This is a genomic window from Modestobacter sp. NPDC049651 (genome assembly GCF_040659695.1).
GTDB lineage: Bacteria > Actinomycetota > Actinomycetes > Mycobacteriales > Geodermatophilaceae > Modestobacter.
This window is the reverse complement of sequence record NZ_JBFAOG010000011.1, coordinates 55836-113506: the sequence shown is the minus strand read 5'-3', so window position 1 is coordinate 113506 and position 57671 is coordinate 55836. Positions and strand designations below refer to the sequence as shown.

Genomic DNA, 57671 nt, shown 5'->3' with positions numbered 1-57671 from the left:
GAGGCGAGGACGTTCGTCGACCGGGTCTCCGGCGCGGCGACGGAGACCAGCACGTCCGCCGACGCGGTGTAGGTGGGCGTCCGCGACCAGGCGAGCACCCCCACCACCAGGGCGGCCACCACCGCGGTGCCGACGACGACGAGCCAGCGGCGGGCCAGCAGGCCGAGCGTGGTGCGGACGTCCATGGGGCTCCAGGGGCGGGTGCGGGTGGTCAGGGCGTCGACGGGACCGGTCGCGTCCGGTCCGGGGGTGGGGCGGGGCCGGGTCGCGCGAGGGCGCTGCGGCCGCGCCGCGCGAGCTCCCGGACGGCGGCGTACGAGAAGGCGATGAGGGTGTCGACCACCGCGGACCGGGTGACCGGGTGGCCGAGCCGGCGGCGGTTGCGCTCGGCGTCCCAGTACCGCGCGAGCCACGGCCGGCCGGCGCTGAGGCCGGTCGAGTCGAAGTCGCACAGGAAGTCCGGCAGCGCCCGGGGCGGGGCGAGGTCGGCCGCGCGCAGCAGGAGCAGCTGGTCGGCCGCGACCGGCACCGACTCGTCGTACCCACCGAGCCGCTCCACCAGCTCGCGGCGCAGCACGGTGGCCTGGTGCGGGAGGGGGTGGGCGAGGACGGCGAAGGTGAAGAAGCTGAAGGGGACGAACCCGAGCGTCCCGGTGAGCGTCCCGTCCGGGTCGACGACGCGGGCCAGCCCGTACGCCCACGCCGGCCGGTCGTGCAGGGCCCGGGCCACCCGGTCGAGGACAGCGGGGTCGGCCAGCACGTCGCCGGCGTGCAGGTACCAGACGTACTCGCCGGTGGCCATGCCCGTGCCCTTGTTCATGGCGTGGTAGCGGCCGCGGTCGGGCTCGCTGACCCACGTGCCGGGAAAGTGCCCGGCCAGCCAGTCGGCCGAGCCGTCGGAGCTGCCGCCGTCCACCACGACGTGCTCGAGGTCCCGGCAGGTCTGGCGGTCGACCGAGGCGACGGTCGCCTGCAGCCCCGCCAGGTTCTCGTAGGTGATCGTGACGATGCTGAACAACGGCCGGTCAGCCATGCCCGCCCCCGGGGACGAGCTCGCGGTAGGCGGCCGTCAGCACCCGCTGGGGGGCGCGCGTCGCCAGCTCGGCCAGGAGCGCCTCCTGCTCGCGCAGCCGTGCCGCCCGCGCCTCCGGCCGGCGCAGCCGGGACACCAGCTCGACGGCGTCGGGCACGCCGTCGAAGAGCCACTCGTCGGGGAGCAGCCCCTGGTAGGCGCCGATCCGGCGGGCGACGACGACCAGCCCCACGGACATCGCGTCCAGCAGCCCGATCGGGGGCGCCGCCTCCCAGGCCGCGGTGTGCACGTACACCGCGGAGTCGGCCAGCCGGCCGCGCACCTCGGCCGCCGGGAGCCAGCCCGTGACGTGCACGCCGGCGTCCTCGAGCTCCTGGCAGGCGATCGGGTCGTCTCCGCCGCCGATCCAGGTGGCCCGGACGTCGGCGGGGCTCCCCAGCGCGCGGACGATGCGGGCGAAGAGCACCGGGTCCTTCTGCGCAGCCACCCGGCCGACCGAGACGATGCGCAGCGGAGGGGCGTCCCCTGCCGAGGAGGGGGCGGGCGCGACCGGACCGAAGAGGTTGACCAGCTCACGCACCGGCACGTGGGGGGCCAGGCCGCGGGCCAGCTCGGTCTCGTGCGGGCTGACGCAGACGAACGCGTCGGTCCACCGCGCGAGCAGCCGCTCCACCGCCCGCAGCGCGGCCCGGTGCAGGGCCGGCAGGTCGCGGCGTTCGAACGCGAAGCAGTGCGGGCTGTAGACCACCGGCAGGCCGCGGCCGGCCAGCCGCAACCGGACGACGGCGCCGGCGATCGACGAGTGCACGTGCACCAGGTCCGGCCGCACGGCGTCGATCTCCGGCAGGACGCTGCGCCACAGGGACCGGATGCCGGGGTCGACCACCCGCGCGGAGCGGAACGGCGACGCGTCGGCGACCTCGTCCAGCAGCCGGTACCCGCGGTCCTGGGCGAGCAGCGACGACTCGACCCCCTGTGCCCGGGTGGCCCGCGCGAACCCGACGACGGCGACGCCGGTGCCGGCGGCGAACGTCTCGGTCACGTGCAGCACCCGCAGCGGGCGGGCCGGGGCGCGGGTGCCGGCGCCGGTCAGCTGGTCGCCGAAGACCGTGCGGGCGGTGTCGGCCCAGGAGAAGCGGTCGGCGTTCGCCCGCGCCCGGGCGGACAGCTCCGCGCGGCGCGCGGGGTCCCGGACCAGCTCGCCGACCAGTGCCGCGGCCTGCTCGGGCCGCTCGGGGTCGAAGCCGATGCCGCCCGCGCCGGCGGTCTCCGGCATCGCCGACCCGGTGGCGAAGACGCTGGGGCAGCCCAGCCGGCCGGCTTCCACGATGGGCACCCCGAAGCCCTCGTAGCGGGAGGGGGCGACCAGCACGGCGGCGCCGGCGTAGAGCGCCGCCAGCTGGTCGTCGTCGACCCGGCCCAGGGGGTGGACCGCGGAGGCGCCGACGGGCGGCGTCCCGCGGAAGACGTGCGGGTGCGCCTGCCCCACCACGACGATCGGCACGCCGGTCGTGGCGAGCGCGGACAGCGTCGCCGGCAGGTTCTTGTGCGGGGCCATGTTGCCGACCAGCAGCGCGAAGCTGCCGACCGGGAACGGCAGCGTGTGCTCCCAGCCCGGCGCGGGCGGGGTCATGTGGTCGGCGCCGCAGGGGGCCAGGCCGAACCGGGCCTCCGGCACGTGCAGGGCGCGGGCCAGGTCCGAGCGGCTGAACGCGGAGACGGTCAGCAACCGGTCGGCGGTCCGGGAGAGCACCGCGTACAGGAAGCGGTACCAGAGGACGAACGCCAGGCGGAACGTCTCGGGGTGGCGGAACGGCATGGCGTCGTGCATCACCACGGTCTGCCGGCGCTTGAGCACCGGGGCGGGACCGGCCAGGCAGTAGAGGTGGCCGCCCCGGGTGAGCCAGGGCAGGGCGAGCTGCTCGAACAGCTGGCCGCGCAGCCGGGACCTGCGCACCGTCATCCCGGCGGCCCACGCGGGGACCTCGGCGTCCCGGGGCAGCACGAGGGTGGTGCGGTCGGCCAGCGGGGTGGCGCTCACCGCGCGCAGGACCTGGGTGGCGTACCGCTGGGTGCCGGAGGGGACCTGTGCCAGCCACTTGCCGTTGACGAACAGCGGGCGGCGCGCGGCCCGCGCCCGCCGGCGGACGGCGGGTGCCCCCGACCGCCCGGTCAGCAGCACCGGGCCGCCCGTCGGCGGGGCGGGACGTGGGTGCGCTCGCGCTCTGGCACGGGCCCGCTCCTCGCGCAGGAGTCCGTCGGGGGGCGTCATCTATAGCACCGGCCGATCGCGTCCGGAAGGCGTCCGGGAGCGGGCGGCGTCATGCCGGGAGCCCGTCGTGCGTGAGCTCGGCGAGGCCGGGGTGGTGGGCGTCGGCGCGCAGCCGGGAGACGACCGACGCCTCGCTCCGCAGCGTCCAGCGGAGGAAGTCCGCGGTGACCGACCGGACGATGCGCTCCTGCGGGTCGCGGGGGTCGTAGAACGGCCGGGCATGCTCCCCGTCGGTCAGCGTGACGAAGGCGGTGGGCCCCGGCGCGGCGGCGCAGATGTCCCGGGCGGCGTCGATCGGCGCGAGGGTGTCGCCGGAGCCGTGCACGAACAGGACCGGGACCGGCCGGCCCGCGAAGGCGACGGGGTTGCCCAGCGTGGTGCCCGCGAGCACCACGGCGGCGGTGATCCGCGGGTCCTGGCAGCAGCTGAACAGCAGGCCCAACGTGGTCGCCGCCCCGGCGGAGTGGCCGGCGGCCGCGATGTGGCGCTCGTCGATCCGGCCCTCGAGCGGGTCGCCCGGTGCCCGGTCCAGCGCGAGCACCTGGGTGAGGACGAAGGCCACGTCGGCCGGCTGGTTCAGCACGTCGGTGAGGTCGTCGTCGGACGAGCCCTGCGACGTCAGCGGGAACTGCGGGGCGGCCACGACGAAGCCGGCGGCGGCCCAGCCGGAGAGCAGGTCGGCGAAGCCGGCCGGTCTGGCCGCCAGGCCGTGGCTGAAGACGACCACCGGGAAGGGGCCGCGGCCGTGCTCCGGGTACCAGAGGGAGGTCGGCAGGTCGCGGCCGGCGCGGGCCGCGCGGTCGTGGTCGCCCGCGGCGGTGTCGCGGGAGGCGTCGTGCAGGGCCAGCGTGCGCGTGGCGACCGGCTGGGGCGCCGGGGCCGACGGCTGCTCGGAGCCGCAGCCGGCCAGCACCGCGGCCGCCAGGACGAGGCAGCAGGCCAGCGTCAGCAACCGCGCCGCCAGGTGCCGGTCGAGCGGCCGCCCACCCCCGTCGGGCACGCCGGTCAACCGGTCCCCGGCGTTCGGCGCCGGGCCAGGACGATCATCTTGTTGCCCCGGCCGAGGCGGCGGAACACCGTCTCCGCGACCGGCCAGACCCGGGCGACGAGCCGGTGGCCCGGCGAGCCGCCCTGGTCGACGACGTGGGAGAAGGTCTCCGCCATCTTGGCCCGCGGCGAGGGCAGCCGGACGACGTCGAGCAGCTCGAGCCCCCGCGGGGCCAGCAGCCGGCGGAGGCCCTCCTCGGTGAAGTAGACCTTGTGCTCCCAGTAGTACATGGTGTCGACGACCCGGGCCCGGCCCCCGCTGAGCGCGTGCAGCGCCCGCAGCACCCCGCGCACCGGGAAGGCGGCGTCCGGTGTCTCGAGCAGCAGCACCCCGCCGGGCGCCAGGTGGTGGAGGAACCGGTCGAGGAAGTCGGCGGGGTCGTAGACGTGCTCGATCACGTCCCACAGCGTCAGCGCCTGCACGGTGCCGGACCCCAGCAGCTCGTCGACCTCCCCGGTCAGCCCGGCGGTGAGCCCGCGCTCCCGGGCGACCCGCACGGCGCCGGCGTCGACGTCCACCCCGGCGGCGGTGATCCCGCGGCGGCGGGCCCAGTCGAGGAAGTTGCCGATCCCGCAGCCGACGTCCAGGACGCTGGTGACCGCCCCGGTCCGCCGTCCGGTGAGGCCGAAGGCGAGGTCGTAGCGCTCGTCGTAGCCCTGCTGCACCGCGGCGGACTCGTAGACGACGAACTTGTACGGGTCCCAGTACTGGCTGTCGGTGCCGACCGGTGCGCCGTCCGGCCCGACCGACCGGGCGACGTCCTGCTCGCCGGCGCTCCCGCCGTCCGCGGGCCGGCGCAGGTACTGGGTCCGGCAGCTGCTGCAGCGGACCAGCCGGGCTCCGGGCGCGACCACCAGCCGGCGGGGCTGCCCGGTACCGCCGCACGCCGGGCACGTCAGGTCGAGCCCGTCGGCTGCCGGACGTCGGGTGAGGGTCGGGACGGACATGGGCGGGCCGGCCTCCTGGGTGGGTCGGGCGCCGCGTCGCGGGCCCGTGACCGGCACCGCGAGGCGACCCCGGACGCGTGCAACATAAGGCTTTCCGCCAGCGGGCGAAAGGCCCGCCGCGCGCTTGCGGAAATGGATCGATGTGAATACGGAGCGTGGGAAGAAATGGCTCGCGCGCGCTCGTTACCAGCGGTTCTGCATCGGAACAAGGGATCTCGGCGCAGGCGGCGCAATTTCCAGCGAGCGATTCCCCGAGGTCACTCTGCGACTCCGGGAGGTGACCGGAAGTACTCGGCCGAAAGTGAACGAATGGGCACGCTGAGTTGGGAGTCGCTGCAGTCTTGAAACGGGTCCGGGCGCCTGCCATGTTGTGCGCGCACGACCCCGCCGGGGGACTCGAGGCGGGGTGGCACGGCACAGCACGGCGTGCGGCGACCCGTTGCGGCACGTCCCCGTGACGGTCCCCTGGTGGCCGGCCGCGGACCCGGGAGGGTTCATGAGCACAGCCGACAAGGTGGCGCGCGCGCCTGCCCGCGAGCGCCCCCCGGTCACCTACGTGCACCAGCTGCTCGACGAGGAGCGCACGCCGCTGCGCCGGGTCCGGGCCTGGATGCTCGTCGTCCCGCTGGACACGGTGCTGCTGGTGGCCCCCGGGGTGTGGCACGCGCAGCACTTCCGCGGCAGCACGGTGATGGCCCTGCTCTTCCTGCTCATGGTCTCCGGTTCAGGTCGCTACCGGGCCCGGCTGCACCTCAGCGTGCTGGACGAGCTGCCCGCGCTCATGACCAAGCTGCTGACCGCGGGGGCCGTGGTCGCGACGGTCATCGCGCTGCGGCACCAGCAGGCGGCGGTGCAGGTCTTCCTGGTCGACACCGCCCTCGCGATCGGCGCGGTCATCCTGGGGCGGGTGCTCAGCAGCCAGCTGATCCTGTGGAGCCGCCGGCGCAAGGTCACCAGCCACCCGACGGTGCTCATCGGCGGTGGGCTCACCGCGGCGGAGCTCGCCCAGATCCTGGACCGGCACACCCGGTACGGGCTGCGGGTGGTCGGCTACGTCGACGAGGGGGTCGGCGTCGCCGAGGCCGTCGTCCCCCGGTTGGGCGGGGCGGCGGAGCTGGACGGCGTGGTCCGCGAGGTGGGCGCCGACGTGCTGCTGGTGGCCGACGGCGCGTTCTCCGAGCACGACCTGCTGGACATGGTGCGGACGCCGTCCTGCCTGCCCTGCGACCTGCTGGTCGTCCCGCGGCTGCACCACTTCCACACGCAGACGGGCCTGGGCGACCACATCGGCTCGATCCCGATCATGCGGATCCGGACGCCGAACCTGACCGGGCTGGCGTGGGGGGTCAAGCGGGCGTTCGACGTCGTGGTGGTGAGCGTGCTGCTCGTCGTGCTCGCGCCGGTGCTCGTGCTCTGCGCGCTGGCGGTGCGGGTCGAGGGCGGCCCGGGCATCATCTTCCGGCAGCCCCGGGTGGGGCGGAACGGCCAGGTCTTCGACTGCCTCAAGTTCCGCAGCCTGCGCCCGCGGGACGGCGAGGAGTCCGCCACCCACTGGTCGATCTGCGACGACCCGCGGGTCGGCCCGGTCGGCCGGTTCCTGCGCCGGACGTCGTTCGACGAGCTGCCGCAGCTGTGGAACATCCTGCGCGGTGACATGACGCTCGTCGGCCCGCGCCCGGAGCGCCCGTACTTCGTGGAGCAGTTCTCGGCCACCTACCACCGGTACGCCCACCGCCACCGGGTGCGGGCCGGGCTGACCGGGTTCGCGCAGGTGAGCGGGCTGCGCGGCGACACCCCGATCGCCGACCGCGCGCGCTACGACAACTACTACATCGAGAACTGGTCGCTCTGGCTGGACATCAAGATCCTCCTCCGCACCGTGTCGGAGGTGGTCTTCTTCCGCGGCCGGTGAGCGCCGGGGTCAGCCGTCGATGCGGACGAGCCGGCCGGAGCGCTCGTCGTCCAGCAGCGTGACGTCGGCGTCGACCATGATCCGGACGAGCTCCGGCGGCAGCACGGTCGGCCGCCAGCCGAGGTCCCGCTCGGCCCGGCCGTAGTCGCCGATGAGCGCGTCGACCTCGGAGGGGCGCTCGTACCGCGGGTCGTGCTCGACGTACCGCTCCCAGTCGAGGTCCACGTGCTCGAAGGCCATCCGGACGAAGTCGCGCACCGAGTAGGCGGTGCCGGTGGCCAGCACGTAGTCCTGCGGCACCGGGTGCTGGAGCATCCGCCACATGCCCTCGACGAACTCCGGGGCGTAGCCCCAGTCCCGGACGGCGTCGAGGTTGCCGAGGTAGAGCTTGTCCTGCAGGCCGGCCTGGATGCGGGCGACGGCCCGGGTGACCTTGCGGGTGACGAAGGTGGCCCCGCGCCGCGGCGACTCGTGGTTGAACAGGATGCCGTTGACCGCGAACAGGTCGTAGGCCTCCCGGTAGTTGCGGGTGGCCCAGTAGGCGTACAGCTTGGCGACGCCGTAGGGGCTGCGCGGGTGGAACGGCGTCTGCTCGTCCTGCGGCGGGGGAGTGGCGCCGAACATCTCCGACGACGACGCCTGGTAGATCTTGGTGCGCACCCGCGCGGCCCGCACCGCCTCGAGCAGCCGCATCGCGGCCACCCCGGTCACGTCACCGGTGAACACCGGCTGGTCGAACGAGACCCGCACGTGCGACTGGGCGCCGAGGTTGTAGACCTCGTCGGGGTTGACCTCGCGCAGCAGGTTGATGAGCGTGACGCCGTCGATGAGGTCGCCGAAGTGCAGGAACAGCCGGCGGTCGGCGACGTGCGGGTCCTGGTAGATCCCGTCCAGCCGCTCGGTGTTGAAGGTCGAGGAGCGGCGGATCAGCCCGTGCACCTCGTAGCCCTTGGACAGCAGCAGCTCGGCGAGGTACGACCCGTCCTGGCCGGTGATGCCGGTGATCAGAGCCGACTTGGCCACGTGGCGGCCTCCTGTTTCGCGCGGGTCCGGGGCGGTCCAGCGGTGCGAGTGGCGGCTAGCGTAGGGCCCCGATCGCCTGGGGAAGGGTGGTTCCGCCGTGCCGATTGCGCCTCTGGCCAGGGACTTCGCGACGTTCGTCGCCGGGCACCGGGGCCTCGTGGGCGGTGCCGTGCTGCGCCACCTCGAGGACGCCGGGTTCACCGCGCTGCTCACCCGGACCTCCACCGAGCTCGACCTGCGCGACCCGGCGGGCGTGGAGGCGTTCTTCGCCGCCGCCCGCCCCGCCACCGTCGTGATGGCGGCCGCGAAGGTCGGCGGCATCCTGGCCAACGACACCTACCCGGCCGACTTCCTGTCGGACAACCTGCGCATGCAGGTCAACGTGCTCGACGCCGCGGTGCGGCACGGCACGACCCGGCTGCTGTTCCTGGGGTCCAGCTGCATCTACCCGCGCGAGGCCCCGCAGCCGATCCGCGAGGACAGCCTGCTCACCGGGCCGCTGGAGCCCACCAACGACGCGTACGCGATCGCGAAGATCGCCGGGGTGCTGCAGGTGCAGGCGCTGCGGCGGCAGCACGGCGTCCACTACGTCTCGGCGATGCCGACCAACCTCTACGGGCCCGGCGACAACTTCCACCCGACCCACTCGCACGTGCTGCCGGGCCTGATCCGCCGGTTCCACGAGGCGAAGGAGAGCGGGGCGCCGGTGGTGACCGTGTGGGGCACCGGCACCCCGCGCCGGGAGTTCCTGCACGTCGACGACCTCGCCCGGGCCTGCCTGTTCCTGCTGGAGCACTACGACGAGCCCGAGCCGATCAACGTCGGCGTGGGCGAGGACGTGCCGATCCGCGAGCTGGCCGAGCTGGTGGCCGACGTCGTCGGCTACCGCGGGGAGCTGCGGTTCGATCCCAGCAAGCCCGACGGCACGCCGCGCAAGCTGCTGGACGTGAGCAAGCTGCACGCAATGGGCTGGCGGGCCGAGATCGGTCTGCGGGAGGGGCTGGCGGAGACGTACGCCTGGTACCTCCAGCAGCTCGCCGCCGGCACCGTCCGCGCCGCCTGATCCGCACGCCGCCACACCCCGGCGGGCGCCGCGGGTGAAATCGCTCCTCCGGCCGGGTGAGTTCCGCTGGTGACCCCTGGGCAGCGGCGCGGTGACTCGCGATCGTCGGGGCACCGCCGGGGAGCCATGTCGGCGGCCGGACGAGCCGTCGCGCGCACACCGCACGGTCCCGGTCACCACCACGCCCCGTGGTGCTCTCCCCGCGTGATCGAGAGGGAGTGCAGTGGTCGAACCGAGACCCGGGTCGTTGGACGAGCACCGGTGGGCGGCGAACGTCGCCAGCCATCTCCGGGAAGCGCTCGTCGCCCGGACGGGGGCGGCCGTGACCTGGTACAACCACTCGTCGGTCCTGCGGTCCATCCGCGCGGACGTCGACGTCTCCCGGTTCGACCACGTCGGCATCGACGGGTTCTTCCTCCGCCGGCTGACGGCCCCGGGCGCGCCGCGGACGAGCGCGGACCTGGTGCTGCCCCTCCTCCTGGAGCAGCTGCCCCGCAGCACCCGGGTGGCGCTGATCGGCAGCCGGCGCGAGAGCCTCGCCGCGGCCACGGAGGTCGTGGAGGCGACGGCGTCGGCTCCACGGGTCGTGCTGGTCTGCGACGGGTACGAGGAGCTCCCCCCGGCGGCGGACATGGCCACCCGGCTCCAGGACGCCGGCGCGCAGCTGGTCGTCGTCGGGCTGGGCGCACCCCGCCAGGACAGCTACCTGCTGGACCTCGTGTCGGCAGGTCTCACCGAGCAGGTGCTGCTCACCGCGGGCGGGTGGCTGGACCAGGTGGGCGATCCCGCCTACTACCCGCCGTGGGCCTACCGCCACAAGGTCAACTGGCTGGTCCGGGTCTGCCGTGAGCCCGGTCGCCTGTGGCGCCGCTACACGGTCGAGGGTCTGCAGGCCCGACGGTCCGCGGAGCTCATCAGGGCGCACCTCCTCGAGCGGGGGCGGGTGCCGTTCGAGGCGATGGTCCGCGCATCCGTGCACGCTGCGATCGAGGCGGGCGCGGAGCCCGTGGACTCGGTGGCACGGTGACCAGCACCGTGGCGCACCCGGTTCCTCCCCGGGTCGACGCCGAGTCGTTCGACGTCGTGGTCGGGATCGTCACCCACCGGCGTCCCGGGTCCTTGCGGACGCTGCTCGAGCAGCTCGCTCGGCTGACGTTCCCCGGCCCCCGGGCGCCGCGGCTGCTGCTGCTGGTGGTCGACAACTCCCCGGACCTCGAGGCGCGTCGGGTCGTCGAGGGCCTGACGTTCCCGGACGGCACCGAACTGCAGTACGTCCCGCACGGCGCGGGCAACATCGCCAGCGGCCGCAACGCGGTGCTCGACGGGGCCGCCGGCCGCGCTCCGCTGCTCGCGCTCATCGACGACGACGAGGTGCCCGCGCCCGACTGGCTGCACCGGTTGATCGAGGCGCAGCGGACCACGACCGCGGACCTGGTCTGCGGTCCCGTGCTGGCCGACCACCCCGCGGGAGCGCCGGACTGGATCCGGCGACCGGTGTTCCACTCGGTCGTGGGCGAGGCCGGCTGGGTGCCCGAGGCGCACGCCGGCAACCTGCTCGTCACGACGGCCCTCCTCCAGCGGCTCGGTCTCCGCTTCGAGGAGGAGCTCGGTTCGTCCGGGGGTGAGGACCAGCTGTTCTCCCGGCAGGCTGTCGCCGGCGGCGCCACGATCTGGTTCGAGCCGACGGCGGTGGCCCGGGAGGCCGTCCCCCGCGAGCGGCTGTCCGTGCGCTACCTGCTGCGGAGGGAGCACCGCAAGGGCACCACCCTCGGGCTCCTCGACCGCTCGCGCCCGGGCTGGCCGGCGGGACGACCGGGGCAGCGGGTGGTGCGGGCCGGTTACTGGGCGGCGACCGGCGTGATCGCAGCAGTCGCGGGCGGCCTGACCGGGAACCGCGTGCGCGCGGTCACCGGGGCGATGCGGATCGCCCGGGCCGCCGGCATGCTCGAGGGGCTGCGGGGGCGGACGGTCGACCTGTACGCCCGGCCGACCGCTCCGGCGGCGACGGGCCGCGGGACCGTCGCAGTCGTGGCTGCCGAGGGGCCCGACCACCAGGAGGCGGGGCACAGCAAGCACCTCCGCGGCCTCCTCGACCACCTGCGGGCCGAGGGCCACGACGTCGTGCTCCTGGTGACCGGTGGACGCACGGGATTCGCCGTCCGTCGGGCGGGCCGGGACGGGATCCGCTACCGGACCCCGTCCCTTCGGACCGTTGCCGGAGTCGAGCTGCTCACCGGGCCGTCCGCCCTGGCGGGCCACCTGGCGTGGCAGCTCTTCCGGCGGCTGCCGCACCGGGCGCAGACGGCGGTGGACCGGCTCCGGACCGCGTGGCGATCACGCGCGGACGTCGACCACGTCCTGGGTCGGTGGCTCGCTCCGGCGGAGTCCGCCTGGGTGCGGGACGAGCTCGCGGCAGTCGCACCCGAGGTCGTCCTCTTCAACACGGTCTTCTCGGTTCCCCGTCCGCTGGTCCTCCCGGACTCCGTGCGGGTCAGCGGGGTGATCAGCCACGATGTCGTGAGCGAGCGGGCGGACAGCTTCCGGGCCGCCGGGCACCGCGTCGAGCCGGCCGACTTCTCCGCCCGGCAGGAGTCCGCCGTGCTGGCGCAGGTGGACCTGGCTCTCGCCATCCAGTGGGACGACGAGCGGGCGCTGACCGCACTCGCCCCCCGGGCGACGGTGGTGGTCACGCCGGTGGCGCTCGCCGTCGACCCGGTGACCCGCGCGGACGTCCGCCCCGGCCGCTGCCTGTTCGTCGGCAGCGGGACCCTCCACAACGTCGAGGGCCTGCGCTGGTTCCTCCAGGACGTGTGGCCCGAGGTGCTCCGCCGGCGCCCGGGCAGCGAGCTGCACGTCGTCGGCACCGTCTGCGCCCGGGTGCCGAGCGTGCCGAGCGGCGTCGTGCTGCGCGGCGAGGTGCCCTCGCTCACCCCCGAGTACACCGGCGCGGCCGTGGCGATCGCGCCGCTGCGTGCTGGGAGCGGGCTGAAGGTCAAGGTCGTCGAGGCGCTGTGCCACGGCGTCGCGACCGTGACGACGTCCGTCGGCGCGCAGGGCCTGGGTGGCCTGCAGCCTGCGCCGTTCGTCGTCGCGGACACCGCGCCGGCCTTCGCCGGCGCGGTGGTGGAACTGCTGGACGACGACGCCCAACGGCAGCTCCTCGAGGCCCGTGCCCGGTCGGCCGCACGCCGGTTCTCCCCCGGCGAGGCGTACGCGGAGCTGGATCGGCAGCTGGCAGTCCTCACCACCGACCAGCCGGCGTGAGCACCCGCCCGGACCGGGCGTCGTCAGCTCACCCACGCGGGTCAGGGCACCGCCGGAACCGGCCGGTCCGGGCGCGCGGCGGGAGATCCTCCCGGGAGACCGTCACCAGCACCAACCCGTCGCCGCGGGGACGCACCCGGCGCGGCTCCACAGCACAGAGGAAAGGCCTTCGGTGGAACTCCAACTGCTCCTGCAGGCTGTCCGGAGATCGTTCCTGCCCCTGCTGGTCGTCGTGCTCGTGGGCGCGGCCGCCGGTGCTCTCGGCTGGTACGCCGTCCCCGCCAGCTACCAGGCGTCGGCCGTCCTCGTCACGGACAGCACCGCGGTGACCGTGCCGGGGCAGGAGCCCTTCTCCGGGGACCCGGAGCGCTACGTCACCGGTGAGCTGGAGTCCCTCCGCAGCTACTCCGCCGCCGCAGCAGCGGGGAGGTCCCTCGACCCGTCGCTGACGGCTCGGCAGGTGCTGGACGCGCTGGAGCTCTCCCACGTCACGGGCAGCGACGTCGTGACCGTGGTGGCGCGGGCGGACTCACCCGGTACCGCCGTCGGCGTGGCCAACGCCGTGGCCGACACGTACCTCGATCGCCGCGCCCAGGCGGCCCGAGCCGCCCTGGACGGTCAGCGCGAGGCACTGGAGGCGCAGTCCGCGCAGCTCACCGACCGGCTGGCGGACCCCGGCGTCGCCGGGGCGCTGGCGACCGCACTCCAGGCCCAGTACGCCCAGGTCACCGGCGAGCTCGCCGAACTCGACCGGCCCGGGGTGCTCCGGGACGCCACCCGGGTGGTCGACCAGGCGCGGGGGGCGACCTTGCACCGGCCGTTCTCCCTGCTCGCCGGTGCCGTGGGGGCTGCCGTGCTGGCCGGCCTGCTCGGCGTGCTCGCCGCTGTGGTCGTCGCGCTCCGCCGCCCCCGGGTGGCTGGTGTGTGGCAGCTGGAGGAGCTGACCGGCCGCCCCGTCGATGCGGTCTTCCGCCACGTGCGCCGCACGGGTCGTGGCCGCAAGGCCGCCACGGCGCCTGCGCGACGACTGGTGGCGCTGCTGGAGTCCCGGAGCGACGGCGCCCGTCCCTGGGTGGTCACCGTCTGCGACGCAGGAGCGGGGCGAGGCCGGGCGGTGGTGTTCGCCGCGGTGGCGCGGCGCTTGGCCGAGGAGGGGCGGCGCGTCGTCGCGGTCTCCCCGTGGCAGGACGGCGGCCTGCTGGCCGGGGACGGCTCGGCCGCCCACCCCGGGGACGAGGGCTGGCGCGTCGGCGCGGGCGCGCTGCCCGGCCTGACCGTCGTCTCGCACGACGCCCCCGACGCGCTGACGTCCGTGGACTTCGGCAAGGGGCTGCCGGACTGGTCCGCGGACGCCGACGTCGTCCTGGTCGACGCCGGGTCGTTGGTGGACTCCTCCTTCGCCGGGGCGGCCGCCCGGGCGGGCGGGCAGGCGGTCCTCGTGGTGCCGGTGCGGGAGCAGGCCGAGGCGGACCTCCGCCTGGGCCTGGACCTCCTGGCGACCGCGGGTGACGTGCGCGTGCACGTCGCCGTCACGACCCCGTGACGTCCGCGCCGGGACCTCGTCCCGACGGCCGGTACCGCAGCGGGAGCGCCATCGGGCTGCTGCTGGCCACCGCCTTCGTGCTCTCGCAGTGGTCGGAGTTCCTGGTGGCCAGGTGGCTGCTCCGTGCGCTGCCCTTCGCGGTGCTGCTCGCCGTCCTCGCCCTGCCCTCGGTGCAGCGGGCCAGGCTGCGGCTGCCGGTGCCGCTGGCGGCCTTCGTGCTGTGGTGCCTGGTCTCGGTCGCCTGGAGCGCCGACCGCGGGTCCAGCGCGTTGCGGCTCGTCGACCTGCTGGCACTGGTGACCGTGGGCTGGATCGGCGGCCAGGTCTGCGGTGCGCGCGCTCCGCTCGTCCTGGCCCGGACCGTCCAGTGCGTCCTGCTCGTGACGGTCGCGACCCTGGTGGTCGCCCCCGGGTGGGCGACCGCGGCCGGCCTGGACGGGGCGCCGGGATGGCACGGTGCCTTCCCGCACAAGAACGACCTGGGCTTCTTCTGCGCCCTCGCGGTGGTCACCCTGTGGACCCAGCTGCCCCGGGGTTGGGCGCGCCGCGGCTGGCTCGTCCTCGCTGCGGTCCTGCTGCTGGGCAGCGCGTCGGCCAGCGCCCTCGCGGCGACGGCGGTCGCGGTCGCCGTGATCACCTGGGCGACGGCGCGGGACCGACGTCCGCCGGGGCGGGACCGGTTGCTCGTCGACTCGGCGGCCGCCGCGGTGGTCGGCCTGGTCGGCGCACTGGCCGTGCTTCGACCCGGCTTGTTCTTCGGCGCGCTGGGCCGGGACAGCTCCCTGACCGGACGGCGCGCGATCTGGGCGGCGGTCCGCCACCACCTGCACGACCATCCGCTGGTCGGGTTCGGTTTCGGGGGTGTCTGGGAACGGCCGACGCCCGTGACCCTCGCGCTGTGGCGGGAGTCCCGGTTCGAGGCCTTCTACGCCCACAACGGGTGGTTGGACATCCGCCTGCAGGTGGGCTGGGTCGGCCTGGCGCTCCTGGTGCTGTTGCTCGGCGGCGTCGCCGTGCGGGCCGCCGTGCGCGGTGGTCCGGTGGGTGCGTGGTCCATGGGGGTGCTGGTCCTCCTCTGCGTGACCGCCCTCACGGAGAGCTCGCCGTTCACGGGGAACGGGCTGCTGCTGCTCGCGGCGCTGTCCGGGTGCCTGTCGTCCGGGAGCCGGACCCCACCCGCCCGGCCGGCCCGGCGTGAGCCGGAGCAGGTGCGGCCGGAGGAGGTGCTGGTGTGAGCGCCGTCCAGGTGGCGCACGACCCGGGCGACCCGCAGCTCGCCAGCGCCCCGGTCACCGGCACGCCGGCCGGCTCGCGCCGGTGGTCGGGGCGGCTCGCCGGGGACACGGTGTGGGCGACCAGCGTGGAGGCACTGACGCTCGTCTCCAGCCTGCTGGTGGTGTACCTGATCAGCACCCAGCTGGGCCCGGTGGACTACGGGCAGTTCGTCGGCGCCCAGGCACTGGTCGCCACGTTGGGCATGTTCTCCTACGCCTCGGTGGGCCAGCTGCTGCTCCAGGGCGTGGTCCGGGACCGCGCGCCCGCTGACCACGTCTTCGCGCGGTGCCTCGTGCTGCTCGCGGGGAGCACGGTCGTCGGGCTCGCCATCGGGTTCGCTCTGCGCCCGGTGCTGTTCCCCCAGCTGACGATCACCGTCTTCACACTGCTGGCGGTCGCGGAGCTGGTCGGGTCCGGGCTGGTGGCGCTGGGCGCGAGCTACCTGCAGGCGCTCGACGACTACCGCCGCTCGGTGGTCGTCCGGCTGCTGCTGATGGCGGCGAGAGCCCTTGCAGTGCTGGTCCTGGCGGTGGCGGGCGGGCTGTCGCTGGCCGCGGTGGCCTGGTCGTTCTCCGGCCTCTCGGCGCTCGCCGCGCTGGCGGTGCTCGTCGACCTCCGGCGACACGCGCAGCTGAGGTTCTCCTGGCGGCGGCCCACGGGACGGGACGTCCGGGACACGCTCTCCTTCGCCGGTGCCCTGCTCTCGTTCTCCGTGCACGAGGACGCGGACAAGATCCTCATGGTCCGGCTGGCCGACCCGACCACGGCGGGTCTGTACGCGGCGGCCTACCGCGCGGTGCAGGTCGCGCTCGCTCCGCTGAAGGCCCTGGTCGCCGCCTCGCACCGCCGATTCCTCCAGCACGACCCCGCCCGGCGGCACGAGCACGTCGAACGGTCGCTGCGCTTCACCGCGGCCGGGGCCGGCTACGGGCTCGTGGCGGCGGTGGCCGTCTTCCTGGCGGCGCCGCTGCTGCCGCTGGTGCTGGGTGAGGAGTACGCCGGTTCGCAGGAGATGGTCCGGCTGCTGGCCGTGCTGGTGGTGCTGCGGAGCCTCGGGGTGTTCAGCTTCAACGGGCTGATGGGGCTCCGCGCGCACGGCGCGCGCCTGACCACGGTGATGTCAGCGGCTGCGGTCGCCGCGGTCCTGTGCGTCATCGGCATCGCGCACTGGTCCTGGCGTGGCGGGGTCGTGGCCACCCTGGTCGCCGAGTGCGTGTTCGCCGCCGTCTCCTGGACGATGCTGCTGGTCCTCCAGCGCCGGCACGATGCGCGACTCGATGGTTGAGCCGCGCGGCCGCACGCTGGACGCCGGCGGCGCAGGACTCATCGGGGGAGCACCTCCCCGGCGGGTGACGCGCCTCGGCAATACGGGTGAGATCGGCACCGGGCAGGGGTCCTGCGCCGCGCCGGGGTGCGACCGTGACCCGGTGCGTGCACTGACGGAGGAGCCGGCGTCCGCCCCGGTCGAGACGGGCGCGCAGGACCGCACCCGACCACCGCGGCTGGACTCGCTCACCGGGCTGCGGTTCTTCGCGGCGCTCGCGGTGTTCGGGCTGCACGCGCTCAACTACGGGCGCGGCGCGCCGGGCGACTCGTTCCTCGTCGCGGGGACCACGGGCGTCTCGTTCTTCTTCGTGGTCAGCGGTCTGGTGATGAGCTGGACGGCCCGCCCCGGCGACACCCCGGCGCTCTTCTACCGGCGCCGCTTCGCGCGGGTGTACCCCGCCTACGCGGTCACCTGGGTGGTGTCGCTCGTGGTGCTGGTCGCCGCCGGACGCCGCCCGTCGGTCGTCGATCTGGTGCCGCTCACCCTGCTCCAGTCGTGGGTGCCGTCGGAGACGGTCTACTGGGCGACGAACGCGGTGTTCTGGACGCTCTCCTGCGAGGCCTTCTTCTACCTCGCGTTCCCGTGGCTGCACCGGCTGGTCGGGACGTGGAGCGTGCGGCGGGCCCTCGCGGCCGTCCTGGCGTGCGTCGGGGCGGTCGAGGCGCTCGCGGTCGCGGTGTGGGTGGCCGGCGACGGTCCCCTGGCGCACTGGGCGGCGGTCGTCTTCCCCGTCAGCCGGTCGCTGGAGTTCACGGTGGGCGTGCTGCTGGGGCTGCTGGTCCGCCAGGGGGTCCGCTCCGCCCCGCCGCTGTGGGCAGCGGGGCTGGTCGCGATCGCCTCGTTCGCTGCCGCCGACCACGTCCCCGCCGCCTTCCGCGACGTCGCCGTGACGCTGGTGCCCTTCGCTCTGCTGATCTGGTCGGCGGCGCAGGCCGACCTCGCGGGACGGAGATCGGTGCTCCGCTCCCGCGGGCTGGTGGCTCTGGGCACCTGGTCCTACGCCTTCTACCTGGTGCACTCGCTGACGATGGTCACCTGGTTCGAGGTGCTCCGGCGGGCGGGCGTCGACGTCGACGCCCTCAGCGGAGCCAGTTGGTGCGCGGCGGTCACGGGTGCCTTCGGCTGCGCGCTCCTGGCCGCCTGGGGACTCCACCGGTTGGTCGAGGTCCCGATGGAGCGGCGCCTCCGGCCCCGGAACGCCACCGCCCGACCCGCCGGCTGAGCACGGGACCGGTCCCCCCGCACGCTGCTCAGTGGCACCTCGGGACGGCGTGGTCCGTGTTGTGCAGCGTGGGCCCACCCGGCACGTCGCCGTTCATGAACGAGTTGGCCGGGGTCCAGCGGCCGGTCCACGGCGCGGTGTCGATGAGGTACCAGTTCCCGTCGGGGATGACGCTCGGGATGCTCGGCGCGTGGGCGTAGCAGCGCACGGTCACGGTGGTGTGCGGCGGGATCTTCAGCGCCTGGTCCTGCAGCTTCACCGGGTCGGCGAAGGTGTTGGCGCCCAGGCTGCCGGTCTCCTCGGGGAACGACTGCCCCTCGGCGCCGCGGGTGGGCAGCGCGCTGGTGTCGGTCGGCGGCTTGGGGGCGGCGCCGCTGTCTCCGCTGCTGGCGACGACCACGGCCACCACCGCTGCGACGGCCAGCACGGCGACCACCCCGGCGAGCACCGACCAGCGCCGGCGCAGCGACGACTGCGCGACCGGCTCAGCAGGCTCCGACCCGGCGGCGACGGCGGATGCCACGACCACCGGCTCCGTCGTCGACCGACGGTTGGGGCCGGAGGTCTCGGTCAGTGCCGGGACGCCGGCCGCGGTGGGGTAGCCGGCGATCGTGGCGCGGGCCCAGGCGTCGAGCCGGCGGACGGCGGGGGAGTCGTTCTGCTTCGGGTAGTCGCCGCGCGACCAGCTGCGCAGCGACCGCTCCGCGACCTTCGACCGCCGGGCCAGCGTGCCCTGCCCGCCGGCGGCGTCGACCAGCCAGGCGAGCTGGACCACGAAGGGGTCGTGCTCGTCGGCGTCCGGGCGGTCCGGTGCGGTGGCGTCGTCGGTCATGTGGGCGTCCCCGTTCTCGTCCCATCACCCACGGGAGGCCCGTGGGTGCGGACCGTCAACCGGCAAGCGCGCAGGTGAACGGCCAGTTGCCGATTCTGCCTGGTGCGTTCCGCATCCATGTGGGTCAGGGTGGGAGCACGGTCGGGGCGCCTCGGGGGAGTCCCGGCCAGGTCCCAGCCCGTCAGGGTGCGGGGTCGGGTGGCGGGGAGTCCGTGCCGGTGTCGGGAAGCGGCTCCTGCACCGGTGTCGTGGGCGCCTCGCCACCCGAGGGGACTGGCTCGGGGGCGGGCGACGGACTGACGGTCGTCGACGGGGTCGAGCCGGTGGTGCCCCCGGCCGTGCCCGTTCCGTTCGTCGTCCCCGCCGTCGATCCGGTCCCGGTCGTGTGCCGGCCGGTCACCGTGCCGGTGGTGCGCGGGGTCGTCTGCCCACCGGACGAGCCGGTGTACGGCGGCGACTGGACGATCGGGGCAGGGCTGGCTGCGGCCGGCACAGCGGCCTGCTGGCTGGAGGCGGCCGACGAGCTCCCGGACGCTGGGCTCTTGCTGGTCCTGCGGCTTGCAGAGGACGACGGGGCCGCGCTGTTGGTGGGCGCGGCCGAGCTGGTCGACGGGATGGCGACCGCAGATGCGGGCGCTGAACGCGGGGCGGTGGCCGACGGCGTGGCCTTGGCGGGGTGGGACGGCCCGCTGTCGGCCGTTGAGCTGTCGGACCCGGTGAGGCTGACGCCTCCGCCGAGGGCGGCGATGCCCTGGCCGGCGAGCGGCAGCAGGCCGACGGCAGCCAGCGCCAGAGCAGGGGCGACCCACAGCCGGCGGGAGAGCACCGCGTTGCGGGGCCGCCGCCGGACGACGGGCGCGAGGCCCACCGGCCCTGCGGCGGGCCCGACGGCCGCGTCGGCCGGTGCAGCCGGCAGCGTCTCCTCGGGGACGCCGGTCCCCGCAGCGTGTGCCCGCTCGGCCATCAGCGCGAGCTGGGTCGCCGTGCGGACCGGCGGACGGGCAGCCCGACGTCGCGAGATGGCTCCGCGCACCGACCTGCCTCCCGTTCCGCCTCCCGCGGCGGCGGGGAGGTCCGCGTCAGCTCACCAGCCGGCCGGGAGTCCGCCGCCGCGGACACGCCGCCGTGTGACGGAAGGGTCCGAGTGGGACGGGGGAGCAAGCGCACACGCCTCCCTGCCCGGCACGGGGGAGAGCGGGCAGAGAGGCGCGTGCAGTCGGAGAGCGGCGGGGGAGCCGATCGACCCCGCCGCTCCGTCGCGGCGGGACGCGGTCAGCGCGTTCCGCTGTACTTGATCACCTGACCGCCACCGACGGAACGGGCGGCGGCGAGGCAGAGGGTGGCCCGGCGGTGCACCTCGCTGCCGGTGATGTCGACGGTGAGGCCGGCCAGCCCGGCGGCCGCGGACATCCCGGCGATGCCCTGGGCGGAGATGGCGGCGATGAGGCGGGTGGCCGCGGCCTCGGCGGCCTCCGCGGAGCCGTCGAAGACGACGGCGAACTCGGTGGGGCCAGAGCGGGCGATCCAGTCATCGCCGCGGACGGAGCTGGCGAGCACGCTGGTCAGCTGACCCAGCACGCTGCCCGGGATCGGCCAGCCGTCGTCGCGGCGCAGGAGACCGACGAGCACCAGCGTGGCGGGCTGGTCGTCGGCGCTGCGCACGCGCTCGTCCAGGCGCACGACGAGGTCGGCGCGGGTGGGCAGGAGGGTGGAGGCGTCGACGGTGAACGTGTCGCGCGCAATCGGGTGGGTCGTGATCGGCATGCGTGAGGGATCGGCCGGAGGATCCGAACCGTGAACCCGCACCGGTTTCGACTCCTCCTACGGGGTGACCGCCGGGTCGTGGCCCGTTTGGCCCGTTTGGCCCGTTTGGCCACGGGGCCGCGCGGGGTCGCGGGCGGCGCGTGAACTCGTCGGCCTCCACGGGGCCCGGACCGGTGGTTCCCGACACCACCCGCCCGACGACCCACCACCCGTCCCGCGCGTCCCGGACCGGGACACCGCGATGGTTACAGTCGCCCGGCCCGGCGCCGTCCGGGCGGACCACGGGGGGAGCAACGGTGATCGGGCGGAACGCGTCGGCCCGGGCACGGCTGGCCACGCTGGTCCTGAGCCCGCTGCTGCTGGTGGGCGCCAGTGCGGGCCATGTCCTCGACGTCGCCGACAGCCCCACCGCGAGCACACCTGCGTCCGCCACGGCGCCGGCGGCGGGTGAACTCGCATCGGGCGCCCTCCCGGTGATCGGCGCATCGCCGACAACGGCAGCACCATCGGGAGCAGCGGCACGGCCAGGTCTTGCCGCTGGGCCCTCGCCGGCATCGGTCCTGGCCGACGCTGCGCCGCAGGCACCGTCCTCGACCACGTCGATGGGGGCGACGGCGCCGATCACCACGACCTACGTGAAGTCCGACGACGTGATCGCCAACCCCGAGCGGGGCTTCACGCGGTACACGGAGGCCCGCTGGGGCACCGACGGGTTGGGGTACACACCCCTCGACCCGACCCAGCTCGTCCAGTGGCGCACCACCGACCAGATCACCCTGGTGTACCGCGTCTTCTACCTGGGAGAGCTCGCCGGCCAGGACACCATCGACCCGTCGTTCCTGGCGCACGTCGCGAGCGACCTGGACACCGCCCGACTGGCGGGCGTCAAGCTCGTCCTGCGGTTCGCCTACTCCTCGGACGACGGGCGCGATGCCCCGCCCGCTCGCGCCGTCGCGCAGATCCGGCAGCTGGCGCCGGTCGTCAACGCGGCGCGGGACGTCGTGCTCGTCGTGCAGGCCGGCTTCATCGGCAGATGGGGGGAGTGGTACTACAGCGACTCCTACACGTCGGACCCGGACAGACCGTGGCTGCTGTCCGACGGAGACTGGGCCGCCCGAGGTCAGGTGTTGAACGCACTCCTGGATGCGTTGGCCCCTTCGATCGACGTCCAGGTGCGCTACCCGGCGATCGTGACCCGTCTGCTCGAGGGTGATCCGCGGGCGGCCCGGGTCGGGGTTCACGACGACTGCCTGCTGGCATCGCCCGATGACATGGGCACCTTCGCGTCGGCCGACGACCGGGCATGGCTGGCCAGGCACAGCCGCACGGCCCCGGTCGGTGGCGAGACGTGCGGGGTCAACCGTCCACGATCCGACTGGCCCACCGCATCGACTGAGCTGGCGCGTTACCACTGGAGCTTCCTCAATGCCGACTACCACCCGGACGTCCTGCAGTCCTGGGGGTCGGAGGGGCGCCGCATCGCTGCGCAGCGGCTGGGGTACCGGCTCCGACTGGTCACCAGCAGCCTCCCCGAGTCGGGCCGCGCCGGGAGCACCGTCCGGGTGCGCCTGCAGTTGAGCAACGACGGGTGGGCGGCGCCCTTGCGGAACCGGCCGGTGCAGCTCCTGCTCACCGGGCCGAGTGGGACCGTGCAGACGCCCGTCCGGCTGGATGTGCGGACGATCCAGCCGGGGTCCACCACCTCGGTCGACGTCCAGCTCCAGCTCCCCTCGACGCCGGGGACCTGGGCCCTGGCGCTCGCGCTCCCTGACCCCACACCCGCGCTCGCCGGTCAGCCCGCCTACGGCGTGCAACTGGCTGACGCAGGCCTGTGGGACCCGGTGACCGGGTGGAACGACATGCACCGGACGGTGATCGTCACGCCGTGACCGCACGCGCGCCGGCTCGCCGGGGGCGCTCTGGCACGCTGGAGGTCGTGGTTACCAGTCGCGGTGCGTGGATCCGCTACCAGGACCCTCTGACCCAGGACCAGATCGACTTCGCGGTGGACCACTACCGGCTCGCGATCCTCCAGCCGTGGGAGATCGAAGCGCTGCACCAGCTGAAGGACCGGCGTCCGGACATGACCGTGCTGGCCTACACGTGCCTGTCGTCGGTCCGCGATCACGAGCACGGGCCGGTCTACACGTCAGGCGTCAGTCTCGAGGAGGCGGAGGAGGCCGGCGAGCACTGGTTCGCGCACCGGCAGGACGGCAGTCGGATCGAGTGGGCGAACTACCCCGGCCACTGGCAGATGGCCACGTGGGAGGACGAGTACCGGGAGCGCTGGTGCGACAACGTGGCCGACCGGCTCGAGGACGAGCCGCGGTGGGACGGGGTCATGGCCGACAACGACGTCTACGACGACTACTACGGCCTGCGTCCCCCGCTCGAAGGTGGCCGAGAGATGGTGGATCTCCGCCGTGCGCTGGACGAGTTCGTCCCGATGGCGGGTGAGCGCCTCTCGTCGGTGGGCAAGCTGCTGGTGCCCAACATCGCGGAGGCGCGCCGTGAGCCCGGCCGCTGGGCTCGGCACGCACGATGGGGTGGTGGCTACGAGGAGGTCTTCCTGGCATGGGGGCCCGCAGACTTCCTGCCGCCCGATGCCGCTCTCGCTCAGATGGACCAGCTACGGGGCCCAGGTACGACGGTGGTGCACGTCGTGACCGACGGGGATGACGGGCACCCCAGCGCGCGGTACGGCCTGGCGGCGGTGTGGGTGTTCGGTGCTGGCGAGGACGTGGCGTTCGCCGCCACGGCGCACGACTCCCACAGCGGCACCCCCTGGCAGGCCGAACTCGGTTGGGACCTGGGCGCGCCGCTGGAGGAGCCGCAGCAGCGCGGCAACGGCTGGCACCGCCGGTTCGTCGACGGCTGGGCGGCCGTCAACTTGAACGACAGCAAGCGCCGCAAGATCACTTTTGCCGTACCGCCGGGGCTGCGCACTGCCGACGGTGGGTCCGCCCCCGACCGGGTGACCTTGCAGCCCCACGAGGGGGTGCTGTTCCGCCGCTGAGCCCCGGCGCCGACAGGTGGCGGGTCAGACCGCCTGCGCGGCGTGCGCGGCCATCGCCGGCCCGGCGTGGTGCTCCCGCCAGCCGGCCCACGCGCTGCGCACCATGTCCGCGACGTCCCTGGACGCCGTCCAGCCGAGGACCTCGGCTGCGCGTCGGGCCGAACCCACGACCTGGGCCGGGTCACCGGCTCGGCGGTCCACCACGACGGGCGCCGGGGCTGGGTGGGTCTCCCGTGTCGTCTCGGCGATGAGGCGGCAGACCTCCTTGACCGACACGCCGACGCCACGACCGATGTTGAGCACGCCCGAGACCACCCGACCCTCCGCGAGGGCGAGAGCTGCCGCGACGTGGGCGTCCGCCAGGTCGGCGACGTGCACGAAGTCGCGGATGCACGTGCCGTCGGGGGTGGGGTGGTCACCGCCGAAGACGAGCGGGGGCAGGCCGCGCTCCAGACGGCTGAACACCTGCGTCATGAGGTTGGCGACGGTCGTGTCGGCGAGCGCCGGGGACCCCGCGCCGGCCACGTTGAAGTACCGCAGGCTCAGGTGCGGGAGCCCGCTGGCGCGCCCTACGGCGGCCAGCAGCCACTCGCCGATCAACTTCGACTCGCCGTAGGGGTTGACCGGCCGACACGGAGCCTCCTCGGTCACCAGTTGGAGGTCCGGCGCACCGTAGACGGCGGCGCTCGACGAGAAGAGGAACGCCCGCACCTGCTCGTCGGTGGCCACCGCGAGCAAGCGTCGCAGCCCCTCGACGTTCTCCTGGTAATAGCGGAGCGGGTCGGCCATCGACTCCGGCACGGCCTTCTTGCCCGCCAGGTGGATGATCCCGGTGACCGAGTGGTCGCGGATCGTCGAGGCGACGGTTCGCTGGTCGTGCACCGAGGCGACCACCAACGGCGCGTCGCCGACGCGGTCGAGCGATCCGGTGGAGAGGTCGTCGAGCACGACGACGCGCTGGTCGGCCGCAGAAAGGGCCGAGACGACGTGCGCGCCGATGTAGCCGGCGCCGCCGGTGACGAGCCAAGTCATGGGTGCGAAGGTAGGCCACCTCGCGGGTTGTTCCGGCTCGGCCACTGCAAAGGGAAGATCCTCTTCCTCGAATGGCGGATGACAATGTGGCATGCGACATGACCGTGGTGATCGACAATTCGAGCAAGACCTCGACCCGCCGTGTCTTCTAGCCGTCCGCTCATGTACCGGCACACAGGGTAGCTGACCTCGGTCTTTACGTGACGTCGTTCACGATGTGGGGTGTCACCCGAAACGGCACACTGCCTACACAGCGTTCCAAACGGGGGGGCGTTGCGGGGAGGCTGGGAACGTGGCGACGTCGGACGTGGTGGATGCGCGACCAGACGCAGGGGGAAGCAAGAAGACCGGCGGGAACGGCCCTCGGACAATGGTCGAGCTGCCACGCCGGAGTGGCCGGCTCGTAGCGCTGACCGCCGCACTCCTGGCTGCGACGTTGCTGGTCCCCTGGATCGACTCGCAGCTCGCCCTCGGCGCCGTGGCGGTCCTCGCCGTCGGTGTCGTCGTCGCTCTCGGCCGGACGGCGCGGCGAGCCGCCCGGGCGTCACGCCGCCGCGGAGGCCTGCGGCTCAGCTGGGAACTGCTGCTGCACCTCTCGCCCGTGGCACTGCTGACGCTCGTCTTCCCCGTCGTGAGCGATCGCATCGGCTCGGTCCAGGTCGACGGAGTCGGTCTCGGCACGATCGTGCTGACCGCGTCCTTGACGGTCCCCTGGCTCAGTCAGGCGGTCTGCATGCCGCTCTACCGCGGCGTCGGGAGCCTCGCCGAGGGGGCGGACGTCGACGCGCTGCGCGCCCGGTTCTGCGCGGTCTGGCCCCAACTGGCAGTCCGCGGGCTCCCGGTCGTCGCCGTGTTCGCGGTCCCGGTCCAGCTCGTGCTCGGGTGGCCGCTCGGGGCGCTGGGCGCCTACGTGGCGATGTGCGTCCTGCAGCTGCTGTTCGCCCAGTCGCTCGTGCTCAGCAACATGCAGGGCCACCGGTGGTCCTGGGCAGCTGCGTGGGCTGCCTACGCCCTCGTCCTCCTGCTCGTACCGCAGTTGTGGGCACTGCCGCCGCTGGCCGGCCTGCTCACCCAGCTCGTCCCGATGCGCCGGCACCTGCGTCACCTGCGCGGCGCGGTCGTCGTCGATCCTCGGGACGTCCGGGCCGATCTGCTCCGCGGACTGCTGGTCGGAGCCGTGCTGTGGGCGGACAAGCTGGTGTTCTTCCTCGCGGCCGGGCGCGGATTCGCCGTCGACACCGTGTTCCTGGCCCTGCTGCCCGCGGTGCTGGCCTACAACGTCTACTTCGTCGTGCTCGCGCCTGCCTTCGACACGGCGGTGACCGCACTGCGCACCGCGATGGAGAGCGCTCCCCTCCATCAGCTGACACGGCACAGCAGGTCCATGGCGGACGTCGTCCGCGACTGCATCGCTCGGACGGCGGTGGCCGGGGCAGCTCTGGGGCTGGCATGCGCGTCCCTCGTCGCCGTCTTCGAGCCCCGGGCGGTGCACCTGACCGTCGCGGTCGGGGTCGCCTCGTGGTTGTTCATGATGACGACGGTCGTCTGCTACAAGCTCGACTACGTCGGTCGGCGGGTGATCGTCCAGGTCGTGGGCGCGCTGCACCTGGCTGCGACGGTCGTGGCATTCGTCGTCCTGCCGTCCGGACCGATCGTCTACGCGGTCCTGATCGGGGTCGAGTCCTTGCTGCTCGCGGTGGCCCTGCGCAGCTGCCTGGACCACTGGCGGCGTCCGGAGTACACGCTCTTCTGGCGACACGCGACCGCCTGGTGAGGTCGGCGCGAGAGAGCCCTGCGCGAGCGCAGTTCACCGGGCCGGCTCAGCCGTCCGCCTACGGTTCGTACGTCCCCCGCCCTCTCACGGGCGCCGCTGCAGTGAAGTCCGGAGGATCGGCACACATGGACCCCGCGCGTCTCTACGAGGACGTCGACGTCGCCATCGTGATGGAGTCGACGTACCCCTACCTGAAGGGAGGTGTCTCCGCGGTCGTCCACGACATCTTGGTGGGCAACCCCGACCTCACGTTCGGGATCATCCACATCACGTGGGACAGCGGCAGCCCTCACGAGGACCTCTACGGGATGCCGGACAACGCCCGGTGGGTCAAGCCCGTCTACCTGAGCATGCAGGAGCACCAGGTGGACTTCGCGGCCTTGTCCCCGCGTGACCTGTGCATGCGGCGTCCGGCCCGCCGGCGGCTGGCGCACCGCCTCTTCGACGCCCTCGACGCGATCGTGGCCGGTGACCCGGAACCCATGTGGGAGCTCTACGACGAGGGCATGAACCCGCGAACCCGTCGGTACCCCCTCTGGGCCCTTCTCGGCTGTGCCGAGTTCATGGAGGTGCTGGTCGAGCGGCTCCCGGGCCTGGACCTTTCGCTGGTCGACGTCTTCTGGCTCATGCGCGAGTTCTGGTCCCTCGCCTGCGCGGTCCTCGGCGGTGACATGCCGGCGGCGCGCGTCTACCACGCCCACACCACGGGCTACGCCTCGCTCCTCGGCGCTGCGGCCGCCCGGCAGAACGACGGCGCCTTCCTGCTCACCGAGCACAACCTCTACGTGCGCGACACGGTCAACACCCTGCTCGAACGCGACATGGCCCTGCCCGTCACGGCCGCGGACTGGCGGACGTTCGACGTGTCGACGACGCAGCGGGCCTGGATGGCCTGGTGGATCGAGATGGGTCGCTTCTGCTACCCGAGCGCCGAGGTCATCACGTATCTGTACCCGAAGGCGATCATGGAGGCCGCGGACCTGGGGTCGCCCGTGCAGAAGAGCGTGGTCATCCCCAACGGCATGGTGCCGGCGTCGGTGGAGGCAGCCCACCGCAGTCGGCTGCGAGCCGTCGACGACTTGCTCGCCGGTGGCGGCGACCGGGTCTGGCGCTTCGCCTACATCGCCAGGGTCGTGCCGATCAAGGGCCTGCTGGACCTCATCGACTCGCTGGACCGGCTGGTGCAGCGTGGCGTGACGAACTTCCACCTCGACGTCCTGGGCCCGACCGAGCACGTGCCGGACTACTACGAGCAGTGCGTCGCGAAGATCGCGCGACTGGGCCTCGCGCCCCACATCACCTTCCACGGCACCGTCGACGTGAAGGCCAGGCTCGGTGATGTCGACCTCCTCGTCCTGTCCAGCTACAACGAGGGTCAGCCGATCGTCGTCCTGGAGGCGATGACCGCGGGCATCCCGACCGTCGGCACCGAGGTCGGGGGCATGGCCCAGCTCGTGCGCGACACGCTCACGACGCCCGAGGGGCGGAGCTGGGGGTCGTGCGGGGTGCTGGTCGATCCGCTGAACATGGTCGAGGGGTTGGCCGACGGTCTGGCGGCAGTGATGTCCGATCCTGAGCTGTACGCCACCTATGCCCGGAACGCTCGTGGCCGAGTCGAGAACTTCTTCCAGCTCGACGACGCCATGCGCGCGTACAACGACCTGTACCGGGAGCTCGGTCGACTGCCGAGCGAGCAGAGCGCCGCGCAGGGAGCGGAGGTCGTGCCGAGCCCTCCGGCGGCTGCCCTGCCGACCCCCCGGCGTCGTGGTCAAGGTGCTCACCGGCGCACCGCTGGCGCGCACCGCATGCGCCCCGAGATGACCCAGGTGCTGCGGACGAGGGTCCAGCCTCGGTGAGAGCCGGCACCCGACACCTGACCGTCTGAGGCGACTCCCGCTCAAGGTCGGGCGTCGAGGTGCCGACAACCCAGTGGTGACATGGTTGCTGCTGGCGCTCTTGGTCGTGCTCCCCTCAGGGCTCGCTGCAGGGCTGAGCAGGCGCGGGCAGTCTGTCGACCCGGTGCCGGTCACCCCCCGCTCGAGCCGGCCGCGCGCCGTGCCGGTGGACGAGGACGGCTGGTGGTTCGAGTCCCAGCCGGTCGGCCCACGCTGATCCGTCGCCACCGACGTACTACGAGGTCCGGGCGAGAGCCCGAGCCGCCGGTCAGCGCGGGATCGCGGGCAGGGTCTCGGCGGTGAACTCGTCGGCGTTCTGCGCGAGCGAGTCGCTCCTCAGGTAACCCCACATCCGGTTGCCGGTGTTCGCGTCGAGGTAGACGACGCTGGCCGCGCCCTCCATGCCGGTGCCCATCACGGGCGCGGTGAAGAAGTCGACGCCCGCCGGCCGCAGCCCGCGGAGCGAGTAGGCCATCGACAGCAGGTCGGTGTTGCCCAGGGTGTCGTCGACCGCGATGGCGCTGGTGACCGTGCGCAGGGTCTCGTCGAGCTTGCCGGGGCTGGTGAACACGCCCTGGTCGGCGAGCTGGCTGAACATGGCGCGCAGGTAGTTCTGCTGCCGCTTCACCCGGTCGAAGTCGCCGCCGGGCAGGCCGTGCCGCTGGCCGACGTACCAGCGGGCCGCCTCGCCGTCCAGGTGGTTGATGCCCTGGCTGAAGGTGAACTGCCCGTTGGTCGTCGTCTCCGGCACGGTCACGTCGACGCCGCCCAGCGCGTCGGTGACGTCGATCAGCCCGTCGAAGTCGATGGCGGCGTAGTGGTCGATCCGCACGCCGGTGAGCTGCTCGACGGTCTGGATGAGCAGGCCCGGCCCACCCCACGCGTACGCAGCGTTGATCTTGCTCGTGCCGTGACCCGGGATCGGCACCCACGAGTCGCGGGGGATCGAGACGATCTGTGCGTGCTCGTGGTCGGCGCTGAACCGGGCGATCATGATCGCGTCCGACCGCGCGTCGGGCAGGTCGCCGGCGGCGATGTCGGCCCGGGTGTCGGAGCCGACCAGCAGGAAGGTGACCGGGTCGCCCTGCGCCGTCGTGCTGTCGGTGGGCGAGGACTCGGCCGGCCGCGACGTCGCATCCAACCCGGCGAACACGTCGCCCACCCGGTCGATGTTCCCGGCATAGCGGTCGGTCAGGTACCAGAGGCCGCCGCCGATGGCGGCGACCAGCACGGCGACCAGGATGCCCAGCCCGGTCAGGACGCGGCGCAACGTGCGGCGGCGATGCCGCGGGCCGGCGGGGACGGACTGCGACTGCTGCATGAACTGGGCCACGGGGTCGACGGGCCCGGGTGCCGTTGCGACGGCACCCGGGTCGGCCTCGTCGATGCGCTGGTCGGACATGCCACCTCACCGGTTCCTGGACGTCTTCGCTCCCGATGGTGCGCACGTCGGACGATGTGCACCTCACCCTTGGTGACCGTTCACCCGGTCGGGAGCCCAAGCACACCCGTTGGTGCTGGCCTGCCCCTGGCGGGAGCGCCGCGCGACCTCGCTGAGGGTGATCGCTGGCGGCCCGCAGGCCCACCCCTTACCGTTCGGTCGACGGAACGGGCAGCAGGACGGGAGGTGGACTCGACGCATGAAGATCTCCGTGATCGGCTGCGGCTACCTGGGTGCCGTCCACGCCGCGTCGATGGCAGAGCTGGGGCACGACGTCGTCGGCATCGACGTCGACCGGCGGAAGATCGAGATGCTCCAGAAGGCGAAGGCCCCTTTCTACGAGCCCGGGTTCGAGGAGCTGCTCGGACGCACGCTCACCTCGGGCCGGCTGCGGTTCAGCACCGACATGGCCGACGCCCGTGGGGCCGTCGTCCACTTCGTGTGCGTGGGCACCCCGCAGAAGCGCGGCGAGTACGCCGCCGACCTGCGCTACGTCGAGGCCGCTGCCGAGTCGCTGCTCGAGGCGCTCAAGCCCGGCGACCTGGTCGCGGGCAAGTCGACGGTCCCGGTCGGGACGGCGGCGCGGCTGGCCGAGCTGGTCAGCGGCAAGGTGCCCGGCGCGATGCTCGCGTGGAACCCGGAGTTCCTCCGCGAGGGCTTCGCCGTCCAGGACACCCTGCACCCCGACCGGCTGGTCTACGGCCTGCCGGCCGGCGAGGACGGCGACCGCGCCCGTGCCGTGCTCGACGAGGTCTACGCCTCGATCGTGGCCGTCGGGACCCCGCAGGTGGTCACCGACTACGCCACTGCCGAGATGGTGAAGACCGCCGCCAACTCGTTCCTCGCCACGAAGATCTCGTTCATCAACGCGATGGCCGAGCTGTGCGAGGCCACCGGCGCCGACGTGAAGCAGCTGGCCGACGCGATCGGTCACGACGACCGGATCGGCCGCAAGTTCCTCAACGCGGGCCTCGGCTTCGGCGGCGGCTGCCTGCCCAAGGACATCCGCGCGTTCATGGCCCGCGCCGGGGAGCTGGGCGCCGACCAGGCGCTGACCTTCCTGCGTGAGGTCGACAACATCAACATGCGCCGGCGCATCCGGATGGTCGAGCTGGCGAGAGAGGTGCTCGACGGCTCGCTGCTCGGCAAGCGGATCGCCGTGCTGGGCGCGGCGTTCAAGCCCGACAGCGACGACATCCGCGACAGCCCGGCGTTGAACGTCGCGGCGCAGCTGGAGCTGCAGGGGGCGACAGTCCGGGTGACGGACCCGGCTGCGCTGGCGAACAGCCGACGCGAGTGGCCGCACCTCGACTTCGTCGAGACCGCGGAGGAAGCCGCCGACCAGGCGGACGTGGTCCTGCTGCTCACCGAGTGGAAGCAGTACCGCGAGCTCGATCCGGTGGCCTTCGGGGACGTCGTCCGGCAGAAGCGCGTGCTCGACGGCCGGAACGCGCTGGACCGCGACTCGTGGGTGGCCGCAGGCTGGACCTACCGCGCGCTGGGCCGCCGCGCCGGCTGACCGCACGTCCGGAGACCGGCTCGACCGCGGACGGCGTCCGGGACCGACGTCGTCCTCCCGCTGTCCCGGGGGAGCGATGCGTTCGGGCAGCGGATCCGGTCTTGACCGGCATGACCCGCATCGTCGCTGACATCTCGGTCTCCCTCGACGGCTTCGTCACCGGTCCCGACCCCGGGTTGCACAACGGGCTGGGCAACGGCGGGGAGGCCCTGCACACCTGGGCGTTCTCCGACGACCCCGACGATCGCCGGATCGTGAGCCAGGCGACCACCCGGTCGGGCGCCGTCGTGCTCGGTCGCCGGCTGTTCGACATCGTCGACGGCCCGGGTGGGTGGAACGACGAGGTCGGCTACGGCGCCGGCGAGGTCGGCAAGCCCCCGTTCGTCGTCGTCACCAGCTCGCCGCCCGCGTCCGTGCGGCTCACCGACCTCGACTGGACGTTCGTCACCACCGGGCTGCCCGACGCCGTCGCCGCCGCGCGGCAGCGGGCCGAGGCCGCGTCGTCGGACCTGGACGTCGTGCTCATGGGCGGCGGTGCCACCATCGGTTCCGCGATCGCCGCCGGGCTCGTCGACGTGCTGTCGCTACACCTGGCCCCTGTGGTCTTGGGCGCCGGGACGCCGCTGTTCACCGGCGGACCCCCGCGCACGTTGGTGCGCACGAGCGTCCTCCCCACGTCGACGGCGACGCACCTCACCTACGACGTCGCCTGACGATGCAGCCGCCCCCACCAGGCTCGGGAGCCGCCCTCGAGGGGTCGGGGAGGATGGCCGGGTGACCGAGCCGAGCCAGGACGACGCCACCGCCCGCGACCTCGCCACCCGCGCGGGCGAGCTGCTGCTGGAGGTCCGCGGCCGCACCTTCGCCGACGCCGACGAGCGCAAGGCCGCCGGCGACCAGGCCGCGCACGACTTCCTCGTCGCGCAACTGGCCGCACTGCAGCCCGACGACGGCGTGCTGTCGGAGGAGGGCGCCGACGACCCGATCCGGCTGGTCAGCAACCGCGTGTGGATCGTCGACCCGCTCGACGGCACCCGCGAGTTCGCCGAACCCGACCGCGCCGACTGGGCCGTGCACGTGGCGCTGTGGGAGCGCGGCGAGCTCACCGCCGGCGCCGTCGCACTGCCCGCGCACACGCTCACGCTCAGCACCGCCGAGCCCCGCGAGCTGCCCGCCCGCCCCGACGGCCCGCTCCGGCTCGCGGTCAGCCGCAGCCGCCCGCCGGCCCTGGTCGCCGACCTCGCCGCCGCCCTGGACGCAGAACTCGTCCCGATGGGCTCGGCCGGCGTCAAGGCGATGGCCGTCGTCCGCGGGCAGGTCGACGCCTACGTGCACGCCGGCGGGCAGTACGAGTGGGACTCCGCCGCGCCCGTGGCCGTCGCCCGCGCCGCGGGCCTGCACACCAGCCGGCTCGACGGCTCTCCACTCCGCTACAACCGGCCGAACCCGTGGCTGCCCGACCTGCTCGTCTGCCGCCCCGAGCTCGCCGGGCAGCTCCTCGCCGCGCTGGCCTGACCTCACCCCTCCGGGGGAGGGCGGTGGACATGCGCTGCGGTCACTGCCCGGTCAGGACGACCAAGCGGCATGTCCTCCTATCGGGCGAACCTCACGCTGCCGTTCCCCCACGCCGAGCGGGCCGTCGCCACCCTGCGCACCGAGCTGCACCGGCAGGTCGTCGCCGACGGCCCCGCCGAGCGTCCCGACTGGTCGACGCTCCAGCTCAGCGGCCCGATCGAGACGTTCGACAAGGCCGGTGGCATCTGCTTCGAGTACTCCGCGGCCGTCCGCCGGCTCGGCAGCCGGGCGCTCGTCCGCGCCTGACTCAGCCCTCCAGCAGCCGGCGCAGCACCAGCCGCGCCGACTCCTCGATCCCCGACGTCCGGGTGTCGATCACCAGCTCGGCGTCCGTGGGCTCCTCGTACGGGTCGCTGATGCCGGTGAACTCGGCGATCTCCCCGCGCCGCGCCTTCGCGTAGAGCCCCTTGCGGTCGCGCGCCTCGCACTCCGCCAGCGGCGTCGCCACGTGCACCAGCACGAACGACCCCGGCCCGGCCTCGGCCTCCACCAGCCGGCGGGCGTCCGCGCGGGTCGCGGCGTACGGCGCGATCGGCGCGCACACCGCCAGCCCGCCGTGCTTGGCGATCTGCGCGGCCACCCAGCCGATCCGACGCACGTTGGTGTCCCGGTCGGCCTTGGAGAACCCGAGCCCGGCCGACAGGTGGGTGCGCACCTCGTCGCCGTCCAGCAGGGTCACCGTGCGGCCGGCTTCCAGCAGCAGCTCCACCAGCCGCGCGGCGATCGTCGACTTCCCGGCCCCCGACAGCCCGGTGAACACCACCGCCCGCCCGCCGGTGACCGGCCGCGCCGCGGGCACGTGCGCGCCGGCCAGCCGCGCGCCGTAGGCGGCAGCCACCGCCGTCCAGTCGGTGCCGGGGCCCGGCGGCAGCGGCACCGGGACGACGACCCGCTCGGCCCCCGGCCCCCACGCCGCCGCGGCCAGCGAGATGGCCGCCGCGTCCGGGCCCGTGCCGGCCACCGGCAGCAGCACGAGCAGCGGGCCGTCCGGCGTCCCGGCACCCGGCGTGCCGATCCACGCGACCGGGTCGGTCCAGCCGCGGGCGGCGAGGTCGGCGCGCACCGCGTCGGGGGAGCGCCAGCGCGGCACCTCACGGACGGCGAGGCGCCCGTCGTCCGCCGTCGCGACCAGCGCGCCCTCGAGGTCCTCGTACTCCGCGGCCGGCGGCAGGACCGGCGCCGTGGGGGAGAGGCCGAACGACCAGGCGGCCAGCTCCGCGAGCTGCGCGTGGGTGAGCCGGGTCCGGGACTGCTGCGCCATGGCAGCAGTCTGGCAAGCCGGTCCGGTCAGACGCCGGGGCGCACCACACCGCAGCGGCACGCGTACAGCGACGCGCCGCTGAACGGGTCGTCACCGGACCGCCGGAAGCCGTGGAGGTGCGGCAGGAGGCTGCGCAGGGGCGTGCGGAGGACGCCGTCGAGGACCTTGTGCACCCCGACAGTGTGATCACCCGAACAGGTGGATGACCAGCGAATCGGCCACGGTGCACGCAGCGTCACACGATCGGGTGCATCAAGCTGTGCCGCCGGCCTGCCGATGTACCGAGCATGACGTGGTGGGCGTGGCTCCTCGTGGCGTGGGTCGCCGTCTCCGTGCTGCTCGCCGTCCCGCTGGGCGTGACCATGCGCGAGGCCGACCGCCGGGAGCGGGGCCTGCCCTCGTCGCTGCGCCGCCGCATCCCGGTGCCGCCGCTGGCCGTCGTCCTCGGCGGGCTGGCCGTGACGCTGGAGGCGCTGGGCTTCCTGCTGCGCGCCGCCGGCGCCGACCGCACCGGCACCGGCCGGCTGCTGTCGATGGACGCGCCGTTCTCGCTGCCCCGCATGTTCGTCACCGCGCTGTTCGTGCTCGCCGCGCTGGCCGCCTTCACCGGCGCCGCCCGCAACCCCGGACGCCGCACCTGGTGGCTGGCCGTCGGGCTGGTCGCCGCGGTGATCGCCGAGGTCAAGGGCGGCGGCACGGTGCACGTGCGGGCCGTGCACGCCCTCGGCCTCGCCGCCCACCCGGTGCTCACCGCGCTGGTCAGCGGCGTGATCGTGGTCGCGGTGCTCGCCGGGCTGTGGGTGCTCAGCCGCCACGACCGCCGCGACCGGCGGCGCACGCTCATCGCCTTCGCCGTCTACGGGCTGGCCTCCGGTGGGCTGTCGTCGGTGTCGTCCGGCGTCGCGCAGGCCACCGCGAGCCGCTTCCTGACCGCGCTGGCCACGTTCGTCGAGGAGGGCGCCGAGGCGCTCGGGGCGGTCACCGTGCTGGTGGCCGTGCTCGTCGGCGTCGCGCCGCGGCTGGTGCTGCCCGCCTCCTGGGCGCTGCGCCGCACCGCGGACGCCGAGACCGTCGACGCCCCCGGCCGGCTGCCGGTCTGGGCGCCCGACGTCCGCGACCTGCGCGGCTGACCTACCGGGACTCCGCCCGGCTCTCCGGCACGCGGGGCCGCTGGCTGCCCGCGCACAGCGCCGCGAAGTCCGACTGCAGCGCGTCGGCGAGCTTGACGGCGGGGTCGACGACCTCGGCGACCGGGGCAGGTGCGGTGTTCGTCATGCGCCGACGCTAGCGACGCAGCAGCCGCTACGGGGAGTTCCGACACATGACGAGTCCGTGACGACGCGTCACCCGCGCCCCAGCGCGGCCGCCAGCCAGGCGTCGGTCCGCCGGTCCCAGGTCCGCGCGGTGGCCCAGTCGATCCGCTCCTTGGCGTGCGTGACCGGCTCGTCGACCGCGGCCTCCATCGCCGCGGCCATCTCCGCCGGCCCCGACACCACCGCGGTGTGCGGCGGCACGTCGCTGGAGTGCTCCAGGTGCCCCGCGGTCGCGACCACCGGCACGCCGCGCGCGCAGTAGTCGTAGGTCTTCATCGACGACTGCCCCAGCGCCCGGCTCGCGACGTCCGGGATCAGCCCGACCGTCGCGGTGTCCAGCACGTCGGCCAGCCGGTCGCGCGGCAGCAGCCCCGCGTACTCGAACCGGCCGGGGAACTCCGCGCCCAGCGCGAGGAACCGCGCCCGGTCGGCCTGCTCGCACAGCGGGAACACCAGCTGCCCGTGGACGGCGAGCGTCCAGTCCGGCAGCGCGGTGAGCACCGCGCGCACCAGGTCGACGTCGAACCGGCCGGCGATGCTGCCCACGTAGACCGCGTGCCGCTCCCGCCGGGCCGCGGTGCGGGGCGCGGCCAGCAGCGCCTCGTCGGTGCCGTTGGGCACCACCACCGGGGTCCGGCCGGGGAACAACCCGGCCAGCACCCGGTTGACCACGACCACCTCGTCGGCCTCGTCGGCGATCCGGCGCAGCTGGTCGGGCAGCCCGCGGGCGGCCGGCAGCAACCGCGCCCAGTCGTCGGTGCAGTCGAACACCCGGCGTCCCGGCTGCGCGGCGACCGCCCGCCACTCCCACGGCAGCATCCCGACGCTCGCGTCCGGCGCCCAGCCCGACCGGCGCAGGAAGCGGCGCAGCAGCGCGGCGTCGGCCCGCTCGGCCGGCCGGTGCCGCGACCCGGGGACGACGGTCGACCGCTCGGTGACCCGCACGCCCGGCTCGGGGGAGAGGAAGTGCCCGCGGCCCAGGTGCCGGGTCCAGCCGGCGCGGTCCGACCGCAGCCGCCGCCAGTCGGCCGGGGCCTGCACGAAGTCGACGTCCGCCCCGCGGCGGACCAGCTCGCGGGCGATCATCTGCTCACGGCGGATCGCCGGGTGCCAGGGGTCCTTGGCGAGGAAGCCGACGCGCAGGCCGGGCGTGGGCGTCAGCGGGGGCCTCCTTCGGGTGTCACCGCTGCACCCTAAGAGGGTCGTGCGCAACACGCCCGGCACACTGGCCGGGTGCGTCTGCGGGCCCTGGGGCTGCCGGACGGCGTCGTCCACCGGTTGCCCCACCGGGCCAAGCGCGCCGTCCTCCACCGTCGTGCCCACGGCCGCTGGCCGGCCGCGGAGCCCCGGACCTTCACCGACAAGGTCAACTGGCGGGTGGTGCACGACCGCCGGCCGTTGATCGGGCAGCTCGGCGACAAGCTCGCGATGAAGGCCTACGCCGCCGAGGTGCTGCCCGCGCTGAGCATCCCGCGGGTGCTGTGGACCGGCACCGACGTCGCGGCGCTGGCCGCCGCGGAGCTGCCCGACCGCTGGGTGCTCAAGCCCAACCACGGCACGATGCGGGTGCACGTCGGCGCCGGCCGCCCCGACGTGGCCGCGCTGCGCCGGACCACCGCCGGCTGGCTGGACGAGCCGCTGCACCGCACCCGCGGCGAGTGGGTGTACAGCCAGGCCAGGCGGCTGCTCCTCGCCGAGGAGTTCCTCGGCTCCGGCGCCCCGCCGGCCGACCACAAGTTCCTCGTGTTCGGCGGCACCGTGCGCCTGGTGCAGGTCGACACCGGCCGGTTCGGCGACCACCGGCGCCGGCTCTACACCCCGGACTGGGCGCCGGTCGACGTCGCCGAGGACGTCGCGCCCGGCCCGGTCACCCCGCCCCCGGCGGCCCTGGACGAGATGACCAAGGTCGCCGAGGCGCTGGGCGCGGCCCTCGACTTCGTGCGGGTCGACCTGTACGAGGTCGACGGCGAGGTGTGGTTCGGCGAGCTCACCCCGTACCCCGGTGGTGGGCTGGACCGCTTCGACCCCGTGCTGGACGAGGAGCTCGGCCGGTGGTGGCAGCTGCCGCCGCGGGCGGCGGTGCGCCGCCGCTGAGCCGGGTCAGCCCTGCGCGTAGAGCTTGACCCAGTCGACGTGCAGCGCGGTGACCGACGGGTTGCCGACGCCGCAGCCGAACCGGCCGCCGCCCTCCTGGCAGCCACCGGGCTGCACCTGGATGGCCAGCTCCATCGGCGTGCGGGGCACGTTCGCGTTGTCGGTCTGCCCCCACGCCTGGCCGTCGAGGGTGTAGACGACCCGGCCCGGGGTCCACTCGACGCCGACGGTGTGCCACTGGGTGAAGTCGGCCTTGGTCTGCGTGCCGATCGTGGTGTTGTTCGAGCCGTAGTGCAGCGAGGCGGTGGTGCCGCTGCGGTTGCCGCCGGCGTCCTCCGCGAAGTCGATCTCCGGGGGCCAGGTGTCGTCGGCCGGCCACAGCAGCGCGGCGTACTTCATCTCGTCACCGGCGTCGACGCGCATGCGCATCTCGACCTTGCCGTAGGTCAGCGCGGTCCGGTTCGCCAGCCCGCCGGCGACCCACTCGCCGCCCTGGTTGGTCTGCGACAGCACCAGCTCGCCGTTGCTCAGCTGCACGTGCGAGGGGTCCCAGCGGCCGTAGGGCGAGCCGCCCGGCTGGCCCGAGTACTTGCGCCAGGTGCTGTCCAGGCTCGAGCCGGTGAAGTCGTCGGTGAACACCTGGCGCCAGCCGGCCGGCGCGCCCTGCGGCGCGGCGGTGGTGCCGCCGGAGGAGGTCGCGGCCGGCGCGGCGGGCTTCGCCGCCGGGGCGGGGGCCGGGGCGGGCGCCGGGGCCTGCGGCTTCGGGGCCGCGGCGGCGCTGCTCTTCACCGACGGCGCCGGGGCCGGGGCCTGCGGCTTGGGGGCCGGCGCCGTGGCCGACGACGACGGGGCAGCCGAGCTGGGCGCGGGCGCCGGGGCGGGGGCGACGCTCGAGGACGGCGCGCTCGACGACCAGGTGCCCGAGGAGGCGGTCGTGCCGGGGGCGGCGCGGTGGAAGCGGGAGGCGCTGCCGCCGTCCCGGTGGGAGTACCAGCGCGAGCCGGCGGCGTCCTGCACCACGGTGTCGTCGGCGCGGTCGGCCGGCGTGCCGACGGCGATGACCCCGAGGGCCGCGGCGGCGACCGACACGGAGGCCACCGCCAGCACGCGGGCGGCGCGCCCACTGGCGGCCACGGTGTGGCGTCGGTTGGTCACTCGGCGTCCGGGCATGGCGGTCAGTAAACATGTCGACAAAGAGACCGTCGAAGATCTGGAGCCCAGACGACGCGCAGGCCACTAATTTCACAGCTGTCACACCCGTCCCACGTTCGGGGCGGGTGGTGCCTCGAGGACGAGGGAACGGCAGGTGACCGTGCGGGGTGCCCGTCCGTGTCGGAGATGGCAGCGGATCCATGGCTGAGGCAGGCTGTAGTTGTGTCGTCGCTCTACGTGCTGGGCGACGCCCGTGGCCGCCCGCGCTCCGCGCCTGCGCCCACGAGGGACTCCGCAGACCGGAAGTGGTGCAACGTGCTGGCGCAGGGCAGGACGACGGGGGAGCAGCCGGCCGACCGGCTGGCGATGGACGGCCGCAGCCCGGCCCCGGCGGGCGCCCGGTGAGCGCCGGCGTCACGGTCTGCGCCTGCGGTCACGAGCGGGTCGCGCACCAGCACTACCGCCGCGGCACCGACTGCGCGCTGTGCTCCTGCGCCCGCTACCGGCGGCGGTTCCGCCTGTTCGGCCGCGGCTGACCGCCGCGCCGTCGTCCGGCGCGGGTCAGCCCGGCTGGGACGACGGCCGGCCGGCCGTCAGTGCGGCGTCCAGCGCCGCGGCCAGCGCCGGGGCGTGCTCGCCGCTGAGCAGCACGTGGTGCGAGCCCGGGACCTCGACCACCCCTAGGTCGGGTGCCTGCCGCCGCCACGCGTAGAGCAGGTTCGCCACCACCGGCACCCGGAACCGGGCGCGGAAGTAGGTGACCGGCCCCGGGTAGGGCCCCCACTCGTAGGCGTTGAACACCCGGTAGGCCGCGGCGAACGTGCGGGCCTCCTCGTCCGGCGGCGCGCCCCGACCCAGCCGCCGGCGCAGCACGCCGAGCACCGAGTCCTCGACCATGCCCGGCACCAGCAGCGCCACCCACCAGGCGACCGTGCGCAGCAGCTTCGACAGCGGTGACAGCCGGGCGAACGGGGGCTCGGTGTCCAGCAGCCCCAGGAACGTCACCGACCGGCCCGCCGCGGTGAGCTGCCGGGCCATCTCGTAGGCCACCAGCCCGCCGAACGAGTACCCGGCCAGCCGGACCTCGCCCTCGGGCTGCGCCGCCTGGACGTCGGCCACCAGCGCGGTCGCGATGCCGGTGATCGTGACGCCGTCGCGGGTGGCGATCTCCGGGTCCGAGGTCAGCCCGAGCACCGGCGCCGGGCTCTGCATCGCGTCGACCACCGCGCGGTAGATGTCGACGTCGCCGAGGTAGCCGTGCACCAGGAACAGCGGCGCCACCCCCGGCTCGCCGGCCCGCAGCAGCTCGACCGGTGCCCCCGGCGCGCGGTCCGCGGCCAGCGCGCGGGCCACGCCGTCGACCGTCGGCTCGGCGAGGAAGTCCTCCAGCAGCAGCGGCCGGTGCACCGCCAGCCGCAGCCGGCGCAGCAGCGTCATCGTCTGCCGGGAGGTGCCACCGGCGTCGAAGAAGTCGGCGTGCGCCGGCACCGGCCCGCCCAGCACCTCGGCGAACACCCGCGCCACGGTGGCGTGCACGTCGTCGCCCTCCGGGGCCGCTCCGGCCGGCGCCGCCGCGGCCCGCGCCGCCGCGGCGGCGATGCCGTCGAGCGCGCCGGGATTCTTCAGCGCCGCCCGGTTGCGCACCGGCACGCCGTCCAGCACCGCCCGCGCGGCGCTCTCGGACTTCTTGCCGTTGTGCGTCAGCGGGATCTCGTCGACCGCCAGCACCAGCGACGGCACGTGCGCCGGTGAGCCCTCGCGGCGCAGCGTCCCGCGGATCGCCCAGGTGAGCTCGTCGGTCAGCTCGACCCCCGGCTGCAGGGTGACCAGCAGCGCCAGCCGGGTGCCGCCGGCCGTGGCCGGGTCGCGGGTCTCGACGGCGATCGCGTCGGCGATGCCGGGGAGCGTGCGGACGATCGTGTAGATCTCCGACGGGCCGATCCGGACGCCGTTGATGTTCAGCACACCGTCGGAGCGGCCGTACACCCGCGACGAGCCGTCAGGGGCGAACTCGATGCGGTCGCCGTGCGTCCAGGCGCCGGGGTTCGCCTCGAAGTAGGCGGCCCGGAAGCGGGCGCCGTCCGGGTCCTGCAGGAACCGCACCGGCCGGGAGGGGAACGGGTTGCGGCAGACCAGCTCGCCCACCTCGCCGACCACCGGGGTGCCGGCGTCGTCGAGCGCGACGACGTCCAGGCCGAGGCTCTTCGCCTGGCACCAGCCGGCGCGCACCGGCAGCTCGGGGTGGCCGAGCACGAAGCAGCCGACGATGTCCGTGCCGCCGGAGATCGACCGCACCGGCACGTCACCGACGTGCTCGGCGACCCACTCGAACTGCCACGGGTGCAGCACCGCGCCGGTCGACAGCACCGTGCGCAGCCGGCCGAGGTCGACGGCCCCGCGCGGCGACCAGCCCTCGTCCTGGCACAGCTGCAGGTAGGCGGGGCTGGTGCCGAGCACCGTGACGCCGTACCGGGCGGCGAGGGTCCACAGCGTCTCCGGCCCGGTGACCGGCCCGTCGTAGAGGACGACGTGCGCGCCCACCGACAGCGCCGACAGCTGCCAGTTCCACATCATCCAGGCGGTGGTGGTGTGGAAGTACAAGGTGTCGGCCGGGGTGAGGTCGACGTGCAGCCGGTGCTCCTTGACGTGCTCGAGCAGCGAGCCGCCGGCGCCGTGCACCATCGCCTTGGGCGGGCCGGTGGTGCCGGAGGAGAACAGCACCCACAGTGGCGCGTCGAACTGCTGGCGCGGCCACTCCGGCCCCGGGTCGTCGGCCGGGACGGCGTCGACCAGGTCGGCCAGCCGGGCCACCTGCACGCCGTCCAGCGCCGGCAGCGGCAGGTCGTCGAGCAGCAGCACCCGCACCACGGTGGGCAGGCCCGCGAGCAGGTCGGCGAGCACCGTGCCGCCGACCAGCGCCGTGCGGTCGACCAGCGCGGTGGTGGCGTCGACCTGGCCGAACCGGCCGAGCAGCGTGTTCACGCCCATGTCCGGAGTGGCGGTCGACAGCGCCGCGCCCAGCCCGGCGACCGCCAGCGCCGCCACGGTCACCCGGGCGTTGTTGGCCGACACCGCGAGCACCGTGTCGCCGGCCCGGACGCCGGCGTCGGCCAGCGCCCGCGACGCCCGGCGGGCGGCGGCGCGCAGCTCGGCGCGGGTGAACTGCTCGGCCGAGCCGTCGCCGTGCACCGAGGTGAGCGCAGGTGCGACGTCGTCGACGCCGGGCAGCGGCCGCAGCAGGTTCTCCGCGTAGTTGAGCCGGACGTCGGGGAAGAAGCGGGCGCCGGCCACGTCGTCGCTGGTGCTGACGGTCTCCGCCGACCCCTCCCACGCGAGGTCCGCCCAGTCCAGGAAGGTGCGCCAGAAGTCCCGGTACCCGGCCACCGACCAGTCGTGCAGGTCGGCAGCGGAGGGCAGCGGCCGGCCGGCGACCGCCTCCGCGCGGGCCCGGAAGGCGGCCAGCTGCGGGCCCGGCGCACCGGGGAGCAGCGGGTCGCGGGGGGCGTCCAGGGTGGTCATCGGCTACCTCCGGGCGTCATTGCCGTGGGCACGAGCAGGTCGGGGTGGGGGCGCACGGCGGTCGCGAGGCTGGCCACCGAGCCCGCCGGCACCGCCACCGGCACCAGGTGCAGCTCCCCGACCCGGCCGCGGGCGCCGATCGGCGTCACCACGTCGGTGGGCAGCCGTTCGATGCCGGTTCCGCGGGCCTTGAGCACCGCTTCCTTCTGCGTCCAGGCGCGGGTGGTGGCCAGCAGCCGGTCGGGCTCGGGGAGCGCGGCCAGCAGGCGGAGCTCCGCCGCGGCCAGCCAGCCCTCGGCGGCGGCGTCGCGGGCCTCGTCGTCCCGGTGATGCTGCACGTCGACGCCGACCGCGGGCCCGCCGGTGACGGCCAGCAGCGCGACGTCGCCGCTGGCCGAGCAGGAGAAGGACAGCCCGCCGCCGGCGAGCAGCGGCCGGCCGCGCTCGGCGTGCAGCGGGACGTCGGCCGGCGGCAGGCCCAGCAGGCCGCCCAGCAACCGCCGCAGCGCGGCCCGCACGATCACCCGGCGCCGCCGGACCGCGGAGGTGCCCCGCTCGGCGCGGGCCCGCTCGGCCTCGTCGAGGCAGCCGGCCGCAGCGGCGACGTCCCAGCGCGGGTCGGCGAGGTCCAGCGACCGGACGACGAGCGACCCGGCGTTCAACGCGCTGCCCGGCCGGTCCAGCTCGCCCATCGACACCCCGCTCCCCACCTGTGATCACGTCCGTTCGCCAAGCTAGGACCCCCGCCTGCTCCTGCCAACCAGGGTCGCCCTCCCGGGGACCGGAAACGAGTGTTGCGCACAATCGATGTGCACGATCGGGTGACCGCCCCCTCGCGGCGGCCCGCCCCGGGCGTCTAGCGTGCAGGACGGTGCGCACGACAAGTGCGCAGGTCCACGCGGAGGAAACGGGGATTCGTGACCAGCACTGCGTCCGGGGGAACGCCGGTCCTCGACCCGTCCGTGGGCACGATCGGACCAGCACTCGCCGCCGTCGTCACCGCCCGCGGTGACGCTGTCGCGGTGCGTGCACCCGGCGCGAGCCTGACGTTCGCCGAGCTGGGCGAGCGGACCGCCGCGGCCGCCCGCCGGATGGCCGCGCTGGTGCCCGCCGGCTCCGCGCCCGGCGCGCCGATCGCCGTGCTCGGCACCCCCTCGCCCGACCTCGTGGTCGCCGCCTTCGGTGCGCTGCTCACCGGCCGGCCGCTGGTGCTGCTCGACGCGCAGCTGCCCGCCGGCCGGCTGCAGCAGGTCCAGGACGTCGCCGGCGCCGCGCTCTGCGTGGTCGAGACCGGCATCGCCGACCGCGCCGCCGAGGTCACCTCCTCGTGGGTGCGCACCGACCTGGCCGCGGTCGCCGCCGCCGGCCCCACCGCGGAGCCGGAGTTCGAGCCGCTCCCGGTCACCCCCGGCAGCCCGGGCACCATCGTGTTCACCTCCGGCTCGACCGGCCGGCCCAAGGGCGTCGTGCACAGCCACGGGCTGCTGGTCACCGAGGCCGCGATCACCGCCCGGTACACCGGCCTCACCCCCGACGACCGCTTCGCGCTGGTGCTCCCGCCGTCGTTCAGCCTCGGCGAGCACGCGTTCTTCGGCTCGCTGCTCAACGGCCTCTCGCTGCACCTCTACGACCCCCGCGACCGCGGGCTGCGCGGCCTGGCCGACTGGCTGCGCAGCGAGCGGATCACGGTGATGACGCTGACGCCGTCGCTGCTGCGCGCCCTGGCCGGCAGCGTCCCCGCCGGCCGGCCGCTGCCCGACCTGCGGCTGGTGCTGGCCGCCGGCGAGGCGCTGCAGGGCCGCGACGTGCAGGCCGCCCGCGAGCGGCTCGGCGCCGTCACGCTCACCAACCACCTCGGGTCCTCGGAGACCGGCCAGCTCACCTTCCGGTCGGTCGCCCCCGACGAGGAGCCGCCCACCGCCGCCGTGCCGGCCGGGCAGGTCGTCGAGGAGAAGGAGATCCGGGTGCTGGGCGAGGACGGCGCCCCGCTGCCCGACGGCGAGGTCGGCCGGCTGGTCGTCGTCGCCGAGCACCTGGGCAGCTACCTCGAGCCGCTGGCCGACGACCCGTTCGGCCGCGCCGACGACGGCCGCGCCACCTTCCGGATGGGCGACCGCGGGCGCTACGACGAGCACCGCGTGCTGCACCAGCTCGGCCGCTCGGACGACGCGGTGAAGGTCAACGGCTACCTGGTCGAGCCGGCCGAGGTCGAGGCCGCGCTGCGCGCCCAGGAGGGCGTGGCCGACGCCGCGGTGGTCGCCGTCGCCAAGGAGACCGGCCCCGGCGCGATGCTGGTCGGCTACGTGGTGCCCGGCAGCGAGGAGCGCACCCCCTCCCCGGCGCAGCTGCGCCGCGGGCTGGCCGCGGCGCTGCCCAGCTGGATGCTGCCCGCCGAGCTGGTGCTGCTGCCCGAGCTGCCGCGCAACGAGCGCGGCAAGGTCGACCGCGGCGCGCTGCCCGCGCCCACCCGCCCCGCCGTCACCCCGCCGCAGGGCCGCTGGGAGGAGCTCGTCGCCGGGCTGTTCGGCCTGGTCCTGCACCGCGACGACGTCGGCCGCGAGGAGTCGTTCACCGCGCTGGGCGGTGACTCCCTCGGCGTCGAGGAGCTGCTCACCCGGTTCGGCGAGGAGCACCGGGTGGTGCTCACCTCCGCCGACGTCGCGGAGAACCCGACGGTCGCCCAGCTCGCCGCGCTCGTGGCGAGCCTGGCCGAGGGCGGCGGCGCCCGGCCGGCGACCCGGCCCGGCCACGGCAGCGTCGTCACGCTGCGCGCCTCCGGCAGCCGGCCGCCGGTGCTGTGCTTCGCCGGCGCGGGCGCGGGTGGCCAGGTCTTCCTGCCGCTCGCCGAGGCGCTCGGTCCCGACCAGCCGGTGTACGCCCTCCAGCCGCACGGGCTGGAGGAGTGGACGATGCCCGACCTGAGCATCGGCATGGCGGCCCGCCGGCACCTGCGCCGGGTGCGCGAGCTGCAGCCGGCCGGCCCGTACCGGCTGGTGGGCCACTCGATGGGCGCCCTGGTGGCGCTGCAGGTGGCCCGGCACCTGGCCGCCGGCGGCGCGGACATCGCCTCGGTCACCCTGGTCGACCCGGTGCTGCCGCAGCGCGTGGTCGACCGCGCCTGGGTCCCGGACGCCGCCCACGGCGACCGTGCCCCCGTCGCGCCGCTGCCCGGCGACGACCGGTACGGCGAGCCGCCGAACCGGTGCGAGCTGTGGCGGCGCCGGGCGCTGGCGCTGTTCGCCGGTGCGCTGCGGCCCGGGCCCACCCGGGTCGAGGGGCTGCTGGAGCTGGGCGTGCGCACCGCGCTGCTGCACCACCCGCGGGCGTGGGCGGGGCGGGTGACCGTCTACGTCAGCCACCTCAACGAGGCCAGCCTGGTGGTCTGGCGTCAGCTGCTCACCGGCGACCCCACGCTGGTGACCCTGCACGGCGAGCACAACTCGCTGCTGCGCCAGCCGCACGTCCGCCAGATCGCCCGGGCCCTCGAGGAGACCCCGCTGCGGCGTCGCTGACCGCGCCGCCCGCAGGTCTGCACAGGTTCACGGTCCTTCCCCAGCTGGGGCACAGGTTCCGGGCCGAAGGTCAGCTCATGACCACGACCTGCCCGCCCCTCCCGGACGCCGGCCTCGCTGCCCTGCCGCCCCTCGACCGGGCGCCGGTCACCACCGTGTCGGTGGTCATCGCCTGCTGGACCGAGGCCCGCTGGCCGCAGCTGGTCGCGGCGGTGCGCTCCGCGTTCGACCAGGAGCACCCGCCGCTGGAGGTCGTCGTCGCCGTCGACCACGCGCCGGCGCTGCTGGCCCGGGTGCGGCGCGAGCTGCCCGAGGTGCGCGCGGTCGGCAACACCGGCGCCCGCGGCGCCTCGGGCACCCGCAACGCCGGCGCTGCCGTGGCGCAGGGCGAGGTGCTGGCCTTCCTGGACGACGACACCCGGGCCGCCCGCGGCTGGCTCGCCGCCCTGGTCGCGGCGCTGGACGAGACCCCCCGCGCGGTCGGCGTGGGCGGCCGGGTCGCCGCCGCCTGGCCCGGCGGCACGGCGCCCCGCTGGTTCCCCGGCACGTTCCTGTGGGCGGTCGGGGTGACCTACGACGGCATGCCCGCCACGCGCGCCGTCGTCCGCAACGTGTGGAGCGAGAACATGGCCGTGCGCCGGGCGGACTTCGCCCGCGCCGGCGGCTTCCGCGACGGCTTCGGCAAGGTCGGCGCCGAGTCCCGCCCCGAGGACACCGAGCTGTGCATCCGGCTCGCCGGGACGACCGGTCGGCAGTGGCTGCACGAGCCCGGCGCCACCATCGAGCACGACGTGCCCGCCGACCGCGCCACCTGGTGGTTCCTCGTCCGCCGCTGCTTCGCCGAGGGCCGCGGCAAGGCCGAGCTGGCGGCGCTGCCCGGTGGGGCCTCGCTCGCGGAGGAGCGCGGCCACGCCCTCGGCACGATCCCGCGCGGCATGCTGCGCGACCTGGCCCGGCTGGCCGCCGGCGACGTCTGGGGCCCCGCCCGGGCCGCCAGCGCCGCCGCCGGGCTCGCCGCCGCCGCACTCGGGTACGCCACCGCCCGGGTCAGCCGCTCCTGACCGGCCGGAGGCACTCCACCGGGTGACCCCTGCGCCGCTGGTCAGGAGCCCGAACCGGCCGGAACGGTTAGGCTGGGTCATCATGTCGCCGCAGAAGCCCGCCGCCCGGCGTCCTGCCGTCCGGACACGGGTCGCCCGCCGGCTGGTCCCGCTCGTCGGGCTCCTGCTCGTGCTGGCCGCCTGCACCGGTGGCGGGGGCGGCGGCAGCAGCGACGACCTGCCCCGGGCCGGCGACGACGGTGCCGCGCCCACGCCCACCACCATGGGCCAGCGGCAGGGCTGGACGCCCCGCGGTGGCGACGAGTTCGACGCCGGCCGGCTGGACCCCACCAAGTGGCGCCTCTACGGCGGGCCCGGGGCGAACGACGTCGGCTGGCGGGACCCCAGCGCGGTCTCGGTCGCCGACGGCATGCTCACCATCACCGCCCAGGGCGACGTCTCCGGAGGCCTGGCCTGGAAGGCGCAGCCGGCCACCACCTACGGCAAGTGGGAGTTCCGCGCCCGCGTCGAGGCCGGCACCGGGTACGCCCCGGCGATCCTGCTGTGGCCGGACTCCGACGTGTGGCCGGAGGACGGCGAGGTCGACGTCATGGAGATCCCGGCCGGCGACCGGCAGGTCAACCACACCACGGTGCACTTCGGCGCGGACGACATGCGCGAGGAGTCGATGAGCGCCGGCGACTTCACCCAGTGGCACACCTACGCCGTCGACTGGCAGCGCGACCGGATCAGCGTCTACCTCGACGGCGAGCCGGTCTTCGAGACCACCAACCCGGCGGCCGTCCCGCACGGCCCGATGCACCTGGCCATCCAGCTGGACGTCGGCCCGCAGGGCACCTGGATCCCCGCCCCCGACGAGACCACGCCGGCCTCGGTGCGCCTGGACGTGGACTGGGTGCGGATGTACCGGTGAGCACCGCGTCCGCCCCGCCGGCCGAGCAGGACGCCCCGGCACCCCGCCCGCGCCGGCACCCGGTCCGGCTGCTCGCCACCTGGCTGGGGGTGCTCTTCGGCCTGGCTGCGCTGGCCGGCATCGGCGCCCACCTCCACCTGGCCGGCAGCAACTGGGGGGTCGCGCTCGGCGCGTTCTCGCCGTACCTCATGGCGCTGGCCCCGCTCGGCGCGGTGCTGCTGCTCGCCGCCCGGCGGTGGGTCCTCGGGGTGGCCGCGGGAGTGCTGACAGCGGTCGTGGCCACCGTGCTCGCCCCCACCTACGCCGGCGACCCGGCCGAGGCGCGCGGACCGGTGCTCACCGTGCTCACCGCCAACGTGCGGCTGGGCCAGGCCGACCCCGCCGACCTGGTCGCCGAGGCGCGCCGCGCCGGCGCCGACGTGGTGCTGCTGCAGGAGCTGACCCCCGGCCTGCGCGACGGGCTCGCCGCCCGCGGGCTGGACGAGCTGCTGCCGCACAGCCTGGTCGAGCCCGGCCCGGGCGCCGACGGCATCGGGCTGTGGAGCCGCTTCCCGCTCACCGACCAGCAGCGCGACCACCTGACCTTCCCGTACGTCTCCGCCCGGCTCGACCTCGGCGCCGGCCGGCCCGCGCCGACCGTGCTGGCCTTCCACGCCGCCGGGCCCTGGCCGCAGCCGGCCGACGAGTGGGTGCGGGACATGGCGAAGCTGCCCGACGTGCTCGACCGGGTCGCCGCCGCGGGCGGGGGAGCGCCGGTGCTGGTCGGCGGTGACTTCAACGCCACCTGGGGCAACGCCCAGTTCCGGGCGCTGCTGCAGGACGGGTACCGCGACTCCGCCGAGCAGCTGGGCGCGCAGTGGACGGCGACCTACCCCGCCGACCGGGCGGTGCCGCCGCTGATCGGCATCGACCACCTGCTGGTCCGCGGCGCCGGTCCGCAGTCGCTGCACACGGTGCAGGTAAGCGGCTCCGACCACCGTGGCCTCGTCGTCCGGGTGGCGCTGCCCGGCTGAGCCGGGCGCCCGGCTCAGCCGGGCACGACCTCCGGACGCCGGTGGCCCGGGTCGTCGACCCGCACGACCGCGGCCGGGTTGCCCACGCACACGCCCCAGGCGGGGACGTCGCGCAGCACCAGCGCCAGCGCGGCGACCCGGGCGTGGTCGCCCACGTGCAGGCCGCCCACGACCACGCAGCCGGCGCCGAACTCGACGCCGTCCCCGGCGCTGGCGACGCCCTTCTCGGTGCCGTCGCGGCGGACGACGTTGCCGATGGTCACGTTCTGCCGGAGCACGCAGTCCGCACCCAGCCGGACGCCGGGGTTGAGCACGATGCCGTGCGGGTGGAACAGCCGCAGCCGGGGGCCCACCTCGAGCCCCGGCGGCAGCTCGATGCTCCAGAACAGCGAGGTGAACAGCGAGTAGAAGGCGGCGTACGCCCGGCCGGGCAGCCCCCAGTGCCGGGCCGCCCACTGCGCCGACCGGAACCACAGCAGCACCAGGCGGGAGTCCAGGTACCCGGCGTTGACCGCCCAGTCCTGGGTCACCCAGCGCCGGAGGCCGCCGTCCCGGCCGGCGCCGGTCACTGCCCGGTCCCGACGTACTGGAAGACCACCGCGTCGGCGGTGCGGTGCACCGTGGTCCAGCCCGGCGCGTCGGCGAGGGTGCGCTCGAGCGCCTGCAGCGAGCCGTCGGGCAGCAGGCCGTAGTACTTGGTGTACTCGATCTGCCCGGTGCTGATCAGCAGGTACGGGCGCTCGCCCTGGGTGGCCATGAAGGCGTCGACCTCGGCCAGCGCGCTCTCGTCGAGCATCCGGCCGCTGAGGAAGGCGTTGCCGATCAGGTCGGGGTCACCGCCGGACGAGCGGACGCCGAAGTCGTTGTAGTCGCCCGAGAGCCGGCCCGGCCCGTTCTGCGCGCCGACGACGATCATCCGGCCCTTCTCGCCGTTCTCGTACAGCCACTGGGTGGCCTGCACCTCGTTGCGCGGGAACGTCGTCCACGCCAGCGTGCCGTGCAGGCCCTGGATGCTGGCCAGCGAGGCGCCCACCAGGAACAGCGCGAGCAGCGGGAGCACGACCTTCCGCCAGCGCAGCCGCAGCGCGGCCTGGGCGATGAGGAACGCGGTGAACGGCAGCGAGAACAGGTACACGCGGTAGATGGCCTCACCGCCGTAGCTCTGCCCGGCGAGGATGAGGAACGGCGCGAACGCCAGCGCGGCCGGCAGCAGCACCCGGCCCGGCCGTCGCCACGACGACACCGCCGCGGCCGCACCGAGCAGCCACACGCCCAGCGCCAGCAGCGAGGAGACCTGGCTGGTGAACACCTGGCCCGGGGTGCCGGAGGTGGCGGTGACCACGCCGCCGGCGTTCTCCCAGAACTTGAGGCTGTCGAGCAGGCCGTACGCGCTGTTGATGAACTCCAGCCGCGGCGCCAGGTAGGCCGCCGCGATGACCAGCACGCCGACGACCGCCCAGCGGGGCTGCACCAGCCCGAGCACGGTGATCAGCACCAGCCCGGCCACCACGATGTAGGGGGAGAGCTGGTGGGACACGGTGAGCGCGAACGTCACGACGTACAGCGCCACGAGCGCCCGGCCGCGCGCCCGCCGCGTCGTCGCCGGGACCTCCTCCGCGCCGCGCACCGACCACGCCTTCACCGCGCGCAGCCAGCGCGGCCCGCGCCGCCAGGCGGTGGGGGTGCGGCGCAGCCAGGCGACGACGACCAGGTAGATGCCGAGGCTCAGCTGGAATGCGAACGCCTGCGGGGAGAGGTAGGAGGTGCCCACCCACAGGCCCGCGTGGAAGAGGAACACGGTGAGGAAGGCGACCCGCCGGTCACCGGACAGGTGCCGGGCGATGGCGTACATCGGCACGCACGCGATCAGGCTGAAGAACAGCGGTGCCCAGGTGGCCAGGGTCAGCGTGCTGACGCCGGTGAGGTCGGCGACCGCCGCCACCGCGGTGAACAGCGCCGGCCACTGCTGGTAGATGTCGCGCGGGTCGGTGACCCCGTGGCCCTGCAGGAAGTACTCGACGACCCCGATGTGCTTGAAGGTCCAGGCGTACTCGGGCATCGGGTACAGCACCGGCACGGTGCCGTCGAGCACCAGCACCAGCCCGACCACGCCGGCGGCGAGCACCAGGAAGCGCCGCCGGTCGGCGAGCTCGGCGACGAAGCCGACGCAGATCAGCGCCAGCCCGGCGTAGAACAGCGGGCCGACCATGCCCAGCAGGCCGTAGTCGGAGCGGGTCGCGGTGTCGACCTCGGGCAGGCTGACCGCCCAGGCGGCGATGCCGGCGAGCACCAGCAGCGGCGCGATCGCCCGGCGGAAGAGCCCGGGCCGGGACGCCGGCGACGTCGCGGCGTCGGGGGTGCCGGGCGGGGTGCCGTCGGCCGGGCCGGTCAGCGCCTCCGGGGGCAGGGTGCGGGTCATCGGGCCGCCCGCCGGGTGCGGGCCCAGGCCACGGCGACCGAGACGACGGTCGCGGCGGCGAGCCCGAGCAGCAGGACGGTCGGCGACCAGTCGTTCAGCCAGGCCATGACCGCGGTGCCGATGGCCCACACGGCCAGCGACAGCACGTTGGTCAGCGCCCACGTCGTCGACGGCCGGGTGACGGGCACGTGCACCAGCACAGCGGCACCCGGGCCGGCGCAGACGAACGCCAGCACGGTCACCAGCCGCAGCCAGGACGGGGCGTCGGCGAGCACGGCGGCGCTGGAGAGCACCGCCGTCGCCAGCCCCGTCGCGGCGACCAGCCGGCGGGTGGACCGGTCGCTGACGACCGGCGGGGCGGGGTCCTCGCGGACCGCGGTGGTGGTGCTCATGCTGTTGCCTTCCGTGCTCGCTGCTCGCTGCCGGTGACCTCGCGGATCCGGCGGGCCGGGATGCCGGCGTACACGCCGCCCGGCGCGCAGTCGCCGGCGACCACTGCGCCGGCGGCCACGATGACGTCGTCGCCGATCGTCACGCCGGGCAGGACCATGGCGCGGGCGCCGATCCAGACCCGGTCGCCGATCCGCACCGGCAGGCCGGTGGCCTCCTGCTGCCAGCCGTCGGGGGCCCGGTGGTCGGAGGTGATGAACAGGGCCTGCATGCCGATGGCGCAGTCGACGCCGAACTCGACCGGCGCCACCGCCTCGATGTAGCAGCCCAGGTTGAAGTAGGTGCGCGCGCCGATCCGCACGTTGCGCGGGTCCCCCTCGACCCGCAGCATCGGGCTGATCGCGTAGGTGTCGACCTGCATCCCGCCGGCCTGGTAGAGCGAGCGGCGCAGCACCTTGGGGACGGCGAAGGACGCCGCCACGCGGTTGAACCACAGGTTCCGGGCGAAGATGCGCCCGTCGAGCCGCAGCGACTCCAGCAGGAGGCGCAGCGACGCCGACGGCGACCGCTCGCCCGGCTCGGGGGCCGGGTGGATCACGAAGAGCTCCCAGGGGACGGAGCCGGGACCGGCTCGACGGGCGGGACGGTGCCGGGGTCGAGCGGCGGCTCGAGCACGGCGGTGGCCGTCGCGGCGGCGTCGTCGGCGCGCGTGACGAGCTCCCGGTGGAACCGGATGCCGGTGGGCAGGACGGCGAGGGCGGTGACCGCCTCGCACGCCAGGTAGAGCACCGCGAGGCCCTCGATGCCGAAGTCCGGCAGGCCGACGGCGGTGACGGCGAGGAACACCACGGTCTTGACCGCGAGCGAGGTGACCAGCGGGGTCAGCTTCTTGCGGGCGACCGAGAGCGCGGTGAACAGCACGAAGCCGGCGCTGAAGGGGAACGTCAGCGCGATGAGCCGGAGCACGGTGGCGCCCTCGTCGGCGTAGCCGGTGCCCAGCAGCTGCAGGATCAGCGGGGCGCCGAGCGCCACGACCACGCAGGCCAGGGCGCTGACCAGCGCGGTCAGCCGGATCGACCGGCGGATCAGCCGGTGGAACGAGGTGGCGTCGGCGGCGTACTCGACGACGAACGCCATCGCGATGTTCCAGATCAGCGTGCCGAACGAGACCCCGATGAACCAGGGGATGTAGAAGTACGCCGCCGCCTCGCTGCCGAGCGCGGAGGAGACCAGCACCGGCGGCAGCAGCGTCACGCAGCTGGCCAGCGCGCTGGCCGCGTAGTCGCCGGCCACGAAGCTGCGGATCGACCGCCAGCGCAGGTCCGCCGAGGAGGTCGCCCGCGCGGTGTGCCGCGGCACCAGCCGGCGGAAGACGAAGGTGTTGACCGCGCCGACCGCGAGCAGGGTGGGCAGCACCAGCGCGGCCAGCGCGCCCCACTGCTGGGAGAGCGGGACGAACGCGAACAGCAGGCCCACCCGGAGCAGTCCCGCGGCCAGGTTCTCCAGCGGCACCCACATGGCGCCGCCGAGCGCGGTCAGCGCGCCGTCCTGCACCAGGAACAGGGCGTAGCAGAGCGTGCCGCCGATGAAGACCAGCGGGACGAACCAGTCGTGGCCCAGGGTGTCACTGCCGAACCCGAGGGTCAGGAAGACCAGGGTCGCGACGAAGCCGGTGCTCAGCGACAGCCCGTAGGCGCGGGCGATGAAGCCCCCGGTGGCCCGGCCGGCGGTCGGGACGAACCGGAGCAGCACGCTGACGATGTTCAGCTGGGCGAGGCCCGCGAGGAAGGTGATCGCCGACAGCGCGGAGGACGCCTGGCCGACCGACGCCGGCGGGAGCACCCGGGCGGCGACGATCCAGAACACCATGCCGGAGAGGGCGGTGAACACCGTCGAGGCCATCAGCGCCAGGGCGTTGAGCTCCATGGCGCGCTTCTTCGGCGGCGCCGCGTGCGCGGGGGTCACGGGCGGGTCACCTCCCGGGAGGCGCGGCGGGCCCGCAGGTAGGCGCCGGGGCCGGCGAGCATGCCGCGCACCCGCAGCCGGCCGAGTTCCGGCGGCAGGCCCTCGAGCAGGGTGGTCACGCCCGGGTCGCGGCGGCCCAGCCGGCCGCGCAGCACGGTGGCGGCGGCGTGCGCCAGGCCGGCGACGTGCCGCGCGTCGCGGACGACCAGGGCGGTGAGCAGGGCGGTGAAGCCGATGCCGTAGCCGGACATCTGCGCGGCCAGCTCGGCGTCGGTGCGCCGGTGCACGTGGCTGGTGACGGCGGCCGGCTCGTAGCCGAGCGACCGGCCGGACAGCAGCATCCGCACGACCATGTCGACGTCCTCGCCGCCGCGGGTCGGGGTGCCGGTGCCCAGCGCCTCGTCGAAGGGGCCCTCGGCGCGCAGCGCCGCGGTGCGGAAGGCCATGTTGGCGCCCATGAAGGTGCCCAGCTGGTACAGCGAGTGGGCGCGGACGACGCCGCCGTCCCGCCGGACCTGCACCCGGAAGCGGGCCGGCCGCCAGATCCCGGCGCGCGGGCGCTCCAGCGCGAAGGTCTCCGGCTCCAGCACCTTGGCGGTGCCGCCGCTGTGGTGCTCGAAGACCTCCTGGGCGGGGGTCTCCAGCTCGCTCGGCAGCACCAGGCCGCCGACGCCGGCCAGCTCGGGCTGCCCGGCGAAGCGCTCGGCCAGCGCGCGCACCCAGCGGGCGTCTACCTCGACGTCGTCGTCGGTGAAGGCCACGACGTCGCCGGCGGCCTCGGCCACGCCGCGGTTGCGGGCGGCGGAGATGCCGGGGACCGGCTGGCGCAGCAGCCGCACCCGCGGGTCGGCGAGCTCCGGGACGCCGGCGACGACGTCGTCGGAGCTGCCGGCGGGCCGGTTGTCGACGACGAGCACCTCGGCCGGCGGCACGTCCTGGGCCAGCAGCGTGCGCAGGCAGCGGGACAGCCCATCGGGCCGCTGCAGCATCGTGGGGATGACGACGGAGACGCTGGGCAGCGCGGCGGTGGGGGTCTCCGGGAGCTCGGGCAGCGCGGGGGCCTGGGCCAGCGCGGCCGCGCGGGCGGCGGGGTCCATCGCCTCGGGCAGCGGGAGGATCAGCAGGGCGACCGGCCGGCCGGCGCGCCAGGCCACGAGCAGGGCCGCGGCGTACCGCGCCGCGTCGTCCGCGGTGAGGTCGGGAGCGGCGCCGTCGACGTCCCACCGGACGACCGTCGTCGGCCGCCAGCCGGCCGGCGTCGGGAGCGCGGGCGCCGGGGCGGGGGTGCGGCGGTCCAGCCGGCGCTGGCGCAGGTAGGCGGCCGGGCCGCGCTTCATGCCGGCGCGGTTGGCGACCAGCAGGTCGGCCGGGAAGTCCTCGGCCAGCCCGGAGACCCGCAGGCTCGACGAGCTGGTCATGTCGCGCAGCGCGCGGCCGGCGAGCAGCGCCAGCCGGACCAGCACCAGCGGCGAGTCGACGACCAGCGACGTGTAGAAGGCGGTCAGGCCGGTGCCGTAGCCCTCCATCTGCTTGCGCAGGCCCGCCAGGTCGCTGCGGTGGAAGTGCCGGGTGACCGCGGTCGGGCGGTACAGGGTGGCGCCACCGGCACGCAGCAGGTCGGTGAAGACCCGGGTGTCCTCGGCGCCGTGGGTCAGCGTGCCCGCGCCGAGCGCGTCGTCGAAGCCGACCCGGCGCAGCGCGGCGGTGCGGAAGGCCATGTTCGCGCCGACCCCGAAGGGCGGCAGCGGGTACAGCGGGCTCTGCCGGTCGTCGCTGCCGCGGCCGAAGTCGGCGGGGGTGAAGCCGCGGCCCTTGCTGTGGCCGCCGAACTGCTCGAACCAGACCTGCGCCCGGGTGGCGAGCTCCGCGGGGACGACGAGGCCGGAGACGGCGTCGGCGTCCGGCCGCTCGGCCATCGCCCGGGTGAGCTCCGACAGCCACAGCGGGTCGGCGATCTCGTCGTCGTCGATCCAGGCCACCACCTCGCCGGCCAGCGGCTGGCGCAGCGCGTGGTTGCGCGCCCGGGACAGGCCCGGCTGCGGCTCGACCGTGTAGTGCACGTCCAGCCGGCCGGCGAACGCGGCGACGGCGTCGCGGGTGGCCGAGGTGACCGGCGCGTTGTCGACCACCCACACCTCGAAGTCCGGGTGGTCCTGGCGGGTCAGGCTCTCCAGGCAGGCGGCCAGCGCGTCGGGCCGCTCCCGGGTGCAGATGACCACGGTGGCCCGGGTCGCGGTGGCCAGGTACCGGGCGTGCCGGTCGGCGAAGCCCCCGGCCGCGGCGCGGCGGCGGCGCACCTGGTCGCCCCAGCGGACGTCGAGCAGGGTCTGCACCTCGGCGGCCGGCAGCCCCTCCGCCGGCAGCCGGACCACCTCCCAGCCCAGCGGCTCACCGTCCAGGCGGACCAGCAGCCAGGCCTCGTCGGCGGTCGCGCCGTCGGCGGCGGTGCGCGGCAGGGCCGGCGCCGGGCCGGACAGCTCCACGTCCAGGACGTGCGCAGCGACGGGGTGCCCCTGCGTCGTGCGGTCGTCCAGCGCGGTCATGCCCTGCGGCTCCGTCCCCGAGGTCGTCGTCACGTCAGCTCCCGGTGGAGGACGTGCTTCGCGGTCCGGCGGGCCAGCCGCCAGGCCGGCGCGGCCACCCGCTTCACGTGCGGCGCCAGGCCCGGCTCGCCGTCCCGGACCAGGTCGGTGAAGGCGTCCCCGGTGACGCCCGGCCGAACGTGCAGACGAGGAAGAAGGTATGCGTCGTCGCTGGACGCAGCCACCCTCCGGCCGACGATGCACCCGTTCGAGTACCCGGCCGCGCGCACCGCGGCGGCGACCCGGCGGCTGGCGTAGCCGTGCGGGTAGCAGAACGAGTCGACCCGCAGGCCCAGCGCGTCCTCGATCGCCTTCTTGCTGTCGACGATCTCCACCCGCAGCTCGGCGTCGGACAGCACGTCCATCGTCCGGTGGTTGACCGAGTGGCTGCCGATCTCGACCCCGGCGGCGGCCACGTCGGCCAGCTCCGCCCAGCTCAGCCGCGAGCCGTGCGGGTCGTCCTCGGCCAGCCGGAGGCCGACGTCCCCCGTCGGGACGTACATGGTGGCCCGGGCGCCGACCCGCTGGAGCACCTCGACGGCGTTGAGGAAGTCCAGCAGGCCATCGTCGAAGGTCACCCCGACCACGCGCGCCGCGGGGTCCGCGGCGCGCAGCGCGAGGGCCTCGGTGAGGCCGACCAGCTGCCAGCCGTCCGCGGCGAGCGCGCACAGCTGGTCCTCGAGCTCGGCGACCGGCACCTTGTGCACGTCCGGCTCGGCCGGCGGGCTCGCCGGGACGCCGTGGTACATCAGCACCGGCATCTTCCAGCGGGCCCGCGGGCCCGCCGAGCTGCGGGTCGCGGCGGTCACGCGCCCGCCTCCTGCCGGGTCGGCTCCGACTCGGCGGCCAGCCCGATCAGCGACACCGTGTTCGGCGCGGGCTGCGGCGCCGGCTGCGCGGCCAGGACCTGCTTGGCGCCGGCCGGGCGACGGGCCTGCCGGACGGCGGCGCTGAGGTAGCCGAACCCGGCCGCCCCGATGCCGAGCACGATGGCCGCGGCGCGGGCCGGGCCGCCGAGGTCACCGCGGAACACGGCGAGCAGGTTGCGGGCCACGCCCCGGGTCACCATGGTGCGGACGAAGGCCGCCTCCTCGTCGAGCACCTCGTTGCCCTGCTGCGACAGCGCGGACATGGTCCGCTTGCCGGCGCCCTCCAGCCAGTTGCGGCGGAGGAAGAAGGCGAAGGTGCGGCGCTCCGGCGGCACCTCGTGGGACACGACGGCGGCCGGCACGAACCGCCACCGGGCGCCCGGGCCGCGCAGCGCGTTCATCCGCAGGCACAGCTCGGTGTCCTCCGGCTGCGAGGCGTTGCCGACCTTGCCGAAGCCGGCCGCGAAGCCGCCGGCGGCGAGGAAGTCCTCCCGGCGGACGGCCATGTTGCCGCCCCACACGTTGCGGACGTCGGTCGGCGCGGGCCGCGGTGCGGTGCCGCCGACGGTCCAGGAGAACTCCTCCGGGAACCAGCGCGGGGTGCCACCGGGCCAGCGGGCCTCGACGGCGCCGCCGAGACCGACCGCCGACGGGGCGTCCTCGTAGGCGCGGACCAGCTGCTCGATCCAGTCCGCCTCGGCCGCCTCGTCGTCGTCCACGAACACGACCAGCTCGCCGGTGGCCAGCTCGGCCCCGGTGTTCCGGCCGCCGGAGGCGCCCTGCCCGTACTTGTTGGCGACCACCCGCACGCCGGTGCCCAGCGCCCGGCGC

Annotated in this window: 49 protein-coding genes (2 of these 49 cut by a window edge); 24 read left to right on the top strand and 25 right to left on the bottom strand. The window is 74.9% G+C overall.

Annotation, left to right across the window (positions count from 1 at the left end; genetic code table 11):
• From AB0J00_RS15885 to AB0J00_RS15865, 5 genes are all read right to left on the bottom strand, one after another.
• Positions 1-185, bottom strand: the 5' end (the start) of a protein-coding gene (locus AB0J00_RS15885; RefSeq protein WP_357746242.1) for a Wzz/FepE/Etk N-terminal domain-containing protein. The gene continues 541 nt to the left of window position 1, outside the view; the window shows 185 of its 726 coding nt (coding positions 1-185); its start codon is at positions 183-185; its stop codon lies off the left edge, out of view.
• A 26-nt stretch (positions 186-211) separates the two neighbouring features.
• Positions 212-1033: a glycosyltransferase family 2 protein gene (locus AB0J00_RS15880; RefSeq protein ID WP_357746240.1), complete on the bottom strand. Its 822-nt coding sequence runs from the start codon at positions 1031-1033 to the stop codon at positions 212-214.
• Complete coding sequence (locus AB0J00_RS15875; RefSeq protein WP_357746238.1) at positions 1026-3215, bottom strand: glycosyltransferase; 2190 nt, start codon at positions 3213-3215, stop codon at positions 1026-1028. Before AB0J00_RS15875 ends, AB0J00_RS15880 begins: the two co-directional genes overlap by 8 nt.
• Before the next feature lie 139 nt (positions 3216-3354).
• Positions 3355-4305 carry a hypothetical protein gene (locus AB0J00_RS15870; protein WP_357746236.1) on the bottom strand — a complete coding sequence of 317 codons (951 nt, stop codon included), beginning with the start codon at positions 4303-4305 and terminating at the stop codon, positions 3355-3357.
• A 5-nt stretch (positions 4306-4310) separates the two neighbouring features.
• A complete protein-coding gene (locus AB0J00_RS15865) occupies positions 4311-5300 on the bottom strand; it encodes a class I SAM-dependent methyltransferase (RefSeq protein ID WP_357746233.1) in 990 nt (329 codons plus the stop codon).
• A gap of 496 nt (positions 5301-5796) precedes the next feature.
• Here AB0J00_RS15865 and AB0J00_RS15860 point away from each other — a divergent pair, with 496 nt between their 5' ends.
• Positions 5797-7212 (top strand): sugar transferase, encoded by a 1416-nt coding sequence (locus tag AB0J00_RS15860; protein ID WP_357746230.1) that lies wholly within the window; start codon positions 5797-5799, stop codon positions 7210-7212.
• 9 nt (positions 7213-7221) lie between these two features.
• Here AB0J00_RS15860 and gmd read toward each other — a convergent pair whose 3' ends face one another.
• On the bottom strand, positions 7222-8235 hold the full coding sequence (gene gmd, locus AB0J00_RS15855; protein WP_357746228.1) for a GDP-mannose 4,6-dehydratase: 1014 nt from the start codon (positions 8233-8235) through the stop codon (positions 7222-7224).
• Positions 8236-8332: 97 nt separating this feature from the next.
• Here gmd and AB0J00_RS15850 point away from each other — a divergent pair, with 97 nt between their 5' ends.
• The 7 genes from AB0J00_RS15850 to AB0J00_RS15820 all read left to right on the top strand — a co-directional run bounded on the left by AB0J00_RS15850 (position 8333) and on the right by AB0J00_RS15820 (position 17929).
• Entirely contained in the window at positions 8333-9298 is a 966-nt protein-coding gene (locus AB0J00_RS15850; protein ID WP_357746226.1) for a GDP-L-fucose synthase, read from the top strand.
• Positions 9299-9620: 322 nt separating this feature from the next.
• Positions 9621-10325, top strand: a complete 705-nt coding sequence (locus AB0J00_RS15845) for a WecB/TagA/CpsF family glycosyltransferase (RefSeq protein ID WP_357746224.1) — start codon at positions 9621-9623, stop codon at positions 10323-10325.
• Positions 10322-12562 carry a glycosyltransferase gene (locus AB0J00_RS15840; RefSeq protein ID WP_357746222.1) on the top strand — a complete coding sequence of 747 codons (2241 nt, stop codon included), beginning with the start codon at positions 10322-10324 and terminating at the stop codon, positions 12560-12562. Before AB0J00_RS15845 ends, AB0J00_RS15840 begins: the two co-directional genes overlap by 4 nt.
• 172 nt (positions 12563-12734) lie before the next feature.
• Entirely contained in the window at positions 12735-14105 is a 1371-nt protein-coding gene (locus tag AB0J00_RS15835) for an ABC transporter C-terminal domain-containing protein (protein ID WP_357746219.1), read from the top strand.
• Positions 14102-15340 carry an O-antigen ligase family protein gene (locus AB0J00_RS15830; RefSeq protein ID WP_357746217.1) on the top strand — a complete coding sequence of 413 codons (1239 nt, stop codon included), beginning with the start codon at positions 14102-14104 and terminating at the stop codon, positions 15338-15340. Before AB0J00_RS15835 ends, AB0J00_RS15830 begins: the two co-directional genes overlap by 4 nt.
• Complete coding sequence (locus AB0J00_RS15825; RefSeq protein WP_357746215.1) at positions 15337-16665, top strand: oligosaccharide flippase family protein; 1329 nt, start codon at positions 15337-15339, stop codon at positions 16663-16665. Before AB0J00_RS15830 ends, AB0J00_RS15825 begins: the two co-directional genes overlap by 4 nt.
• Positions 16666-16807: 142 nt before the next feature.
• Positions 16808-17929 (top strand): acyltransferase, encoded by a 1122-nt coding sequence (locus AB0J00_RS15820; protein WP_357746213.1) that lies wholly within the window; start codon positions 16808-16810, stop codon positions 17927-17929.
• 28 nt (positions 17930-17957) lie between these two features.
• On the opposite strand, the gene AB0J00_RS15815 is transcribed toward AB0J00_RS15820, so the two are convergent.
• Both AB0J00_RS15815 and AB0J00_RS15810 read right to left on the bottom strand, forming a co-directional pair.
• Entirely contained in the window at positions 17958-18761 is an 804-nt protein-coding gene (locus AB0J00_RS15815; RefSeq protein ID WP_357746211.1) for a hypothetical protein, read from the bottom strand.
• A 1272-nt stretch (positions 18762-20033) separates the two neighbouring features.
• Positions 20034-20525, bottom strand: a complete 492-nt coding sequence (locus tag AB0J00_RS15810) for a GGDEF domain-containing protein (RefSeq protein WP_357746209.1) — start codon at positions 20523-20525, stop codon at positions 20034-20036.
• A 296-nt stretch (positions 20526-20821) separates the two neighbouring features.
• On the opposite strand from AB0J00_RS15810, the gene AB0J00_RS15805 reads away from it, so the two are divergent.
• Both AB0J00_RS15805 and AB0J00_RS15800 read left to right on the top strand, forming a co-directional pair.
• Positions 20822-22414 carry a DUF4832 domain-containing protein gene (locus tag AB0J00_RS15805; protein ID WP_357746207.1) on the top strand — a complete coding sequence of 531 codons (1593 nt, stop codon included), beginning with the start codon at positions 20822-20824 and terminating at the stop codon, positions 22412-22414.
• Entirely contained in the window at positions 22411-23541 is a 1131-nt protein-coding gene (locus AB0J00_RS15800; RefSeq protein ID WP_357746204.1) for a putative glycoside hydrolase, read from the top strand. The genes AB0J00_RS15805 and AB0J00_RS15800 overlap by 4 nt, the downstream gene beginning before the upstream one ends.
• A gap of 24 nt (positions 23542-23565) precedes the next feature.
• Here the strand turns inward: AB0J00_RS15800 and galE are convergent, their stop codons facing one another.
• Positions 23566-24573: a UDP-glucose 4-epimerase GalE gene (galE, locus tag AB0J00_RS15795; RefSeq protein ID WP_357746203.1), complete on the bottom strand. Its 1008-nt coding sequence runs from the start codon at positions 24571-24573 to the stop codon at positions 23566-23568.
• Positions 24574-24865: 292 nt separating this feature from the next.
• On the opposite strand from galE, the gene AB0J00_RS15790 reads away from it, so the two are divergent.
• Positions 24866-26347 carry a hypothetical protein gene (locus tag AB0J00_RS15790; RefSeq protein ID WP_357746200.1) on the top strand — a complete coding sequence of 494 codons (1482 nt, stop codon included), beginning with the start codon at positions 24866-24868 and terminating at the stop codon, positions 26345-26347.
• Between the two features lie 125 nt (positions 26348-26472).
• The gene (gene pelF, locus AB0J00_RS15785; RefSeq protein ID WP_357746198.1) at positions 26473-28203 is read left to right on the top strand and encodes a GT4 family glycosyltransferase PelF; all 1731 of its coding nucleotides are present in this window, start codon (positions 26473-26475) and stop codon (positions 28201-28203) included.
• A 307-nt stretch (positions 28204-28510) separates the two neighbouring features.
• Here pelF and AB0J00_RS15780 read toward each other — a convergent pair whose 3' ends face one another.
• The gene (locus AB0J00_RS15780) at positions 28511-29644 is read right to left on the bottom strand and encodes an LCP family protein (protein WP_357746196.1); all 1134 of its coding nucleotides are present in this window, start codon (positions 29642-29644) and stop codon (positions 28511-28513) included.
• Positions 29645-29882: 238 nt separating this feature from the next.
• On the opposite strand from AB0J00_RS15780, the gene AB0J00_RS15775 reads away from it, so the two are divergent.
• The 4 genes from AB0J00_RS15775 to AB0J00_RS15760 all read left to right on the top strand — a co-directional run bounded on the left by AB0J00_RS15775 (position 29883) and on the right by AB0J00_RS15760 (position 33023).
• On the top strand, positions 29883-31202 hold the full coding sequence (locus tag AB0J00_RS15775; protein WP_357746194.1) for a UDP-glucose/GDP-mannose dehydrogenase family protein: 1320 nt from the start codon (positions 29883-29885) through the stop codon (positions 31200-31202).
• A 110-nt stretch (positions 31203-31312) separates the two neighbouring features.
• Positions 31313-31915 (top strand): dihydrofolate reductase family protein, encoded by a 603-nt coding sequence (locus AB0J00_RS15770; RefSeq protein ID WP_357746191.1) that lies wholly within the window; start codon positions 31313-31315, stop codon positions 31913-31915.
• A 61-nt stretch (positions 31916-31976) separates the two neighbouring features.
• Positions 31977-32717 carry a 3'(2'),5'-bisphosphate nucleotidase CysQ gene (locus AB0J00_RS15765; protein ID WP_357746189.1) on the top strand — a complete coding sequence of 247 codons (741 nt, stop codon included), beginning with the start codon at positions 31977-31979 and terminating at the stop codon, positions 32715-32717.
• A gap of 69 nt (positions 32718-32786) precedes the next feature.
• On the top strand, positions 32787-33023 hold the full coding sequence (locus AB0J00_RS15760; RefSeq protein WP_357746186.1) for a hypothetical protein: 237 nt from the start codon (positions 32787-32789) through the stop codon (positions 33021-33023).
• 1 nt (position 33024) lies between these two features.
• Here the strand turns inward: AB0J00_RS15760 and cysC are convergent, their stop codons facing one another.
• On the bottom strand, positions 33025-34038 hold the full coding sequence (gene cysC, locus AB0J00_RS15755; RefSeq protein ID WP_357746184.1) for an adenylyl-sulfate kinase: 1014 nt from the start codon (positions 34036-34038) through the stop codon (positions 33025-33027).
• A 26-nt stretch (positions 34039-34064) separates the two neighbouring features.
• Complete coding sequence (locus tag AB0J00_RS15750) at positions 34065-34211, bottom strand: hypothetical protein (protein WP_357746182.1); 147 nt, start codon at positions 34209-34211, stop codon at positions 34065-34067.
• 114 nt (positions 34212-34325) lie between these two features.
• Here AB0J00_RS15750 and AB0J00_RS15745 point away from each other — a divergent pair, with 114 nt between their 5' ends.
• The gene (locus tag AB0J00_RS15745; protein ID WP_357746180.1) at positions 34326-35168 is read left to right on the top strand and encodes a hypothetical protein; all 843 of its coding nucleotides are present in this window, start codon (positions 34326-34328) and stop codon (positions 35166-35168) included.
• Position 35169: 1 nt separating this feature from the next.
• On the opposite strand, the gene AB0J00_RS15740 is transcribed toward AB0J00_RS15745, so the two are convergent.
• Positions 35170-35313 (bottom strand): hypothetical protein, encoded by a 144-nt coding sequence (locus AB0J00_RS15740; RefSeq protein ID WP_357746177.1) that lies wholly within the window; start codon positions 35311-35313, stop codon positions 35170-35172.
• A 68-nt stretch (positions 35314-35381) separates the two neighbouring features.
• Positions 35382-36566 carry a hypothetical protein gene (locus AB0J00_RS15735; RefSeq protein ID WP_357746175.1) on the bottom strand — a complete coding sequence of 395 codons (1185 nt, stop codon included), beginning with the start codon at positions 36564-36566 and terminating at the stop codon, positions 35382-35384.
• Between the two features lie 18 nt (positions 36567-36584).
• On the opposite strand from AB0J00_RS15735, the gene AB0J00_RS15730 reads away from it, so the two are divergent.
• Positions 36585-37445, top strand: coding sequence for an ATP-grasp fold amidoligase family protein (locus tag AB0J00_RS15730; protein WP_357746172.1), 861 nt, complete (start codon positions 36585-36587; stop codon positions 37443-37445).
• 6 nt (positions 37446-37451) lie between these two features.
• Here the strand turns inward: AB0J00_RS15730 and AB0J00_RS15725 are convergent, their stop codons facing one another.
• Complete coding sequence (locus AB0J00_RS15725) at positions 37452-38600, bottom strand: glycoside hydrolase family 16 protein (protein WP_357746169.1); 1149 nt, start codon at positions 38598-38600, stop codon at positions 37452-37454.
• Between the two features lie 219 nt (positions 38601-38819).
• On the opposite strand from AB0J00_RS15725, the gene AB0J00_RS15720 reads away from it, so the two are divergent.
• Together AB0J00_RS15720 and AB0J00_RS15715 are read left to right on the top strand one after the other, a co-directional pair.
• Complete coding sequence (locus AB0J00_RS15720) at positions 38820-39002, top strand: hypothetical protein (RefSeq protein WP_357746168.1); 183 nt, start codon at positions 38820-38822, stop codon at positions 39000-39002.
• Positions 38999-39133 (top strand): hypothetical protein, encoded by a 135-nt coding sequence (locus tag AB0J00_RS15715; RefSeq protein ID WP_357746165.1) that lies wholly within the window; start codon positions 38999-39001, stop codon positions 39131-39133. The genes AB0J00_RS15720 and AB0J00_RS15715 overlap by 4 nt, the downstream gene beginning before the upstream one ends.
• 25 nt (positions 39134-39158) lie before the next feature.
• Here the strand turns inward: AB0J00_RS15715 and AB0J00_RS15710 are convergent, their stop codons facing one another.
• Both AB0J00_RS15710 and AB0J00_RS15705 read right to left on the bottom strand, forming a co-directional pair.
• Positions 39159-42116: an acetoacetate--CoA ligase gene (locus tag AB0J00_RS15710; protein ID WP_357746162.1), complete on the bottom strand. Its 2958-nt coding sequence runs from the start codon at positions 42114-42116 to the stop codon at positions 39159-39161.
• Positions 42113-42808, bottom strand: a complete 696-nt coding sequence (locus AB0J00_RS15705; protein WP_357746160.1) for a 4'-phosphopantetheinyl transferase superfamily protein — start codon at positions 42806-42808, stop codon at positions 42113-42115. The genes AB0J00_RS15710 and AB0J00_RS15705 overlap by 4 nt, the downstream gene beginning before the upstream one ends.
• 192 nt (positions 42809-43000) lie before the next feature.
• On the opposite strand from AB0J00_RS15705, the gene AB0J00_RS15700 reads away from it, so the two are divergent.
• The 4 genes from AB0J00_RS15700 (at position 43001) to AB0J00_RS15685 (ending at position 48615) form a co-directional block, all read left to right on the top strand.
• Positions 43001-45628, top strand: coding sequence for an alpha/beta fold hydrolase (locus tag AB0J00_RS15700; protein ID WP_357746157.1), 2628 nt, complete (start codon positions 43001-43003; stop codon positions 45626-45628).
• A 77-nt stretch (positions 45629-45705) separates the two neighbouring features.
• Positions 45706-46689, top strand: a complete 984-nt coding sequence (locus tag AB0J00_RS15695; RefSeq protein WP_357746155.1) for a glycosyltransferase family 2 protein — start codon at positions 45706-45708, stop codon at positions 46687-46689.
• An 82-nt stretch (positions 46690-46771) separates the two neighbouring features.
• Positions 46772-47602, top strand: coding sequence for a glycoside hydrolase family 16 protein (locus AB0J00_RS15690; protein ID WP_357746152.1), 831 nt, complete (start codon positions 46772-46774; stop codon positions 47600-47602).
• Positions 47599-48615 carry an endonuclease/exonuclease/phosphatase family protein gene (locus AB0J00_RS15685; protein ID WP_357746149.1) on the top strand — a complete coding sequence of 339 codons (1017 nt, stop codon included), beginning with the start codon at positions 47599-47601 and terminating at the stop codon, positions 48613-48615. Before AB0J00_RS15690 ends, AB0J00_RS15685 begins: the two co-directional genes overlap by 4 nt.
• A 14-nt stretch (positions 48616-48629) precedes the next feature.
• Here AB0J00_RS15685 and AB0J00_RS15680 read toward each other — a convergent pair whose 3' ends face one another.
• The 8 genes in view from AB0J00_RS15680 to AB0J00_RS15645 are tightly spaced (each overlapping or abutting the next) and all read right to left on the bottom strand, a layout consistent with a single transcriptional unit that may run on beyond the window.
• Complete coding sequence (locus AB0J00_RS15680; protein WP_357746147.1) at positions 48630-49184, bottom strand: serine acetyltransferase; 555 nt, start codon at positions 49182-49184, stop codon at positions 48630-48632.
• Entirely contained in the window at positions 49181-51034 is a 1854-nt protein-coding gene (locus AB0J00_RS15675) for a hypothetical protein (protein WP_357746144.1), read from the bottom strand. Before AB0J00_RS15675 ends, AB0J00_RS15680 begins: the two co-directional genes overlap by 4 nt.
• Positions 51031-51426, bottom strand: coding sequence for a hypothetical protein (locus AB0J00_RS15670; protein ID WP_357746141.1), 396 nt, complete (start codon positions 51424-51426; stop codon positions 51031-51033). Before AB0J00_RS15670 ends, AB0J00_RS15675 begins: the two co-directional genes overlap by 4 nt.
• Positions 51423-52022, bottom strand: a complete 600-nt coding sequence (locus tag AB0J00_RS15665) for an acyltransferase (RefSeq protein WP_357746138.1) — start codon at positions 52020-52022, stop codon at positions 51423-51425. Before AB0J00_RS15665 ends, AB0J00_RS15670 begins: the two co-directional genes overlap by 4 nt.
• Positions 52019-53389 carry a lipopolysaccharide biosynthesis protein gene (locus AB0J00_RS15660; protein WP_357746135.1) on the bottom strand — a complete coding sequence of 457 codons (1371 nt, stop codon included), beginning with the start codon at positions 53387-53389 and terminating at the stop codon, positions 52019-52021. The genes AB0J00_RS15665 and AB0J00_RS15660 overlap by 4 nt, the downstream gene beginning before the upstream one ends.
• Complete coding sequence (locus AB0J00_RS15655) at positions 53386-55965, bottom strand: glycosyltransferase (protein ID WP_357746133.1); 2580 nt, start codon at positions 55963-55965, stop codon at positions 53386-53388. Before AB0J00_RS15655 ends, AB0J00_RS15660 begins: the two co-directional genes overlap by 4 nt.
• The gene (locus AB0J00_RS15650) at positions 55962-56780 is read right to left on the bottom strand and encodes a polysaccharide deacetylase family protein (RefSeq protein WP_357746130.1); all 819 of its coding nucleotides are present in this window, start codon (positions 56778-56780) and stop codon (positions 55962-55964) included. The genes AB0J00_RS15655 and AB0J00_RS15650 overlap by 4 nt, the downstream gene beginning before the upstream one ends.
• Positions 56777-57671 carry the 3' portion of a glycosyltransferase family 2 protein gene (locus tag AB0J00_RS15645; protein WP_357746128.1) on the bottom strand. Its footprint extends 146 nt past the window's final position, so 895 of the gene's 1041 nt are visible here — the last part of the coding sequence; its start codon lies off the right edge, out of view; it ends in the stop codon at positions 56777-56779. The genes AB0J00_RS15650 and AB0J00_RS15645 overlap by 4 nt, the downstream gene beginning before the upstream one ends.

Excerpts from the sequence above, each read along its gene's own strand:
- AB0J00_RS15880 (WP_357746240.1), bottom strand. The coding sequence starts at position 1,033 with ATGGCTGACCGGCCGTTGTTCAGCATCGTCACGATCACCTACGAGAAC.
- AB0J00_RS15865 (WP_357746233.1), bottom strand. The coding sequence starts at position 5,300 with ATGTCCGTCCCGACCCTCACCCGACGTCCGGCAGCCGACGGGCTCGAC.
- AB0J00_RS15860 (WP_357746230.1), top strand. The coding sequence starts at position 5,797 with ATGAGCACAGCCGACAAGGTGGCGCGCGCGCCTGCCCGCGAGCGCCCC.
- AB0J00_RS15815 (WP_357746211.1), bottom strand. The coding sequence starts at position 18,761 with ATGACCGACGACGCCACCGCACCGGACCGCCCGGACGCCGACGAGCAC.
- AB0J00_RS15810 (WP_357746209.1), bottom strand. The coding sequence starts at position 20,525 with ATGCCGATCACGACCCACCCGATTGCGCGCGACACGTTCACCGTCGAC.
- galE (WP_357746203.1), bottom strand. The coding sequence starts at position 24,573 with ATGACTTGGCTCGTCACCGGCGGCGCCGGCTACATCGGCGCGCACGTC.
- pelF (WP_357746198.1), top strand. The coding sequence starts at position 26,473 with ATGGACCCCGCGCGTCTCTACGAGGACGTCGACGTCGCCATCGTGATG.
- AB0J00_RS15780 (WP_357746196.1), bottom strand. The coding sequence starts at position 29,644 with ATGTCCGACCAGCGCATCGACGAGGCCGACCCGGGTGCCGTCGCAACG.
- AB0J00_RS15775 (WP_357746194.1), top strand. The coding sequence starts at position 29,883 with ATGAAGATCTCCGTGATCGGCTGCGGCTACCTGGGTGCCGTCCACGCC.
- AB0J00_RS15770 (WP_357746191.1), top strand. The coding sequence starts at position 31,313 with ATGACCCGCATCGTCGCTGACATCTCGGTCTCCCTCGACGGCTTCGTC.
- AB0J00_RS15760 (WP_357746186.1), top strand. The coding sequence starts at position 32,787 with ATGTCCTCCTATCGGGCGAACCTCACGCTGCCGTTCCCCCACGCCGAG.
- cysC (WP_357746184.1), bottom strand. The coding sequence starts at position 34,038 with ATGGCGCAGCAGTCCCGGACCCGGCTCACCCACGCGCAGCTCGCGGAG.
- AB0J00_RS15745 (WP_357746180.1), top strand. The coding sequence starts at position 34,326 with ATGACGTGGTGGGCGTGGCTCCTCGTGGCGTGGGTCGCCGTCTCCGTG.
- AB0J00_RS15740 (WP_357746177.1), bottom strand. The coding sequence starts at position 35,313 with ATGACGAACACCGCACCTGCCCCGGTCGCCGAGGTCGTCGACCCCGCC.
- AB0J00_RS15710 (WP_357746162.1), bottom strand. The coding sequence starts at position 42,116 with ATGACCACCCTGGACGCCCCCCGCGACCCGCTGCTCCCCGGTGCGCCG.
- AB0J00_RS15705 (WP_357746160.1), bottom strand. The coding sequence starts at position 42,808 with ATGGGCGAGCTGGACCGGCCGGGCAGCGCGTTGAACGCCGGGTCGCTC.
- AB0J00_RS15695 (WP_357746155.1), top strand. The coding sequence starts at position 45,706 with ATGACCACGACCTGCCCGCCCCTCCCGGACGCCGGCCTCGCTGCCCTG.
- AB0J00_RS15690 (WP_357746152.1), top strand. The coding sequence starts at position 46,772 with ATGTCGCCGCAGAAGCCCGCCGCCCGGCGTCCTGCCGTCCGGACACGG.
- AB0J00_RS15675 (WP_357746144.1), bottom strand. The coding sequence starts at position 51,034 with ATGACCCGCACCCTGCCCCCGGAGGCGCTGACCGGCCCGGCCGACGGC.
- AB0J00_RS15670 (WP_357746141.1), bottom strand. The coding sequence starts at position 51,426 with ATGAGCACCACCACCGCGGTCCGCGAGGACCCCGCCCCGCCGGTCGTC.